This is a genomic window from Pseudoalteromonas sp. 2CM39R (genome assembly GCF_023161845.1).
Map to the genome: position 1 here is coordinate 230,687 of NZ_JALNTM010000001.1, position 57,671 is coordinate 288,357.

General features: G+C 39.3%; 54 protein-coding genes (1 of these 54 cut by a window edge). 22 read left to right on the plus strand and 32 right to left on the minus strand.

Features of this window, described 5'->3' with window-relative positions; translation table 11 throughout:
• The first annotated feature begins 69 nt into the window (after positions 1-69).
• The 4 genes from MTF66_RS01075 to MTF66_RS01090 are packed head-to-tail and all read left to right on the plus strand — an operon-like array spanning position 70 to position 4,444.
• Positions 70-882 (plus strand): hypothetical protein, encoded by an 813-nt coding sequence (locus MTF66_RS01075; protein WP_248526035.1) that lies wholly within the window; start codon positions 70-72, stop codon positions 880-882.
• Positions 882-1,922, plus strand: coding sequence for an extracellular solute-binding protein (locus tag MTF66_RS01080; RefSeq protein WP_248526036.1), 1,041 nt, complete (start codon positions 882-884; stop codon positions 1,920-1,922). Before MTF66_RS01075 ends, MTF66_RS01080 begins: the two co-directional genes overlap by 1 nt.
• Positions 1,922-3,421 carry an iron ABC transporter permease gene (locus tag MTF66_RS01085; RefSeq protein ID WP_248526037.1) on the plus strand — a complete coding sequence of 500 codons (1,500 nt, stop codon included), beginning with the start codon at positions 1,922-1,924 and terminating at the stop codon, positions 3,419-3,421. Before MTF66_RS01080 ends, MTF66_RS01085 begins: the two co-directional genes overlap by 1 nt.
• A 12-nt stretch (positions 3,422-3,433) precedes the next feature.
• Positions 3,434-4,444 carry an ABC transporter ATP-binding protein gene (locus tag MTF66_RS01090; RefSeq protein WP_054563066.1) on the plus strand — a complete coding sequence of 337 codons (1,011 nt, stop codon included), beginning with the start codon at positions 3,434-3,436 and terminating at the stop codon, positions 4,442-4,444.
• A gap of 458 nt (positions 4,445-4,902) precedes the next feature.
• Here the strand turns inward: MTF66_RS01090 and MTF66_RS01095 are convergent, their stop codons facing one another.
• A complete protein-coding gene (locus MTF66_RS01095; RefSeq protein WP_248526038.1) occupies positions 4,903-8,022 on the minus strand; it encodes a TonB-dependent receptor in 3,120 nt (1,039 codons plus the stop codon).
• A 34-nt stretch (positions 8,023-8,056) separates the two neighbouring features.
• Positions 8,057-8,920 (minus strand): S1/P1 nuclease, encoded by an 864-nt coding sequence (locus MTF66_RS01100; protein ID WP_248526039.1) that lies wholly within the window; start codon positions 8,918-8,920, stop codon positions 8,057-8,059.
• Positions 8,921-9,139: 219 nt separating this feature from the next.
• Between MTF66_RS01100 and MTF66_RS01105 the strand changes: the two genes are divergently transcribed.
• Positions 9,140-10,042, plus strand: a complete 903-nt coding sequence (locus tag MTF66_RS01105; RefSeq protein ID WP_130167513.1) for a hypothetical protein — start codon at positions 9,140-9,142, stop codon at positions 10,040-10,042.
• A complete protein-coding gene (locus MTF66_RS01110) occupies positions 10,029-10,976 on the plus strand; it encodes a hypothetical protein (protein WP_248526040.1) in 948 nt (315 codons plus the stop codon). Before MTF66_RS01105 ends, MTF66_RS01110 begins: the two co-directional genes overlap by 14 nt.
• 58 nt (positions 10,977-11,034) lie before the next feature.
• Here the strand turns inward: MTF66_RS01110 and ushA are convergent, their stop codons facing one another.
• The 3 genes from ushA to MTF66_RS38640 form a co-directional block, all read right to left on the minus strand.
• A complete protein-coding gene (ushA, locus tag MTF66_RS01115) occupies positions 11,035-12,642 on the minus strand; it encodes a bifunctional UDP-sugar hydrolase/5'-nucleotidase UshA (RefSeq protein ID WP_248526041.1) in 1,608 nt (535 codons plus the stop codon).
• Positions 12,643-12,717: 75 nt separating this feature from the next.
• Positions 12,718-12,915: a hypothetical protein gene (locus MTF66_RS01120; RefSeq protein WP_054563072.1), complete on the minus strand. Its 198-nt coding sequence runs from the start codon at positions 12,913-12,915 to the stop codon at positions 12,718-12,720.
• Positions 12,916-13,146: 231 nt separating this feature from the next.
• The gene (locus MTF66_RS38640; RefSeq protein ID WP_350338400.1) at positions 13,147-13,215 is read right to left on the minus strand and encodes a hypothetical protein; all 69 of its coding nucleotides are present in this window, start codon (positions 13,213-13,215) and stop codon (positions 13,147-13,149) included.
• Here MTF66_RS38640 and MTF66_RS01125 point away from each other — a divergent pair.
• Complete coding sequence (locus MTF66_RS01125) at positions 13,193-13,900, plus strand: peptidylprolyl isomerase (protein ID WP_374236548.1); 708 nt, start codon at positions 13,193-13,195, stop codon at positions 13,898-13,900. The genes MTF66_RS38640 and MTF66_RS01125 overlap by 23 nt on opposite strands.
• 310 nt (positions 13,901-14,210) lie before the next feature.
• Here the strand turns inward: MTF66_RS01125 and MTF66_RS01130 are convergent, their stop codons facing one another.
• The gene (locus MTF66_RS01130; RefSeq protein WP_248526042.1) at positions 14,211-14,624 is read right to left on the minus strand and encodes an MAPEG family protein; all 414 of its coding nucleotides are present in this window, start codon (positions 14,622-14,624) and stop codon (positions 14,211-14,213) included.
• A 166-nt stretch (positions 14,625-14,790) separates the two neighbouring features.
• Here MTF66_RS01130 and MTF66_RS01135 point away from each other — a divergent pair, with 166 nt between their 5' ends.
• From MTF66_RS01135 to MTF66_RS01145, 3 genes are all read left to right on the plus strand, one after another.
• Positions 14,791-17,676 carry an insulinase family protein gene (locus MTF66_RS01135; protein WP_248526043.1) on the plus strand — a complete coding sequence of 962 codons (2,886 nt, stop codon included), beginning with the start codon at positions 14,791-14,793 and terminating at the stop codon, positions 17,674-17,676.
• Positions 17,677-17,851: 175 nt separating this feature from the next.
• Positions 17,852-18,256, plus strand: coding sequence for an NUDIX hydrolase (locus MTF66_RS01140; protein ID WP_248526044.1), 405 nt, complete (start codon positions 17,852-17,854; stop codon positions 18,254-18,256).
• A gap of 3 nt (positions 18,257-18,259) precedes the next feature.
• A complete protein-coding gene (locus MTF66_RS01145) occupies positions 18,260-18,745 on the plus strand; it encodes a GNAT family N-acetyltransferase (RefSeq protein ID WP_248526045.1) in 486 nt (161 codons plus the stop codon).
• Here the strand turns inward: MTF66_RS01145 and MTF66_RS01150 are convergent.
• Genes MTF66_RS01150 through MTF66_RS01160 form a run of 3 tightly spaced genes read right to left on the minus strand, consistent with a single transcriptional unit; the run spans position 18,734 to position 22,235 of the window.
• Complete coding sequence (locus MTF66_RS01150) at positions 18,734-19,345, minus strand: membrane integrity-associated transporter subunit PqiC (RefSeq protein WP_248526046.1); 612 nt, start codon at positions 19,343-19,345, stop codon at positions 18,734-18,736. The two genes, MTF66_RS01145 and MTF66_RS01150, sit on opposite strands and share 12 nt — an antisense overlap.
• Complete coding sequence (gene pqiB / locus MTF66_RS01155) at positions 19,345-21,000, minus strand: intermembrane transport protein PqiB (protein WP_248526047.1); 1,656 nt, start codon at positions 20,998-21,000, stop codon at positions 19,345-19,347. The genes MTF66_RS01150 and pqiB overlap by 1 nt, the downstream gene beginning before the upstream one ends.
• Positions 20,997-22,235: a PqiA/YebS family transporter subunit gene (locus tag MTF66_RS01160; protein ID WP_248526048.1), complete on the minus strand. Its 1,239-nt coding sequence runs from the start codon at positions 22,233-22,235 to the stop codon at positions 20,997-20,999. Before MTF66_RS01160 ends, pqiB begins: the two co-directional genes overlap by 4 nt.
• A 140-nt stretch (positions 22,236-22,375) precedes the next feature.
• Between MTF66_RS01160 and MTF66_RS01165 the strand changes: the two genes are divergently transcribed.
• Positions 22,376-23,152 carry an ABC transporter substrate-binding protein gene (locus tag MTF66_RS01165; protein WP_248526049.1) on the plus strand — a complete coding sequence of 259 codons (777 nt, stop codon included), beginning with the start codon at positions 22,376-22,378 and terminating at the stop codon, positions 23,150-23,152.
• Here the strand turns inward: MTF66_RS01165 and MTF66_RS01170 are convergent.
• Entirely contained in the window at positions 23,141-23,941 is an 801-nt protein-coding gene (locus tag MTF66_RS01170) for a thioesterase family protein (RefSeq protein WP_248526050.1), read from the minus strand. The genes MTF66_RS01165 and MTF66_RS01170 overlap by 12 nt on opposite strands.
• A gap of 239 nt (positions 23,942-24,180) precedes the next feature.
• Between MTF66_RS01170 and dnaK the strand changes: the two genes are divergently transcribed.
• Together dnaK and dnaJ are read left to right on the plus strand one after the other, a co-directional pair.
• Positions 24,181-26,103 carry a molecular chaperone DnaK gene (gene dnaK, locus MTF66_RS01175; RefSeq protein WP_058584325.1) on the plus strand — a complete coding sequence of 641 codons (1,923 nt, stop codon included), beginning with the start codon at positions 24,181-24,183 and terminating at the stop codon, positions 26,101-26,103.
• A gap of 233 nt (positions 26,104-26,336) precedes the next feature.
• Complete coding sequence (gene dnaJ / locus MTF66_RS01180; protein ID WP_248526051.1) at positions 26,337-27,476, plus strand: molecular chaperone DnaJ; 1,140 nt, start codon at positions 26,337-26,339, stop codon at positions 27,474-27,476.
• Positions 27,477-27,551: 75 nt separating this feature from the next.
• Here the strand turns inward: dnaJ and MTF66_RS01185 are convergent, their stop codons facing one another.
• The 3 genes from MTF66_RS01185 to MTF66_RS01195 form a co-directional block, all read right to left on the minus strand.
• A complete protein-coding gene (locus MTF66_RS01185) occupies positions 27,552-28,682 on the minus strand; it encodes an HlyD family secretion protein (RefSeq protein WP_248526052.1) in 1,131 nt (376 codons plus the stop codon).
• A gap of 3 nt (positions 28,683-28,685) precedes the next feature.
• Positions 28,686-29,030, minus strand: a complete 345-nt coding sequence (locus MTF66_RS01190; protein WP_054552213.1) for a DUF3302 domain-containing protein — start codon at positions 29,028-29,030, stop codon at positions 28,686-28,688.
• A 77-nt stretch (positions 29,031-29,107) separates the two neighbouring features.
• On the minus strand, positions 29,108-29,344 hold the full coding sequence (locus tag MTF66_RS01195; protein ID WP_130167504.1) for a hypothetical protein: 237 nt from the start codon (positions 29,342-29,344) through the stop codon (positions 29,108-29,110).
• A gap of 150 nt (positions 29,345-29,494) precedes the next feature.
• Here MTF66_RS01195 and ybaK point away from each other — a divergent pair, with 150 nt between their 5' ends.
• Positions 29,495-29,956 (plus strand): Cys-tRNA(Pro) deacylase, encoded by a 462-nt coding sequence (ybaK, locus tag MTF66_RS01200; RefSeq protein WP_248526053.1) that lies wholly within the window; start codon positions 29,495-29,497, stop codon positions 29,954-29,956.
• Here ybaK and MTF66_RS01205 read toward each other — a convergent pair.
• The 3 genes from MTF66_RS01205 to MTF66_RS01215 form a co-directional block, all read right to left on the minus strand.
• A complete protein-coding gene (locus tag MTF66_RS01205; protein ID WP_248526054.1) occupies positions 29,953-31,209 on the minus strand; it encodes a Y-family DNA polymerase in 1,257 nt (418 codons plus the stop codon). The genes ybaK and MTF66_RS01205 overlap by 4 nt on opposite strands.
• Positions 31,197-31,610, minus strand: a complete 414-nt coding sequence (locus MTF66_RS01210) for a LexA family transcriptional regulator (RefSeq protein WP_054552219.1) — start codon at positions 31,608-31,610, stop codon at positions 31,197-31,199. The genes MTF66_RS01205 and MTF66_RS01210 overlap by 13 nt, the downstream gene beginning before the upstream one ends.
• 63 nt (positions 31,611-31,673) lie before the next feature.
• The gene (locus tag MTF66_RS01215; RefSeq protein WP_175079961.1) at positions 31,674-32,108 is read right to left on the minus strand and encodes a MarR family winged helix-turn-helix transcriptional regulator; all 435 of its coding nucleotides are present in this window, start codon (positions 32,106-32,108) and stop codon (positions 31,674-31,676) included.
• A gap of 112 nt (positions 32,109-32,220) precedes the next feature.
• Here MTF66_RS01215 and MTF66_RS01220 point away from each other — a divergent pair, with 112 nt between their 5' ends.
• The 5 genes from MTF66_RS01220 to MTF66_RS01240 all read left to right on the plus strand — a co-directional run bounded on the left by MTF66_RS01220 (position 32,221) and on the right by MTF66_RS01240 (position 37,796).
• The gene (locus MTF66_RS01220; RefSeq protein WP_248526055.1) at positions 32,221-32,994 is read left to right on the plus strand and encodes a siderophore-interacting protein; all 774 of its coding nucleotides are present in this window, start codon (positions 32,221-32,223) and stop codon (positions 32,992-32,994) included.
• A gap of 67 nt (positions 32,995-33,061) precedes the next feature.
• On the plus strand, positions 33,062-34,057 hold the full coding sequence (locus MTF66_RS01225) for an LLM class flavin-dependent oxidoreductase (protein ID WP_248526056.1): 996 nt from the start codon (positions 33,062-33,064) through the stop codon (positions 34,055-34,057).
• 175 nt (positions 34,058-34,232) lie between these two features.
• On the plus strand, positions 34,233-35,189 hold the full coding sequence (locus MTF66_RS01230; protein WP_248526057.1) for a patatin family protein: 957 nt from the start codon (positions 34,233-34,235) through the stop codon (positions 35,187-35,189).
• Between the two features lie 120 nt (positions 35,190-35,309).
• The gene (locus tag MTF66_RS01235; RefSeq protein ID WP_248526058.1) at positions 35,310-36,719 is read left to right on the plus strand and encodes a sodium:alanine symporter family protein; all 1,410 of its coding nucleotides are present in this window, start codon (positions 35,310-35,312) and stop codon (positions 36,717-36,719) included.
• Positions 36,720-36,746: 27 nt separating this feature from the next.
• Positions 36,747-37,796 (plus strand): patatin-like phospholipase family protein, encoded by a 1,050-nt coding sequence (locus tag MTF66_RS01240; RefSeq protein WP_248526059.1) that lies wholly within the window; start codon positions 36,747-36,749, stop codon positions 37,794-37,796.
• Positions 37,797-37,807: 11 nt separating this feature from the next.
• On the opposite strand, the gene MTF66_RS01245 is transcribed toward MTF66_RS01240, so the two are convergent.
• From MTF66_RS01245 to MTF66_RS01310, 14 genes are all read right to left on the minus strand, one after another.
• Complete coding sequence (locus MTF66_RS01245; protein WP_248526060.1) at positions 37,808-39,367, minus strand: methyl-accepting chemotaxis protein; 1,560 nt, start codon at positions 39,365-39,367, stop codon at positions 37,808-37,810.
• Positions 39,368-39,571: 204 nt separating this feature from the next.
• Entirely contained in the window at positions 39,572-44,812 is a 5,241-nt protein-coding gene (locus MTF66_RS01250; RefSeq protein WP_248526061.1) for an AAA family ATPase, read from the minus strand.
• Between the two features lie 163 nt (positions 44,813-44,975).
• Entirely contained in the window at positions 44,976-45,293 is a 318-nt protein-coding gene (locus tag MTF66_RS38560) for a hypothetical protein (RefSeq protein ID WP_308199867.1), read from the minus strand.
• Positions 45,294-45,650: 357 nt separating this feature from the next.
• A complete protein-coding gene (locus tag MTF66_RS01260; protein ID WP_248526062.1) occupies positions 45,651-45,974 on the minus strand; it encodes a hypothetical protein in 324 nt (107 codons plus the stop codon).
• 844 nt (positions 45,975-46,818) lie between these two features.
• Positions 46,819-47,229 carry a hypothetical protein gene (locus MTF66_RS01265; RefSeq protein WP_248526063.1) on the minus strand — a complete coding sequence of 137 codons (411 nt, stop codon included), beginning with the start codon at positions 47,227-47,229 and terminating at the stop codon, positions 46,819-46,821.
• 389 nt (positions 47,230-47,618) lie between these two features.
• Positions 47,619-47,804 carry a hypothetical protein gene (locus tag MTF66_RS01270; RefSeq protein WP_105180822.1) on the minus strand — a complete coding sequence of 62 codons (186 nt, stop codon included), beginning with the start codon at positions 47,802-47,804 and terminating at the stop codon, positions 47,619-47,621.
• A gap of 87 nt (positions 47,805-47,891) precedes the next feature.
• Positions 47,892-49,202: a zonular occludens toxin domain-containing protein gene (locus tag MTF66_RS01275; RefSeq protein WP_248526065.1), complete on the minus strand. Its 1,311-nt coding sequence runs from the start codon at positions 49,200-49,202 to the stop codon at positions 47,892-47,894.
• 1 nt (position 49,203) lies between these two features.
• On the minus strand, positions 49,204-49,641 hold the full coding sequence (locus MTF66_RS01280; RefSeq protein ID WP_248526066.1) for a DUF2523 family protein: 438 nt from the start codon (positions 49,639-49,641) through the stop codon (positions 49,204-49,206).
• A 1-nt stretch (position 49,642) separates the two neighbouring features.
• Entirely contained in the window at positions 49,643-50,947 is a 1,305-nt protein-coding gene (locus tag MTF66_RS01285) for a hypothetical protein (RefSeq protein ID WP_248526067.1), read from the minus strand.
• 124 nt (positions 50,948-51,071) lie between these two features.
• Complete coding sequence (locus MTF66_RS01290) at positions 51,072-51,296, minus strand: hypothetical protein (protein ID WP_248526068.1); 225 nt, start codon at positions 51,294-51,296, stop codon at positions 51,072-51,074.
• A gap of 17 nt (positions 51,297-51,313) precedes the next feature.
• Positions 51,314-51,556, minus strand: coding sequence for a hypothetical protein (locus MTF66_RS01295; RefSeq protein WP_248526069.1), 243 nt, complete (start codon positions 51,554-51,556; stop codon positions 51,314-51,316).
• Between the two features lie 2 nt (positions 51,557-51,558).
• Complete coding sequence (locus MTF66_RS01300; protein ID WP_188728604.1) at positions 51,559-51,867, minus strand: hypothetical protein; 309 nt, start codon at positions 51,865-51,867, stop codon at positions 51,559-51,561.
• Positions 51,864-53,192, minus strand: a complete 1,329-nt coding sequence (locus MTF66_RS01305; RefSeq protein ID WP_248526070.1) for a replication initiation factor domain-containing protein — start codon at positions 53,190-53,192, stop codon at positions 51,864-51,866. The genes MTF66_RS01300 and MTF66_RS01305 overlap by 4 nt, the downstream gene beginning before the upstream one ends.
• On the minus strand, positions 53,176-53,391 hold the full coding sequence (locus tag MTF66_RS01310) for a hypothetical protein (protein ID WP_138624732.1): 216 nt from the start codon (positions 53,389-53,391) through the stop codon (positions 53,176-53,178). Before MTF66_RS01310 ends, MTF66_RS01305 begins: the two co-directional genes overlap by 17 nt.
• Positions 53,392-53,518: 127 nt before the next feature.
• Between MTF66_RS01310 and MTF66_RS01315 the strand changes: the two genes are divergently transcribed.
• Complete coding sequence (locus MTF66_RS01315) at positions 53,519-53,869, plus strand: DUF3693 domain-containing protein (RefSeq protein ID WP_248526071.1); 351 nt, start codon at positions 53,519-53,521, stop codon at positions 53,867-53,869.
• A 92-nt stretch (positions 53,870-53,961) separates the two neighbouring features.
• On the opposite strand, the gene MTF66_RS01320 is transcribed toward MTF66_RS01315, so the two are convergent.
• A complete protein-coding gene (locus MTF66_RS01320; protein ID WP_058584335.1) occupies positions 53,962-54,525 on the minus strand; it encodes a YSC84-related protein in 564 nt (187 codons plus the stop codon).
• Between the two features lie 134 nt (positions 54,526-54,659).
• On the opposite strand from MTF66_RS01320, the gene MTF66_RS01325 reads away from it, so the two are divergent.
• Positions 54,660-55,871, plus strand: a complete 1,212-nt coding sequence (locus MTF66_RS01325; protein ID WP_248526072.1) for a tyrosine-type recombinase/integrase — start codon at positions 54,660-54,662, stop codon at positions 55,869-55,871.
• Positions 55,871-57,061 (plus strand): sodium:proton antiporter, encoded by a 1,191-nt coding sequence (locus tag MTF66_RS01330; RefSeq protein ID WP_248526073.1) that lies wholly within the window; start codon positions 55,871-55,873, stop codon positions 57,059-57,061. Before MTF66_RS01325 ends, MTF66_RS01330 begins: the two co-directional genes overlap by 1 nt.
• Before the next feature lie 35 nt (positions 57,062-57,096).
• Here the strand turns inward: MTF66_RS01330 and MTF66_RS01335 are convergent, their stop codons facing one another.
• Positions 57,097-57,671 carry the 3' portion of an FAD-binding and (Fe-S)-binding domain-containing protein gene (locus MTF66_RS01335; protein ID WP_248526074.1) on the minus strand. The gene runs 2,470 nt beyond the window's last position, so only the last 575 of its 3,045 coding nucleotides appear in the window; its start codon lies beyond the right edge, outside the window; its stop codon occupies positions 57,097-57,099.

Consider the following 57,671-nt stretch of genomic DNA (forward strand, 5'->3'; position numbering starts at 1 on the left):
TGATTTAGACAATCGATACGTATATGATAATGGCTATCATTTACAATTAGAAACTTGGATGTCCCCCCTATGAAATTAGCGTTAAACACCGTTAAAACACTAGGTCTTAGCCTAGTATTAGCATCTACTTTTATTGCCCAACCTGTATTGGCAAATGGCCCAATTGGTGAGCACGTTAATCATCTAAAAGAAAATTTAAAAGATTACTCAGAAGACGTTGAGTGGATGATCGGTAAAGTTGACACCATGGTTACCGATTATGAAACAAAAGGCGCAAAAGCAGTTAAAAGCGATGATTTAATTGAATACTGGGAATCAGTAAAGTTTCACAGTGCGATTGAAACGAATTATGTGCCGGTATATGCATCAATCTGGCAAGGCATTTATGGTATCAAAATGGCCATTGATGACAAAAAACCAGCAACCGAAGTACGTAAGCACCAAAAGGCCTTAAATGCTGCCTTGTGGCAGGGTCTTGGAGCTGTTAAACTTGCTGCTGACTTCCAGCAAAAAGGCTTATTAAAAGCTGTAAAAGCAACTGCTTCTGAAACAATGACGCAAAGCGCTACTATCGATGAGATCAAACATAAATTAGACCGTGTTGTTGCAAAATACGCAGAACGTTTAAGCGATGAAGCAACCCAAATTGTACACGATACTTACCTTCACTTATTCGAAGGTGTTGAAGGTACACTTATCGAAAAAGATGCGAAGTTAGTAGAAGTTCTCGAAAAAGATTTTAACGTAACCCTGCCTAAAGCTATTTCTGACAAAGGGTCTGTTGACCAAGTACGTGCAGTGGTTGTTGATATGCAAGAAAAACTAGATCGCGCTAAGGTGTTACTAGAAGAAGCCGAAAAAGCACGTAAGGATGTATTTTAGTGAAGCGTAGGACCTTTATTCAAGGCCTGGCTGCGTTTGGGGTGGTGGGCGCAATGCCGCTACCTCTTTCTCGTGCCTTTGCAGCCTCTGCTGCAAGCCCAATTTCAGTGAAAGACTTACCCGCCCTAGAGGGTGACTTAACCTTATATTTAGGCCGTGGTGAAGGTGGTTTGTACGAAAACGTACTGCAATCAATCCAAAAGAAAAACCCAAAACTTAATTTATCAATTCGCCGTGGCCCAACTGCTGCACTTGCCAACATGATTGTGGCTGAAGCGAAAGCGGGTGTTAAACGTGCTGATTTATTTTGGGCCGTTGACTCAGGTGCGATTGGCTTAGTAACAGACGCAGGGTTAGCTAAACCACTACCAAGTGACTTAGAAGCGCAATTACAACCTCAGTTCCGTTATCCAGGCTGGGCACCAGTGACAGGTCGTATTCGTACATTACCTTACAACACTAAGCGTTTATCAAAAGATCAGATCCCAGATAGCATAATGGCTATTGCCGATAGCGATTTATCAATTGGTTGGGCACCTGCTTATGCTTCTTTCCAATCATTTGTCACGGCAATGCGTATTCTTGAAGGTGAAGATAAAACGTCTAAATGGCTTAAGAAAGTTCAAAAACGTTCGAAAACCTATGCCGGCGAGCTTGGCGTAGTGATGGCCGTTGAACGTGGTGAAGTGGATATTGGTTTTGCAAATCATTATTACACGTTACGTCTTAAATCAGGTAAACCAGATGCAAACCTTGATCTTGCTTTTACCAATCAAGATGCCGGTTGTTTAGTTAATGCATCAGGTGTGTTATCGCTGACAGACAACCCGAACGCAATGAACTTTATGCGCTACTTACTAAGTTCAGAAGTACAAAGCTACTTAGCACGTGAAGCCTACGAAATTCCATTGATCCAAGGTATTGACCAGCCAGCTGGATTACCAGCCTTAACGGATGTGTCACCGCCGAAAATCGATTTAACTCAATTGGCAGATTTAAGGCCAACACTCGACCTTATGCGCAGTAGCGGTGTTTTATAATGCGCATACCTGCTTCTTATCCCATGGCGCTGCTTGCAGCGCTTTTGGCGTTAGTGCCAGTTTATATTCTGATCACTTTAGTCAGTGATGCGACGGCTGTTTTTGATAGTCACAATTTAAAAATTTTAGGTAACACTTTATCACTTATGGTGTTAACTGTTTTAGGCTCTATTTTAATTGGCGTGCCTCTGGCGTTTATTAGTGCCTATGTTCAACTTCCTTTTAAAAAGCTTTGGCTTGTTTTGTTTGCAGCTCCACTTGCTATTCCAAGTTATATTGGCGCGTTTACTTTATATGCAGCTTTTGGCCCCGGTGGTGAGATAAATCAGCTGTTAGGCTTTGAAACCCCGCCTATGTATGGCTTAACGGGTGCTGCTATTGTTATGACGCTATACACGTTTCCATTTGTAATGCTTACAACGCGTTCGTCTTTACTTAGTCTAGATGCCAGCATGGTAAACGCGGCTCGCACTTTAGGTATGTCGATGCCAATGAGTGTGTTTAAAGTCATATTACCGCGTGTAATAAACGGTATAGCAGCGGGCTCATTACTGGTTGCACTTTATACTCTATCAGATTTTGGTACACCGGCGATGATGCGCTTAGATACCTTTACTCGAGTAATCTATGTTGAATATAACGCCTTTGGCTTAAGTCGTGCAGCGATGTTATCCCTACAATTAATGGTGATAGTAGGCTTTTTACTGTTCATCGAATCACAAATTAAAACTGCTTCTGAGCGCCACGGTAGACCGCTGATGTTATTCCCATCTAACGGGCAAAAGTTAGCAATGTTAGTGACTTTTCTACCTGTTTTATTATTGGCTATTTGTTTACCGTTAGCCATTTTTACCCTTTGGCTTGCCCGTGATGGGGTTGCTGATTTTGATTTCAGCATTGCGTGGAACTCAGCTTATGCATCTGGTATTGCGGCTATTGTTGCTGTTGTGGTTGCTGTGCCTGTAGCTCATGCTGCCTTAAGTGGTAAAGTAGGGCGCATTATGGAACGGGTTACTTATTTCGGATTTGGTATCCCGGGTATCGTGATGGGTACTGCACTTGTTTATGGTGGCCTGCAATTACCGCTTTTATACCAAACTCTGGCATTATTAGTGATTGCCTATGTGCTGCGCTTTTTACCGCTGGCAGTTGGCTCTGTGCGTACCAGTACTGAACACTTAGACTCGAGTTTAATCAAATCTGCACGTGTATTAGGTGCCAGCCCTCGTGAAGCATTTATGCGTATTACCTTGCCTTTAACACTACGCGGTATCATTGCTGGTGCAGCCTTGGTATTTTTAGAATCAATGCGAGAGCTTGAAGCGACCTTGTTACTTGGCCCAACAGGCTTTGAAACACTATCAACTTATTTATGGCGTGTTTATGAAGCCGGTTACTTCGGTCGTGCTGCCATTCCTGGGCTCTTGTTAGTAGTGATATCAGCATGTGGCTTAGCTATAATGCTCTCAGGCGAAAAGCGCAGTCAATTAGAACATTAAGGATCAGGTTTAATGCTATCAGTTAGTAAGCTGTCTATCGATTATGGTAGCAATCGTGTGGTAAGTGAACTTAACTTATCACTTGGGGAAAGTGAGATCCTCATGCTAGTTGGTCCAACTGGCTGTGGTAAAAGTACAATTTTACAAGCGTTAGCTGGGCTTATTCCTATCAGCGAAGGCGAAATTAATTTAGGCTCATGGCGTGCAACACCCAAATTAAAAGTACCACCAGAAAAACGTAAAGTGGGTATGGTCTTTCAAGACTTTGCGTTATTTCCGCATTTAACAGTGCAGCAAAATATTTGCTTTAGATTAACCGATACCTCAAAAGCTGATCATTGGATTAAGTTACTGGGTCTTGAAGCATTTCGTGATAAAAAGCCTGCTACTTTATCGGGTGGTCAAAAGCAGCGTGTAGCACTTGCGCGTACACTAGCTCACGAACCTGACTTCGTATTACTTGATGAGCCGTTATCAAACCTTGATGCAGCTTTAAAAGACACCCTTCGTTGGGATATTCGTAATGCATTAAAAGATGCGGGTGTACCTGCTATTTGGGTAACCCATGACCAAGAAGAAGCGTTATCTGTTGGTGATCGTGTTGGTGTACTGAAAGAAGGTATTATTCAGCAAATCGATACCCCTGAACGCTGTTTTAGCTTACCAAGCAATCGCTTTGTGGCACGCTTTTTAGGTGAAGCAAGTTTTATTGCCGGTAATTGTGAAGGTGATATTGCCACCACTGATTTAGGTAATGCACCAGCGATTAGGGTTGATCATGATACTGCAAAAGTTGATGTATTACTTCGCCCTGATGATATTCACCTTATTCAAAATGCAGCTACTAGCAATGGAAAAGTGACTTGGGTTCGTTACGAAGGTGGTAGCCGTTTATGCGCGGTTAAATTAGCGTGTGATACTGTAGTGACAAGCCGAGTAAGCCATGAAGTGATGGTACGCCCAGGTGATGCAGTACATGTTTCTATTAACACAACACATCCACTTGCGGTTTACGCAGCTTAAATAAAAATATCTGTGCAGGTCTAAATGGCCTGCATTTACATATCAGTGTAGGTCGGGCTTTAGCCCGTCAACATTCAGTGTTTAAACATTTGTCGCCATAAATGACGACCTACATAACCATCTTAGATCGAGTAAATATCAGCCATCAGACCCGAGTAAAATCGGCTACCTAGCAACTTGCTAACTTTCCTCTTGAAGCTCGTAACTACTATTATTCCCGGCTAAAGCCAGTCCTTCGAAAAGATTTATCAGGTCCTAGGCTCTAGGTTTTAGGCACTAGAACGCGATGTAAAATCGCTGCTACTAGTAACTTTCTAACTTTACTCTTGAAGCTTTACTCTTTCTAACTTTCCCCTAGTAACTTTACTCTCGCAACTAGCAACTCGTTAACTTCTCTAAAACGTAAAAAGCCCGCCAGTAGGGGCGGGCTTTTGTTTTATAACAAGGTTAACTTGTTATTAGAATGTGTAACGTACACCTACACGCATTTCCCAAACTGATGCGTTGCTTTGTGTAGCAGTTTTACCATTGTTAGGGCTGAAATCAGAGTATACGTAACGACCTTGGTCATCAATTGATGTTTTGATCATACGGTGACCAACAAAGCTACCTTTCTTAAGTACGCCCCAGTCGTCGTTTAACATGTTTGTTAAGTTATCGATAACGAAGAATACTTCACCTTTGTGACCAGGCATGAAACCAGGTAACTCCTGAGTCATCTTGAAGTTAACTTTAGTGAACCAATCTGCATTTTGACGGTTACGCGCTGAAATAGTACCACGCTCAAGGCCTTGAGCAGAGATCCATTCGTTAAACTCATTAACCTCATCTGCAGTCATGTCATAAACAACGTTAGGGTCATCAACCTCAGGAATATACATTAACTGGCGGCTACGGTTAGAGTTGTAGTCACCAAATTCGCCGTCGCTGCTATTGAATGTATAGCTATACGGTAAACCTTTGTATGTTTCGCTGAATAGGTTGAAACGTGTGTTGTATCCATCGAACAACTCTGTTGTGTAACCTAATGTCATAGTAAAGCGATGTGGGATCTCGTAATCAGATGTGTGCACACCTGGATTAGTCGGATCGTATGTCGCCATGTTACCGTAGTTCGAGCTTGCTACTGAGCTTGTCATAGGGTTAACGTCAGTTGAGTCGGTGTAAGCGTATGCTAATTGTAAGCTAATACCGTTATCAAAACGTTTGCTCATCGCAGCAGAGATAACATGAGACTCACCATTGCTCCCATCAACATTGGTAAGAAGTAAATCACCATTTCGACCTTCGATACGCTCAAGAATTGGACGGCCATCAAATGTAGTATTACCAGAATCGCGAAGTGCGATATCTTGAATAATAGCTGCGTCTTTACGCTTGCTTAGTAAGTAATCTAAAGAGAATACATACTCATTTTCAGTTGTGTATGTCGCACCAATTGAGTATTTCCACTCAGACGGCATGTCGAAGTTTGGATCAACAGCGTTTACCGATGAATCACCTGCACCAATAGTGGTATTTGCAACTTCATCGTACAAGCTTTGAGGTACTTCATAACCTGGTTTGCCACCATTTACATTTGGTGTAGCGAATAGGTCTACACCATCTCTGATTGATGTACTAATGTTAGTGATACCATCATTCGAGTATGAGTTAGATAACCAAACGTTCGGGTTACCACCAGAGAATAGGCCAACACCTGCACGTACTTCTAATGCATCAGTTGCGTACCACTCAAAACCAACACGTGGTTGTAGTAGGTCAATGCCATCAAATGTTGATTGGTTGCTGAAACCATAACGGTTTGTAAAGTTTTCATTGTAATTTGGTTTGTCGTCACTTGTGTATTTGTCGTAACGTAGACCAAACGTTAATGTTGCATCTAAATCGGTGAAGCTGTATTCATCTTGCACATAGAAAGTATGCTGAGCATAAGCAAAGCTTGCAGCTGCATCAGTAGGATCATTTGTGCCAGCGGCGTTGTTATAATAAACACGGTCAGCAAAACCTGCTTCAAAATCATCTATTGAATTAAAGCGCCACTCACCTTGAGTGTGCTGGACAAATTGGTTGAATACTTCGATTTCTTCGTACTCGTAACCACCGGTGATCGTGTGCTGATCAAGGTAGTATGTTGCAGCAAATTTAGCTGTAGTTGTTTCGTAGTCTAGGTCGTTTGATTGACGAGAGTCATCTGGACCAATGTAAACGGTACCATTATCACTTGTATCAATTTGCATCTCACCGAAGCTGCTTGCTGCATCTAGTGATTGTACAGTTTTATCAACTTCTGATTTACCTAAACGAATTTCTGTTGATAAGTTATCAGACCAATCTGAGTAAAGTGAACCGATGATTGATGTGTACTCAGCGCTTTCTTCGAAGAAGTGGCTATCTAATGATAAACGTGAGTTACCAGTATCTGATTGAGAGAAAGTATTACCATCGTTATAGTTATAGATTAGGTTAGCACGGTGGTCATCGTTAATGTTCCAGTCTAACTTAACTAAGATTTTTTCATCTTCAACTGGTTGGCTTGATGGTGTGGTACCAGCGTTATAACCGTATACGTCTTGAGAAATTTGTTGAATACGAGCTAAATCTGCTGCAGAAACACTACCAGTATCAAGTGCACCGTAGTTATATTGTTTTACACCTTCAAGTTTTTCATATGAGGTAAATAAGAAAAGGTTATCTTTGATTAGTGGTAAGCCAACATTGAAGCCATAACGTTTTTCGGTGTAATCACCGTTGTCGTAGTCTTCACCTTCGATTTTGTCGCCTTTCATTGAATCATTTGTGTAATCGAAGAAAACACCACCGTGTACTTCGTTACCACCAGATTTAGAAACAGCGTTGATGTTACACGATGTGAAACCACCGTATTGAACATCAAAAGGTGCTAGCTCAACTGCCACCTGCTCGATTGAATCGAAAGAGAAAGGTGCACGGATTGTCGGATAACCGTTTGAGCTTAAACCGAAGTTATCGTTCATACGAACGCCGTCAAGCGTTAAGCTGTTAAAGCGTGGGTTACCACCACCACAGTTGATTGAACCACGGCTATCGTCAATTGTTACACGTGGGTCGATACGAACAATATCTTTTAAGTCACGGTTGATAGCTGGTTGGTTTTCTAAATCTTCAAGTGTGAACGTTGCAGCAGGGCCTGTTCCACCAGACATACGGCTGATAGGTCGACCAGTAACTACGATTTGTTCTACATCAGATTGTCTCTCTAACGTAACATTAACTGGGTAGTCAGCACCAACTTGTAGGTTGATGTTGTTGAATGTTTGATCTGCGAATACGTCAGAATCTACAACAACGCGGTAAGGACCACCTACACGTAGGCCTTTTGCTGTGAAGTAACCCGCATCGTTCGTTTCAGTTTCTTTAGTTGAACCTGAAGGTAAGTGAACGATAGTAATCTTAGTGCCTGCAGCAGGGTTGCCGCTAGGACCTTTGATTTGACCCTTGATAGCAGATGTTGTTTCATTTGCTAACGCTGCACCACTCACACCAACACATGCTGCAATAGCAAGTGATAGAGCTGTTTTGCGGAGTTGGATTTTCATTATGTTATTTCCCGTGTTAGAGGTTATGTTTCATTTATAGTTTGCTGTCAGTTGGCATCTTAAGTGCCTTTACTAACGGTTTTGCTGATTTATCAAATAGATTATTTAATAAACCTGCCAATCTTATCCCGCCTTGTTGTAGGCGAGTTTTAACAATCGGTAAGTTTTTATAGATATAACTATAACTTACGTTTGTTTCATTTTCTTTATACAGAGAGTTTGCAATATTATTTGATTCGATTAACCAATCGCTAGGAGAACTGGCAAGATAGTCCGTTATTAACGCTTGATTTGTTGTATTTATAAATTGCGCAAACTCAGTATAGGACAAATTTTCATTTTCAATGAGTTTCGTGTCCCACAAGCTATGTAAGTTGGTATCTTGACCGAAGAATGTGACAGAAATATTGTTGCCGCCACGATCTTCACCGCGACCGGCATGAAAAGGTTGATGGCTATCGCCAACAAGATGAACTAAAAAACGCAGTGCGAACTGTTTTTCACCTAGAGAAGCTTTTTGGTTTTGTAATACTGAGATTGAAAATTCCATGCCTTCGAGGATATCTGACACGGTTTCTTTGTTATGGTGGGCATGTGAGTCGTAATGAGGTTTAGCTTCACCTTCTTTAAAGTTAATATAGTGCCAACGCGAAGATTTCTTTTGCCAGAATTTTTCTGGAGCAGAACGCATTTCATCAGCCCACGTTGCTACCTGTGGTAAAGAATCACCATCAAGTAAAGGAACTAATGCTTGCTTGGTGGTGTCTGTAATGTGCTTAGATGCAATTTCACCAATAATACGGTGACCATTCTGACCCCATGCATTAGCCGGGTTACTTAACACCGCAGAAATAACTGGTGTCGATAACAGCAACATTTTTATTGTTTTTTGTAACATTGACTCAGTGTCCAAAAATGAATGTGCCCTGAAGCACGATTTCTTGATGCATATTTTCCTGAATTTAAAAGCAAATAGAAAGGACTCAATAAGATTCATAATTTCTTGTTCATATATTTTATTTATCAATAACTTAAAACATTTGGGTAAAATTACTTGTTGTAATAAGTAAGAATAATTGTTCAAATAGAGACAACGGAGCGTTGTTGGCTATTAAAATTGAATTTAAGAACAATACTAATAAAAAAATCGTCGATTGTTACATTTTTGTTTCTAGCAGTTATTTTGTTTTTTTATATCGGAATTTTGCAGGGTAAACCGGCTGTTTCTGATATCGATGCATTTATTGAAACGTCTTTCCAATGTGACACTAAATCAGAGGTTAACCTTAACGAGCTGGTGGTGTATTCATCAGGCAAAGTATTGGCTGAGGATGTCGCTAAAACTTTGTGCGCTGATGACATCATTAGTAAACAATACGGCAAGGTCACCTCTTATTGGGGTTATAAAACATCTGACACAATTGAGTTTTTAGGTAAAGGGATTGCAGATTTGATCCTGGCTAAAGAAAACTTGATTAATGCCTTTATGGCCGAGTCAACCTATAACTACCAAGCAGTTGTTGGCTTTCCTGACTACACTGCTTATTTAATTTCTAGTAAAGAAAAGCCTCGCATTGAAAAAAGCTACTTTTTAGATAAACGTATTGGTTTGCTTGATTACCCAACGAGCCGCTCTGGACACATTCTCCCTAAACAATTATTTAAAAAATTAGATATCAACCTAGAAAACCTTAATATCACTTACGCAAGTTCGCATACAGAATTAAGAGAGCTGCTTGCAAGTGGTAAGGTCGATTTAATTTCTTCTTATTGGCAAGACAGCGACCAGCAACGTTTTTCTAAAAACTACATTAAGCCTATACGCGACAATATAAGTGGTAGTCGTTGGTATTTAAAAATGCAGGATGAAAACACCGACCTTTTATGTGCAGTTCAAGCGCAGTTAACCCAATTGGCACACAATCAAAATTCTCATTACTTTAATCATGTTGAGTCTTTTTGGGAATGTGAGTCGACTCAGCAAACAATGAAAGTAGGGGATAGCAATGCTGCCAATTAGAGTAAAACTTGCTTATGGCGGAGTATTTATAAGCTGTTGCCTGGTTTTATTTGCCAGCTTTATTACAGCAAAAGCTTATAAGACAACAACTAATGATGCCCTGACTCTAGCAAAAGTTGAAAACCGCATTGCCCTAGATTTAAACCATTTAAATTTACCTGATGATTTTTTAAAGCATTCAGGTAGTAAAGATATGGTACTCAATTATATCGCGCGTCTTAATGCACAATTAGCTGACTCAGGCGTGATGGTTTACTCCATTGAGGGGATCTCTGATTATCCTGCTCGTGCAGATTTAATCACTAAGCAATTGCATGCACCACAAAAATCATTAACGGTTAGCTTTGTTGTGGCATCGTCTTTATTTGCTAAAGATGATATCGCAGTGTTTATTTTGGTGTGTTTATTTGCAGCTGCATTTACTTACTTATTATTTATAAGTGAACGCACTAAAATCCAAATTGCTAAACACGAACCAGAAGTTGCTGTTCAGGCAGAAGAAAAGCCTAAATTGATAGTCGATCTTCAAAATAAAACCTTGGCTGCTAGCTGCGCTGTTGATAAAACAGTGGCGCTTGCTAATAAGCCGCTGTGCTTTTACCTTGCATTGGTTGAGTTTTGTATTGAACATCCGGATGTAGTGCTTAATCAAAATAAAGATGTACCAGAAGAATTACTGACTTTAGCAAACAAGTATTTTTACCGGTTAGTAGAGCTTGGTCACACAATACGTAAGCGCCCAAACTTTACCAATAGTTTAGAAAAAACATTAAGTGAAATTCGGGCAGCACTTGATGAAGTTTGGCAAGAACAGTTAGAGATAAAAGAAACCTATTATCCACCTAAGGCCCATGGTGAAGGCTCCCGCTCTCGATTACATCATTACGGATTGAAAGCGATTGAGATTGCCGATATTGAAGTCATTGGGAAGTAATCTAGTTTAAAAGTAAAAAGGGAAGTCACTGACTTCCCTTTTTCTATTTAAGTAGTCTTTATTTAGGGGCGTAATCAGCCGCTTTAACAGGACTATTTTGCTCAAAGAAACGTTTTAATGCTTGTGCATCTGTATCATCTGTACTTACAAATCCTTTTTTATTGGTAAGAGTAGGGTAACCATCACCACCAGAGGCATTATAGCTGTTAATGCTCATACGATAAGTTTTAGCCATATCAAGTGGTTTACCGGCAATTTTAACATCAGATAAAGTGTCGTTATCGCGTTTAAAGCTTAACTTATAATATTGTAAGTAGGCACCTGAATCAGGTGGAAAAGAAGTAACAACCTGCAAGTAGTCATATAGCTCTTGGCCTTTAATATCAATATAGGTGATACGGTTTTTAAAAGGATGAACCTTTAAAATATCTTTATAACTTACATCGCCTGCTTGAATGCTATCGCGAATACCGCCACCGCTGATCAAACCAAAATCTGCGCCCACAGATTGCATTTGAGCAGCAATAATAACGCGTGCTAAGTTTACTTGCTCATAGCGTACTTTATTGCGGTCACCTTCAAGTTTTGCATCCACGTTACCTATTTTACCAGCAATTTGTGCTGCGCCTTTTTGCTGATAAACTGCAAGGATGTCTTGTAAGTTTTTGTTTGGTTCAATGTACTTAGCCGCTAGCTTTTTATTACCGTTTTCATCATCGATATAAATATTTACAGGAATAAGTGAGTAATTGAGCAAAGTTAATTCATCGTTTTCAAATTTGAATTCAGCTTTACCCACATATTTACCCCACTCATGGGCTTGCATGATCCAAGTACCATTTTGTTGGTCAGGCTTACACTCTTTACCTGGCATAAAGCTTTTGTCAGCAACATTGGCTTCTTTCATACACACAGGCTCTTGTGAATGACCGCCAACAATAATATCTAGCATCCCTTTTGGTAAGTTGCGCGCCATAGTCACATCACCGGGTGCATTAATACCAAAGTTAGCATCAACATAGTGACCCATATGAGTAACAGCGATGGTAATATCTGGGTTGTACTGTGCTTTGATTTTTGGTACTAAATTAGCTGTTACCGTAACAGGCCCTTTAAAGTCAAGACCACCAATATACTGTGGGTTACCTATTTTAGCGGTATCTGTTGTCGTTAAGCCAATGACAGCAATTTTAAGCCCATTCTTTTCAAAGATTTTATAGCCTTGGTAACGAGTTTCACCAGTTGTTTTATCGATGATATTGGCTGATAAAAAAGGGAAGTTTGACCATTTTTGTTGTTGATCAAGTACTGAAAGAGGATTATCAAACTCATGGTTACCAATTGCCATAGCATCATAACCAATTAACGACATACCTTTAAAATCGGGCTCCGCGTGTTGTAAGTCAGACTCTGGAATACCCGTATTGATATCGCCACCAGAAAGCAGTAAAACAGCATGACCTTGTGCTTTGGCTTCGGCTTTTAGTTGATCAATTAAAGTTTTACGAGCAGCCATGCCATATTCACCTTGTTCGTTATGCCAAAAACGACCATGGTTATCATTAGTATGAAGCAGAGTTAAATATTGGGCTGAATCAGTATTATTAGAAGAGGAGCTACATGCGGTTAGGGTAACCAGTAGCGATGTTAGTAAAAAAAAGCGCATAATTGTTTGCCTGAATAGAGCAGTAGGTTAATTATGCGCTTAGTTTAAACGACTTAAGTTTAAATTAAATGTCTTTTATAAACTTTTGTCGCTATTTTCTGTATTTAGTTGTCCTGTTGCGGCAAGTTGTCTGCGTTGTAGTTCTTGTTCTGCGTAATGAGACTTTTGATGATTATTGCCGACCATCCAATTTAAAAAACTAGCGGGTAACTTACTATAAGGCTCACCTTGGTGTAGGCCAAAATCGCATATTGCGTTCTCTTCATTCGCCATGGTTCATTCCTGTGTGTTCATTGTTGTCGTGCAGATACTAACAAACTGAGCCTATTTGATAAGACGATTTTGATTTATTCTTTAAATTTTTTATAACCATAATGAATACATGGTGTAAATTAATGTAACTAAGTTGTAATTGATTTGGCGCGTTTTGTGTAACTATTTTGTTTGCTATTTAAGCGCCTGTCTATTTTGTTTAAGCTTCTTGCAGTTTTATAATAAAAATTATCAGGAAAGATAAACAATGAAAAAACATCTACTTGCTACTGCTTTATTGGCTAGCTGTTTTACAGCCAATGCTACTATTGTTGAAATGCAGACAGATCTGGGCAGTATTACTGTTCATCTTTATGATCAACATACACCTGTTACCGTTGAAAACTTTTTAAACTATGTTGCAGATGGCAGCTACGACGGTACGGTTATCCATCGCTCAGTTGATAACTTTGTATTGCAAGGTGGTGGTTTTAAGTTTGATACTGATTTTGAGGCGATAGAAACTGCTGACGCTATTACCAATGAGCCAGAGCTGTCGAATGTTAAAGGTACCATTGCAATGGCCAAGCTTGGTGGTAATGCTAATAGTGCGACAAGTCAGTGGTTTTTCAATTTAAAAGATAACAGCGCTAACCTCGACTTACAAAATGGTGGCTTTACTGTTTTTGGTGAAGTAACTGTACAGAGTATGGATGTTTTAGAACAAATCACCTCTTTAGTTCACTGTGGAGAAATCCCAGTAGTAAATCTTAATGAAGAGCAGTGCCCAGATACAACATCTGGTTTTAGTGGTGAAAACTTATTTTACATTAACAGTGTGACTGTGATTGATGATGATCCGAATTCGTCTGCTTCTTTATCACCAAAAGAAAACACGCTAATTGATGAAGATAACTCTTCAGACAATGATGGTAGTAGCTCAGGCGGGAGTCTTGCGTGGATGCTATCTTTATTAGCTCTTGCAGGCTTTAGTCGTCGTAAATAATGTATACCCAAACTACCTCAAGATGCGAGTTTCAGTTGGAATTAAAAGCGATTTAGGCAAGGCATTGATTGCAAGTAATAGTGGTTCTATTGTTAAAATCAATAACGCAGTATAAATCGCTTTTAAACCAACCCTTTGGGCGCTTCACAGGCACTTACTCTCATCGTTGTTACTTCTTAAAAGGGGATGCCATTCTTGCAAAGTAACGCCTTGATATTAAGCTCCTGTGAAACGCTGAATTCTGCATCTTGAGGTGGCTTGGGTATATATAAGGCGCTAAAAGCGCCTTATTTCTTTGTATTGATGATTATTAGAAAATTCTCACTAAAATCAGCACCCACATTATTAGCATTATAAAGCTACTGATAACGAAACTATAATAGCGCGCCTTCAAGGTGTTTGAAGTTAAGTGTATTACGCTATGAATGATTCTTAATGCAACATAAACCCAAGCAAGGGCAACAAATACAGTACCTACAGCATTGACTTGCAGGGCTGTTAAACACGCAATAAAAAACAGCACAGGCATTTCGAATTGATTGATAAAGTTACGATCTGCTACGCGAACATTACCCCCAGCCTTTTCAAGCTCCATTGTTAAGAAATCTTTCATCTCAATGGTTTTTTGCTTTGCCGCACGAAAACGACGCTTACCCATAATGTACATGACAGTAAAAGTAAGAAAGACTTGAGTAAACATTGCTACAATTAGCCACTTTTCCATAATTCATCCTTTGTTCTTGTTATCATAATTTACATACACCGTAAGTGCTGCATTTTCACAATGTGTTACAAAGTTTTATTGTAACTAAGCTCAAAAGCATTGAATTGCGGCGCTTGAAAACACATGATAATTAAAAATTTATTCAATTTCTAATGGATACTAAATAATGAAAAAAATAATGGGACTTAGTGCAATCGCTTTTGCAGTGTTAGCTGGTTGTTCTTCTACTTCTACTACAACGCCTCCTGCTGCTAATACTAACCTTATTCCTGATTCGTTAGTTATCAGCCCAAACGACACCCGTGAGTACAAAACATTAAAACTCGATAACGAAATTGATGTAATTTTAATTTCAGACCCAAGTGCAGAAAAATCTGCAGCTGCATTGAGTGTTGGTGTAGGTTTATTGCACGACCCTATGTCGCAACAAGGCATGGCGCACTACCTAGAGCATATGCTGTTCCTTGGTACCGATCGTTACCCAGACACTAAAGGTTACAGTGATTTTATGACCAAAAATGGTGGTGCACATAATGCCTACACCTGGTTAGATATCACAAACTACATGTTTAAAGTGAACAATGATGCCTACGACGAAGCACTTGACCGCTTTGCCGATTTCTTTAAATCACCAAAGCTTTACCCTGAATACACAGACAAAGAAAAAAATGCGGTAAACGCAGAGTGGTCAATGCGCCGTGAAATGGACTTTTTTGGCCAATTTAAACTTGCCCGCAAGATGATGGGCTCACACCCTGCAAACCGCTTCTTAATTGGTAACCTTGAAACATTAGGGGATAAAGAAGGCAGCAATCTGCATAAAGAAACTGTCGCTTTTTATAACAAGTACTATTCATCGAACATTATGAAAGTGGCGATGATCTCAAATCGTCCACTGGCTGAAATGGAAGCAAAAGCTAAACAGTATTTTGCTGATATTGAAAATAAAAAAATCGAAAAACCAACGGTGACTGATCAGTTAGACTTTTCTGTTGCTGGCGGAAAGCGTGTTTACTACTCACCGAATGAAGATGTAAAGCAGCTGCAGTTAGAGTTCACAATTGCTGATAACAGTTCACAGTTTGCGGTTAAACCAAATCGTTTTGTTTCATACCTTTTAAGTAACGAAATGCAAGGCAGTCCTGCGCAAATCTTACGCGATAAAGGCTGGGTGTCACGTTTATCTGCTTCTGATGCACCAACACAATATGGTAACTACGGCAGCTTAACGGTTAATATTGAATTGACGGATGCTGGCATGCAAAACCGCGAAGAAATTGTCGCTATGGTTATGCAGTACATTGCGCTTATTAAAGAGCAGGGTGTTGATAGCAAATACTTTAATGAAATTCGTACATCGCTGACCAATGAATTTCAATTCCTCGAAAAAGGTGATGAGTTTGGTTATGTAAGTAACTTAACTGATAGCATGCAAAAGTTCCCGGTGAACAACGCAATTAATGCACCTTATTATTATGCCAAGTTTGATGCAGATGCAGTGCAAAATGTACTTTCGCAACTTAACGAAGATACGCTGCGTATTTGGTATATTTCAAAACAAGAAGAAACAGATTCACAGTTACACTTTTACGATGGTAAATACCGTATAGAAGACATCAGCGAAGCAGAAGTTGCAAGTTGGAGTAAACCGAGCGAATACGCTTTAGCATTGCCAACAGTTAACCGCTTATTACCTGAAAGCTTTGCAATTAAAACGGCTGAGTTTAAACAACAAGCACACCCTGAACTAGTATTTGATAAGCAGGGTGTTAAAGTTTGGCGCCAAGCAAGTCAGCAGTTTACTGAGCAACCTAAAGGTCTTGTTGAAGTATATATTAATACACCGGATGCCCTTGTGAATGTAAAATCACAAGTTCTTTACTCAATTTGGGCTGATCTTTATAACCTACAACAAAGTAAATTAAGCACAGAAGCCGCTGTTGCAGGTATGAGTTTAGGGCTTCAGCCAAGTAACGGCCTTGTGTTATCTCTAAGTGGTTTTACTGATAAACAAGATGTACTTTTAGCTCAGGCGCTTGAAAATCTAACGTTAGATGTGTCTGAAGAAGGTTTTGCCCAAGCTATCGATCGTTTTAAGCGTGATTTATTAAATCAGCAAAAGCAGTTCCCGTTCTATCAAGCATTCGGTGAGTACTCAAAGCTTACTCGTAGTGGTAAATTTGATACCGAAACTTTGATTGCTGCGGCAGATGCACTAACCCTTGCAGATTTCGCGGCTATTAAGCAATCAACTCTTGCTGCAAATGATTTACGCGTGTTTACGTTTGGTAATTATAACCAAAACGATGTTGAGTCTATTGCGAGTAAGTTAACCGCTATTTTACCTAAAGGTCATAAAGCGACGGACTTTGCCAGAAGCAAAGCTTGGCTACCTCAGCCTGGTGAGCGCATTGTACTGCAAAAAGATATTGATGTAGCTGATGTTGCAATCATTGATATGGTTGTACACCCAACCCCAGGTTATAAGCAAAAAGCACAGGCACAAATTTTACAAAGCCACTTTAGAACCGTAGCCTTTGATAAATTACGTACAGAAGAGCAGTTAGCTTATGCGGTTGGTGCGCTAGCGCGTCCTATCGAAGACTACTCTGCATTAGGTCTTTATATTCAAACACCGGTTAAAGGCCCTAAAGAAATGCAAGCGCGTTTTGATGAGTTCAAAAAGCAATACGCTGTTGAGCTTGATAACATGACAGAAGAAACATTTGCACAACTTAAAAATGCAACGCTTGTGTCTTTAAAAGAGCAACCTAAGAATTTAAGTGACGAAATGTCGCCTCTTATTTCTGATTGGTACCGTGAAAACTTCAACTTCGACTCTAAAGAAAAGCTTATCGCTGAAGTTGAAAAAGTAACATTGGCTGATCTGAAAGATTACTACAAGAAAACTATGCTCAATAGTGAAGCTGCGCGTTTAAATATTCAAATGCGTGGTAGTAAGTTTGCAGATAAACCATTTGCTGATCTGAAAAACCAAACAAAAGTTGAAAACTTAGAGACTTATTACAAAGGCATTAAATTCCAAAAGTAAGTTAATAGTTGATAAACAAAAGCCCAAGCAATTGTTTGGGCTTTTCTTTTTTCGAAAAGCAAACTTAGAAAAAATAACCCTGAGTATTAATTTAGCCAATAACAATTTTTATTGGGGTGATAATTACTTTACACTCATCAATAACGTCACTTTTTATTAATTAAGTAAAGGGATTATGGCATTTTCAGATACTTATAGACTCAGTAGCCATGCGGTTATCACCAATAACCAAGGTCAGGTGTTATTACTAAAAGCTGATTACGGTCAAAAAAGTTGGGGGCTACCTGGCGGATCTTTAGATAAAGGTGAAACAATTCACCAAGCGTTGCTTCGTGAATGCCAAGAAGAGCTTAACTGTGATGTAGATATCGCTTATTTAAGTGGCGTTTATTATCACACAGCATTTAACTCTCATGCGTTTATTTTTCGTGCTTATATAGCTGAGGACGCTGAGATAATGTTGAGTAATGAGCACACTGAGTATAGCTATTTCGATATTGACGAGTTATCTAAAGTACAAAAAGAGCGTGTTCTTGATTGCCTTAATTTTACCAATGATGTCGTTAGTAAGGTGTTTTAATAAATGTTAGATATATACTTACGTGCCGGGCAGCCTGATGATGCGACTTTTATCGTTGAGCTTTTAAACCAAGCAACATTTTTAGAGCACATAGGTAATAAAAATATTAATACGCCAGTACAAGCAGAGCATTATATTCAACAAACATTTATAAAAAGCCACCAGCAATTTGGCTTTGGCAGTTATATTGTTTGTTTAGCTGATGATACACCCGTTGGGATGGTGGGGCTCTTTCAGCGCGATGCGCTAGCTATCCCTGATTTAGGATTTGCCTTGTTAGCTAAGTATGAAGGTAAGGGGATCATTACATCTGCTGCTCGGTTATTGATGGCTAAAAAGTACGTATTAGAACTCGGTGTACTTGCTGCAATAACCTCGCAAACAAATATTGGTTCGCAAAAGGTGTTACAGAAACTTGGCTTTGAGTTTATAGGTGATGTCATCATTAATGATGACAATCACCCTCTAAAACTCTTATTAAAGAGCTAGCTTTGATACTTCGTTTGCAACCTGTTTGTTGACCTTCAACCATGTTGACTCAAGTGTTGCAACAAGCCCTTCGTAATCACTGTCTTGTAATGGTGTAAGTTCATTAAAGTAATTGACCGCCTTTAACTTTCGGCCAGATTCAGGGTTTGTAAAGTACAAGCGCCAAAGCCCTGCAATGTTGGCATTGCCTTTCTCATCGCCGTTAAAGTGGTGTAGCTCATACTCTAATTCATAAAAGCTTTGCTGATCTAAATCGGTTATCACCGGTAAGCCCTTTATTACCATCCAATTATCAAGCTCAGTGTAAAGCTGTTGATGTGCACTGGCGGTTAACATTAAATCGGGTGATTCGCTCCATAAATGGTAGTTAGCGGCATTGACTCGGTTGTTGTCGAGTACCATAGCAATACCGCGATTATTAAGCGCACCACGTAACTGTACGGTGTTAATTCTGAGCTGAGCTTGCGTATTATCAGCTAAGCGCTGCATTGCAAGAATTGGCTGCGAAAATTGATAATACTCAATGGTCGAGAACGAAGTTTGACTGCAGGCCGCAAGTAACAGCACTGATGCAACTGAAGCACAGAGTTTATAGTTCATTATTGTTTCCTAGGCGTTGGGTCTGCTGGTAGCTCTTTATCAAAGATCAACATATTAGGTTGCTGGTTTAAACCTCGCGTGAGTGGCTGTAGCTCTTCACTTAAACGTTTAAATTCAGATAAAGTCGTTTGTAACTGCTGGTGGAATGTTGAACCTTGCTCGTAACTTGCCATGGTTTTTTCAAATTGTTTCATGGTTTTATCGAACTGTTGCATGCTCTTAGTCATTTCTGCAAAGTTGCGATTAATATCACCCGGTAAGTCTTGCGTATCTTGCTTATTTAGTAGCTCTCTCATGTCATGAGCAAGTGCTTGGTACTCGGCAAAGGTGGTCTGCATTTGTGCCAAGCTATCTTCAATTTTAAGGTTATTTACTTTATTTAGCACATCAGAGACTTGGTCGGCTATGACTGTAATACCGCTTGATACACTCGGGAATACAGTGTACTCGGCTATTGTCTTTAATTCGGCAGGCTCTGCATTATCGTAAATATCTAAGTCAACATACACCGCACCAGTGAGTAAGTTACCTGGTTTTAAAGAGGCTCGAAGACCATTTTTGATCCAGCCATCTAAACTCGAATGCCAAAACTCTCGTGCTGCTGTACTGTCGTGATACAGGCGCCCATACTCAATTTTTATCAGGGCAGGTACTGCGGTGTTATCGGTTCTAAAGTGTGCAGGCTTACCATCTATAATAACACTTGCAGGTGCTTCAACTACACTACCGATACGCATACCTCGGTATTCGACAGGAGCGCCAGCGCGTAAGCCGCGAATTGATTGTTCAAAGTCAATTAAGTAATAGTCAAAATCATAAAAGCGTTCTTCAAGTGCGGCTTTGTAACTATTACTTAATGAAAAGCTATGGCCGTTACTGGCAACTTCACCGGGCGCTTGTTGCTCAGGAATGCCAACAGAAATACCGCCTTTGAGCAATTTACTTAATGACCCTGTATTAACATTAATACCATCTGCAGAAAGATCTATTTCGATGCCTGAGTTTACCCAAAATATAGAATTTAAAGTGATTAAGTTTTGATAAGGTTCATTGATAAAAATGCCATATTTCATCGCTTGATTCTTCCAATCAAAGGTGGCGGTTTCTATCTGGCCAATTTTGTAATCTTTAAAGTAAATACCGGTGCTCACATCAAGCACTTCTGCGTTATAACTTAACAGCGTAAAACGCCCACCTTTTACATCCTTACCAATTAAAGCTGGTTCATCTTGTAGCTCAAATCTCTCGGCCAGCTTTTTACTTTCACCCGGTGCAAATTCTAAATACACACCTGAGAGTAGGGTACTCATGCCGCTTATGCCAGTATCGTCAATTCGTGGTTTAACAACCCAAATTTTCGAATCATCTGTCAGTAAATCATCATAATGTTTATCGATTTGCGCACGCGCAATGACGCTATTTTGTTTATCTGATAAACGAACATGGTCGATTTGGCCAATCTTCACGCTACGTACTTTTATTTCTGTTTTACCAGCTACAATGCCTTCTGCATGAGGCATTTTGATGAAGATGGTAGTGCCTTTATTTGCTTGATACTGGTACAACATCCATGCGCCAATTAATAAAGCAATAACTGGAATGATCCAGATTGCAGATATATTTGGCGCTGTTTTTATTTTAGCGGTTTCGCTCATGCCAAGGTCTCTTGTTTCGCAGTACTTAAGTTATCTGGGTTGTCCCACAATAAACGTGGGTCAAACGCATGGGCTGCCAACATTTGGCAAATAACCATGGTCGTGAAAAATATTGTGCCGATGCCAGGTGTAACAGACATTAGGTTTCCTAGTTGTACTAAGGCTACTAGAATCGCTACTACAAATACATCTATCATTGACCATTTGCCAATAAATTCAGTTAATTGGTAGATACGTGTGTAGCTTTTAGTTTGCTTGTTTGCTGGCCTCATTACCATAAAGCATAAAAAACTTAATATTAGCGCTTTGGCAAGAGGCACAACCACACTGGCTAAAAAAATGATCATTGCGATTGGGTATGAACCACTATTCCATAAAATCATTACGCCACCAATAATAGTTGATGGAGTTTCATCGCCAAGGCTTGTGGTGTACATAATAGGATAGACATTGGCTGGAATATAACAGGCCACTGAGGTTAATAACCACGCTGCGGCTTTTTGCACACTAAAAGGATTACGACTGTAAGTTTTAGAGTCGCAGCGTGAACAGATTTCGGTCGCACACAATTGTCCACAAACATGGCACGCTCTTAACCCTTGATCAATAGCACGTGTGTTAGGCTGTGTTTGCTCTATGTATTCAGGTTCTTTTAATTGTTGCCATAAGGTGTGCTTATTTAATTTTGCTGTGGCTGCCACATAACAAATAACAAATGCGCTATAAGCCCAAAAGCTTACACCAAATTCAATGTCGGCCATTGACATGATTTTAACCATACTGACCATTACGCCAATTAAAAAAATCTCAGACATGATCCAAGGTTCTAACGCAAAGGTGGTTTTTAGCAGTCTTTTTCCCCATTGATACGGTAACGCTTTTAATAAGCCTAAATGCAAAGGGATTATGAGTACTAATAAAAGTAGGGGCAGACCAATAATACTGGTGTCGATGAACAAACCTAAAAAGTCGTTGTCGTAATTAAATAGAATACGAGCGGCATCGGGTAAGGTGATTGTTTGAGTAATACCACTACTGGTAAAAGACAGAAATGGGTAAAACATACTACTCAGTAGCATAACAATAGCACTTAAGCTTAGTGCGACCACCATACTATCTTGGTTAGCTTGCGATGCCGAAAGCTTTGTATTGCAATGAGGGCATATTGCCACTTGTTTTGCACTTAAGTGTGGGATCTCAATGACAAGATCGCAGCTAGGACAGGCTGTTTGCAAACTTAGGGTCTCTTAAACAAGAACTTAGTTAAGTTTGTATCAAATAGTGTATAAATTCAAATGCGCCTTTGTTTAATATAAGCTAATATTTGTACAAAGCGATTACGCTTTTTAATACATTTAATTCTTTAAGGTGAGCAGTGAAGCAATTATTTATCCTTTTAATGTTGTTTGTTAGTGTTAAAGGTGAGTGTTTATCTGAGCCAAATACGCAAAAACCCATTATTGTTGCTGCGAGCGCCTCCTTACCTCCTTATGTTTTTCAAGACACTAACAGCGGCATTCAACTTGAAATATTGAAAGCTGCTTTTAAGTCGCAAGGCATTTCTAATATCAGTATTCATTACATGTCAAATAAGCGTGCTGAGCAGCAACTTATGCAGGGCAAGGTTGATATTGCGCTGAACTTTCCACCTGTACTTACTTCACATGTATATAAGAGCGATGAACTTCTTCGCTATCAAAATGTGGCGGTTAGCCTTGCTGATAAAGATCTTAAGATTAATAGTATCTACGATTTAGCAGGTAAAAGCGTGCTTGCCTTTCAAAATGCGACTAATTTCATTGAAGCACCTTTTAAATCGGTTACTAACATTTTGCGTTCTTACGAAGAAGTGGTTAACCAAGAAGCGCAAGTTGATCACCTTATGAAAGGCTGGGTCGATGTAATTATCCTAGAGCGCCGAGTGTTTTTATATTATCTAGAAAAATACAAACAAAGCGCTGAGGTTAAACCTTTTATTGTGCATGCAATTTTTAAAGAAGCACCAAGACCTGCGTTTTTTTACAGTAAAACCTTAAAAAACACCTTTAATTTGGGTCTTGGTGAGATCATTGAGTCAGGCCAGTACCAAGCAATTATTCGCCTTGATGGTACTGAGTACGCGCAACTTTCAGAGCCTGAGTTACGCGAATAACGCGACGGTTTGGCGGCTCAGTGCAATTAGTTTTCCGCTTTCACTCCAAATACAACCATCTTCTAGTCCATAGCCATCCTTACTATGGTGTGTAACCGCTTCGTAGCCAATCCAAGCATCATGTGCAATTTTAGGCTCTTCAACAAATTCTATGTACCACGACATGCTACTTGCTGGTGCAGGTTGCTTATACATTTGTAATAAGGTTGGTGGCCATGCATCTGTTAGGGCGATGATATGGGCTTCAGTCATTTGCTCTGGCACATGTTTGAATTTCATCCAGCCACCTAAATGTGAGGTATCTGCTCCAGAGAAAGGCATATTGCCGTCTTGTAAACACAATGCCACATGCTGGAAAAATGCCGGCATGACGCCTTCCTTGTAAGGTAGAGTGAAACGCTCATCAACCGGTTTTAGCTGCATGGTCTTAGTGACATCTACACGAACATTGGACTGACGTTCAGCCCCAAAACAGGCTTGTGTAATAACACAAACATCGCCATTTTGAATCACTTTTGCTAGTACCTGCGCACTGTTTTTGCCTTCACGTAAGACTTCAACGTCGATTGAAAAGTCGCAATCAGCGATTAACGGACCAACAAAGTTAGTGCTTAAAGATAATAAGCGGCGAGAACTATCGATATGCTGACGTATAGCTTGATATAATAAAGCTGCAGATAATCCACCAAACGCTGTGCGACCTTGGCACCAGTTTTCTGGAAACTGCATTACTTTTGTTTTGTCTTTGCCTAGTTCAGCTGCCATGGCGAGTAATTGTTCAAAATGCATAATTTTCCTTAACATTTATTGTTATGGTGTTTGTTATAGCATAGCTAAAGTCATCAGACCAGTTTGTTTATCCTGCAAGTAGGCTGAGAAAACAGCGCTTTTTGTGGAAAAAACGCCCATTTCGAAAATATTTCAAAAAAAAGTAAATTTTTTTCATTTTTACAGTTGAATTCAGTTTCCTGCACCCCTATCTACTAGTCATCGAACGTTTTAACGAATTTTGAAGTTGGAGAAGATTCATGGGTAGAATTATTGGAATCGATTTAGGTACTACTAACTCTTGTGTAGCAGTACTAGACGGTGATAAAGCACGCGTTATCGAAAACGCGGAAGGCGATCGCACAACACCATCGATCATTGCATATACGCAAGACGGTGAAACACTAGTTGGTCAACCTGCAAAACGCCAAGCAGTAACTAACCCAACTAACACATTATTTGCAATCAAGCGTCTAATTGGTCGTCGTTTTGAAGACGAAGAAGTACAACGCGATATCGGTATTATGCCTTTTAGCATTGTAAAAGCTGATAACGGTGACGCATGGGTTGAAGCACGTGGTGAAAAACGCGCTGCTCCTCAAATTTCAGCAGAAGTGCTGAAAAAAATGAAGAAAACAGCAGAAGACTTCCTAGGTGAAGCGGTTACTGAAGCAGTAATCACAGTACCTGCATACTTCAATGATTCACAACGTCAAGCAACTAAAGATGCTGGTCGTATTGCTGGTCTTGAAGTTAAACGTATCATCAATGAGCCAACTGCCGCTGCACTTGCATACGGCATGGACAAAAATAAAGGTGAAAACGTTGTTGCAGTATATGACTTAGGTGGTGGTACTTTCGATATCTCTATCATCGAGATTGATGAAGTTGAAGGCGAGCACACGTTTGAAGTTCTAGCAACTAACGGTGACACTCACTTAGGTGGTGAAGACTTCGATAACCGCGTTATCAATTACTTAGTTGAAGAGTTTAAGAAAGATCAAGGTATCGACCTTAAAACTGATCCACTTGCAATGCAACGTGTTAAAGAAGCTGCTGAAAAAGCGAAGATTGAACTTTCTTCTGCACAACAAACAGAAGTTAACTTACCGTACGTGACTGCTGACGCAACTGGTCCTAAGCACATGAACGTTAAAGTTACTCGTGCAAAACTTGAGTCACTTGTTGAAGACTTAGTAACTAAGTCAATCGAGCCACTTAAGCGCGCACTAGCTGATGCTGACTTATCAGTAAGCGACGTAAATGACATCATCCTTGTTGGTGGTCAAACACGTATGCCTCTAGTACAAAAAACAGTTGCTGAGTTCTTTGGTAAAGAGCCTCGTAAAGATGTTAACCCAGATGAAGCAGTTGCAGTAGGTGCAGCGATTCAAGGTGGTGTACTAGCTGGTGACGTTAAAGACGTACTATTACTTGACGTATCTCCGTTATCACTAGGTATCGAGACTATGGGTCAAGTAATGACAGCACTAATCGAGAAAAACACGACGATTCCTACTAAGAAATCACAAGTTTTCTCAACAGCTGAAGATAACCAATCAGCGGTAACGATTCACGTACTACAAGGTGAGCGTAAGCGTGCAAGCGATAACAAATCACTAGGTCAATTTAACCTAGAAGGTATTCGCCCAGCACAACGCGGTACTCCACAAATCGAAGTAACATTCGACGTAGATGCGGACGGTATCTTACATGTATCTGCTAAAGATAAAGATACAGGTAAAGAGCAGAAGATCACAATCCAAGCTTCTTCAGGACTAAGCGATGATGAAGTAGAAAAAATGGTTCGTGATGCTGAAGCACACGCTGAAGAAGATAAGAAATTCGAAGAGCTAGTAGCGACTCGTAACCAAGCTGATGCAATGGTTCACGGTACACGTAAGCAAATCGAAGAAGCGGGTGATGCACTACCTGCAGAAGATAAAGAAGCAATCGAAGCTGCGCTTACAGAGCTAGAAGCGGCGATTAAAGGTGACAACAAAGAAGAGATTGAAGCGAAAACTCAAGCTCTTGCAGAAAAATCACAAAAGCTAATGGAAATTGCACAAGCTAAAGCACAGCAGCAACAAGGCGGTGCGGATGCAGGTGCTGAGCAATCTTCTGCAAAACAAGACGACGATGTTGTTGATGCAGAGTTCGAAGAAGTGAAAGACGACAAGTAATTGCTTGTTTCGCTTCTGCCTAACACATTAATGGCTGCTTTGTTTAGTCAATTAAGTTAGGATGAAATGATTGAGGCGCGCCAGCGATTTCGCTTGACGCGCCTTTTGCATGTATATAAACGGTAAATTGATAGGTTGCCAATCTTCTTAAATGGTTAAGACCATAATACGATTTGTATCAGCCGATTTACCTTATGCAGTGTAGCTGCAGTAAAAAGAGTAGTGTGATAGATATGTCAAAAAGCGATTATTATGAAGTTCTCGGCGTGAGCAAAGATGCTAGCGAACGAGACATAAAAAAAGCGTATAAGCGCTTAGCGATGAAATATCATCCAGACCGTACCGCAGGCGATAAAGACCTTGAGTCTAAATTCAAGGAAGTAAAAGATGCTTACGAAGTACTAACTGATCCACAAAAACGTCAAATGTATGATCAGTACGGTCACGCGGCCTTTGAACAAGGCGGTGGTGGTCATGGCGGTGGCTTCGGCGGCGGTCATGGTGATTTTGGTGATATTTTCGGTGATGTGTTTGGAGATATCTTTGGTGGTGGCGGTGGTCGTCGTCAATCACGTCAACAACGTGGTTCTGACTTACGTTACAACATGGACTTAAGCCTTGAAGAGGCTGTTCGTGGTAAAGATGTTGAAATTCAAGTTCCAACGTGGGTTAGCTGTAAGCCATGTGATGGTAGTGGTGCCAAAGCTGGTTCTAAACCAAAAACATGTACTACCTGTCATGGTGCAGGCCAAGTACAAATGCGCCAAGGTTTCTTCGCGGTTCAGCAAACGTGTCCTACGTGTCAGGGCACAGGTCAAATTATTTCAGATCCATGTGACAGCTGTCATGGTCAAGGTCGCGTAGAAAAAACTAAGACCTTATCTGTTAAGATCCCAGCGGGTGTTGATACAGGTGATCGTATTCGCTTATCAGGTGAAGGTGAAGCGGGCATGCATGGTGCGCCAGCTGGTGATTTATACGTTCAAGTGTCTGTACGTGAACACCCGATTTTCCAACGTGATGGTAATAACCTGTATTGTGAAGTGCCTATTGGCTTTACAACAGCAGCACTGGGCGGTGAAATTGAAGTTCCGACACTGGATGGCCGTGCAAAACTGAAGATCCCATCAGAAAGCCAAACGGGCAAGATGTTCCGTATGCGTGGTAAAGGCGTTAAGTCTGTACGTAGTGGCGCTCAAGGTGACTTGATCTGTAAAGTGGTTATAGAAACGCCGGTTAATCTTAATGATCGTCAACGTGAATTGCTTGAAGAACTTGAGCAAAGCATGGGTAAAGATGGCTCTAAAAACCGTCCAAAAGAAAAAGGTTTCTTTGACGGTGTGAAGAAGTTTTTCGATGACCTAACTAAGTAACTCTAGTTAAGTAACTTTAGTTAGAGAGTAAAAAAGGCGCTGATAAGCGCCTTTTTTTATACTTAAACTTTGAGTTTAATGATCTAGGAATAGGTAGTTTTGCCAACTTTTCATTCTGATCAATACTTTACGCATCACTGATACGTGCTCGAAGTGTTCTGAATAAACAGCGACTTCTGTGCTTGTTCCCTGTGGTAGGTGATATTCACTCATGTCGTCTGTGATTTTTAAAGTAACAATAGCGCGGCCTTGGCGAGCAAAAAACTCAGTGCCCATCAGTGTGCCTTGTGCTTGTACTTGTCCTTCACCAATAGCAGGTAATACATCGATTACTTCACCCGCAAAGGTTTTTCCAGGAATAGCTTTAAAGATAAAGTCTGCTTTGTAGCCTGGTTCGAGTCTTAATAGTGAATTTTGTCTAAATGCAGCGACGTAAACGGTATCTTCTTTGTGCACAAAGGTCATTACTGGGCGTAGTGGCATTGGTACTGCAATCATCCCAGGGCGCAATGTTAGTTGTGTAACATAGCCATCGGTAGGTGCATAAACGCTTGTGCTGTCTAAGTTAAATTGAGCTTGCTCTAAATTAGCGCGAGCTGCGGCAATTTTAGTTTGCTCACCGTTTATTTCTGACTCAAATGCAAGTTCTTGACGTAATTCTTCGGCCTGTGCGGCTTCGTAACTTGCCTTTGCTGCTAAGTAGACCCCTAATTTATTATCAACTTGGCCTTTTGAGTAAGCACCGCTTTTTGCGCCTTTTTCATAACGTTCGTATTCTTTCTTACTACGATCATATTCAGCTTTAGCCATTAGGGCACTGGCTTGTGCTGATTTATAGGCCGCTTCTAAACCGAGGACTGACTGTTTTGCATCTTGCAAAGCTGCAATAGCTTGATTTAGTTTGGCTCGGTATAAGGTATCGTCTAGGCGAAACAGTAAGTCTCCTTTTTTAACAGGCTGATTTGGCTTAACAGCAACTTCTTCAACGGTACCACGGACATTTGGCACAATAGGTGTTGTGACATAGGCACTGCTGGCCATATTTGAATGTGGGTGGTTATAGTTCATTAACAGGATCAAAGCGCCTATCAGTACCACACCACCAAGTACGGCGGTGGGTACTGTCCATTTATTAAGTGGGATTTTAAAAACTTTAAAGATACCAATGCACAATGCGGTATAAGTGAGTATTAATAACAAATCCATATTTTATTTCTCTTTATTATTCGATTGAGCATTTATTTGTGCTTGTAGTGCTGCCACTGTGGCTGTCAAGCTAGCTACTTTCTCTGCTAAGTCTTCCTGTTCCTTTTGGATCTGGTTAAAACCCCAACCGCGGTCATCACGCCATAATGTCGCCCAAACCCATAAAAATGGCCACAGCACGTGTAGGGTAAATAGGCTAACCCAGCCTGCATAATGGATGGCATCTTGATGAGGGTGATTACGTTTTTTGGCAATTTCGTAGGGAATATCGTGTATGGCAATAACACCATAAAATATTACTACTGTTACAAACACTAGCATGACCAGCGCAAAGTAGTCTAAAAACATGTACTTTCCTTTGTTTAACTTATAATCAATTTAATAATACGTGAAATTTCCCTAATTCCTAGTCGGTATTTTCAGATTTAGTTCAGCACAACGTAGTAGTCGGTATCAGCAAGACAACGGCATAAAGTCACATCCTCTGAAAATGTGGTGTTTTGTATTCGGCCTTTTTCTAAGCCAAGCGTATGGCATTTGCTTTGACAATCCATGTAGGCATTCCACGCGAGGTATTCGTTGCACACAAAATTCACTGCATACAATAGGGTGAGTATGATAAATAACTGTTTGGCTAGATAGAGCCCTGTGTGTCTAGACATGCTTGTTACCCTGCCCAGGATTCATTACTTTAGTGTAGTCGAATTAGGCCTATTTAGTGCGTTTTGTAGCGGTTTTTCTATTGCCTTATATTCCATGTTCACGGTATGTTTCATAAAGTGACTGCTAATTAATTAGTTATAGGAAAATCAATGACGCCGGCTATAAACTTACTGAAGAAGAAAGGTATTAGCTTTGATGTGCTCAGCTATCAGCATGAGCCTTCGCAACAACAGTTTGGCCTTGAAGCGGTTGAAAAGCTTAAGCTGCCCGCTGAACAAGTATTTAAAACCTTAGTACTTGAAGATGCTGACCAGCAGCTTTTGGTTGCTATTGTGCCAGTTAGCCAACAAGTTAACCTGAAAATGCTGGCAAAGGCGGCAAAGGTTAAAAAAGTACAGATGGCTCCACAACAAAAAGTCGAAAATACTACAGGTTATATTTTAGGTGGAGTAAGTCCGCTAGGTCAGAAAAAGCGCCTTAATACCTATGTGCATCAATCTGCAGATAGCTTTGACGTGATGTATGTTTCAGCTGGTAAGCGAGGCCTTGAGATTGCATTGGCCCCTAAGGATTTATGTAGTTTATTAAATGCTAAGCAGGCAGACTTTTAACAATGTATTTTTGGTAGGTTATGCCAGCGGGTTGTGTAATGAGGCGATAAGTACGCGCGTTTCATATGCCAACGGGTCGTTGGAGTTTCGCTGGCTATGGCAAGGGTACCCACGCCATAACGGGTGTTAATGTTGTCAAGACACTTCATCAGTTTAGGGTTATCGATAGGCGCTTGAAACAAATCAGGCTGCTGAAACATGTGGCTTGATAACTCAAGGGCACCTACACCACATTTATAAAATCGCACCCCAGGTTTATAGAGGTGCTCAAATACTTCGCTAATAGCATTGGCGAACACACAACTATCGGCGGTGGCGACACTAAACTCATAAATATAGGACTTTTTATAATAGCCATCTTGGTGAGGAGAGCTGGCCACAAACATTAATAAGCGTTGAGTGTGTGAGCCTTGCGCACGTAGTTTTCTTGCCACAATCACACAATGATTGATCAGTGCTGTTTTCAGCGCTGTGGCGTCAGTGATACGCTCCCCAAAGCTACGAGTCGAAAAAATCTCTTTTTTGTCTTGGCGTACTTCATCCCAGTCTAAACAGCTTTTACCACGTAACTCGTTCACTGTACGCTCTAAAACAATACTAAACAGGCGCTTTATTTTTCGTGGTTCTTGTTCGGCTAAATCAAAGGCCGTATTGATATTCATTGCTTTGAGTTTTTTAGCTAAGCGTCGACCAACGCCCCAAACATCTTGTACGTCCATGGCTTTTAAAATGGCTACCCGTGAAGTTTCTGAGTCAATCACTGCAACGCCATCAAAGCCGGGGAGTTTTTTCGCTGCATGATTGGCGGCTTTGGCTAGGGTTGCTGTTGGGCCAAATCCAACCCCAACAGGTAGCTTTGTTTCGCGCCATACGGTACGGCGAATATCATGGCCATAACGATGCCAATCGTGAATAAGTTTTTTGAAACCAGTAAAGTTTAAAAATGATTCATCAATAGAGTATATGTGCTGATTATCGCAAAAGCGGCCAATCACGTTCATCATCCGCTCGCTTAAATCCGCATACAGCTCATAGTTAGATGAGCGGATCACCACTTGGTTATCTTCGAGTATTTTCTTTACTTGAAAATAGGGCTGAAATTTTGGAATAGCCAGTTTTCGTGCAATAGGGCACACGGCACAAATACAGCCATCGTTGTTAGTGAGAACCACAACCGGTTTACTACGAATAGCCGGATCAAATACTTTTTCGGCGCTGGCATAAAAGGCCACCGCATCGACTAAGGCGTACATGCTAATAGCTCTTTACTACTGCGATGTAAGCGAATTGAGCGAGTGACCACGCCTTCTAATTGAAATTCATCAGATTGGCGTAGTTGCACTGCAGGGTATTTAGGTGAGGCTGATAATAACTGTGCATTGTGTTTATCTAATAGTTTACAAACAAATAAACCATTTAGATTCGCGACAATGACATCGCCATTTTTCACATCTTCGGCGCGATCAACCAGTAATAAGTCACCATCAAAAATCCCCACACCTTGCATTGATTCGCCAGAGGCAATACCAATAAATGTTGCATCAGGGTGTTTAATCAATAGCTGATCTAATGATAAGCCTAGCTCTTTGTATTGTGCTGCCGGTGATTCAAAACCACATACGCCAGCTTCGATATAAATAGGAATAACACGCATAACAAAACCACTATACTGTACGTTTGTACAGTATAGTGGTTTGTGGTTATCTTGCCAATAAGATCACGGGGTGTTGTGATTGATATTTTCGATCATGGTTGTGGCAATAGCGATAAAATCACGTACTTGCTGATCAGTTAAACCGTGGCAAAGTTTGGCATCAACCTCTTGCTCTGCAACTTCTAAACGCGAGAACAGGGCGTTACCTTGCTCAGTAAACGACAAAATTAAACAGCGTTTGTCATTTTCGTCTGCACATTTAGAGACTAGTTCAAGCTTTATAAGCTCTTTTACTAAGCGTGCTATTTGTGCTTTATCACGACCGGTTTTGGCAACAATATCATTGGCGGTACAGTGCTGTGTTTCGGCAATAATATGTAAACAGCGTACATGCAGTGCGTTAAGACCAAGCTCGTTGGCGTTAATGGCTTCTCGTACAGTGACACGGTAACTTTGTGCCAGTGTAAATAAAGCAGAAGAAAGAGAGGTTTGTGGCATGGTTCACCTAAGTTAAGCAAGTTTGCATTAGTTGACAAAGTCAATTAAAAGCGTATAGTTGACTATATCAACTATTGGGGCGTTGTGCAATTTAACCAGCTAGGAGACCAAGATGGCTAGAAAAGTTCGTCGTGCAAACGTTTTAAGTACTACACGTATTTCCCCGCATCTACAAAGAATTGTCGTTGGCTCAGACGAGTTTGCTGACTTCCCGCAAGATGCAAAAGGTGCGTACGTAAAGGTACTACTCCCGCATGCCGGTGAATCTAAGGTTGAACTTGATTTACACGCTGAGCATCCTGCATTAATGCGCTCTTACACTATTCGTGGTATTAACCCTGTTAACGGTGCAATTACCCTCGATTTTGTGGTTAACCAACATCAAGGCGTGGCAACCAACTGGGCACAAAATGCGTGTGTAGGCGACGAGGTAGGTATAGCAGGCCCAGGCCCTAAAAAACTCACTGATTTTACGCAAACACATTATTTAATGCTGGCAGATTTAACCTCTGTAAATGCAATCAATGGCTACTTACAAGCCCTGCCACAAGATGCCACTGTCGATGTCATTATTCATGTTGCTGATAAAGCCGACATCATTGAGCTTGAGCAAATTAAGGCACACAGCCAACATAGTGTTGAATGGTTAGTTACAGATGAGCCAGAAACAGATCTACTCGACCAAGTAACACGCTTATGCGCAGGTTATAACACGCAACCTATGGTGTTTATGGCATTAGAAGCAAACTTGGTGAAGGCAATTCGCCGTTTAATTACAAGCAGTTTTGAAATTGACCGTGAACACATTGTTGCATCGGCCTATTGGAAGCGTGGTATTGATGCCGATGGCCTAAAGGTGGAAAAACAGCAACAAAGCCGTGCCTAATTAGCATTTGAAAAATAGCCATTCGCTCTCATTAACTAATTATAAAGAGTTAAATTTTGGAGAGCGAATGTCAGACCTTAGCAACACACCTTTTTCATTGCTTGAATTGAGCCCAATGAAAGAGCACGAAACCGTTTCGCAAACACTAGCTAACAGTGTTACCTATGCACAAACAGCCGACAAACTGGGTTTTAATCGGTTTTGGATGGCAGAGCATCATAATATGCGCGGTATCGTGTGTGCCGCAACTTCAGTATTGATAGGTCACATCGCAGGTAAAACTCAGAATATCCGCGTAGGTGCAGGTGGGGTGATGTTACCTAACCATCCACCGCTGGTGGTTGCTGAGCAATTTGGCACCCTAGAGAGTTTATACCCCGGTCGCATTGATTTAGGTTTAGGCCGAGCACCAGGTAGTGACCCAATTACCAGCCGTGCTTTGCGCCGTGACGAACAACGCGCTGAGCATTTCAATGATGAAGTAACGGAGCTGCAAGCTTTACTTGGCCCATATAAAGGTGACTCTCCAGTACGCGCAATCCCAGGTGAAGACACTAATGTGCCAATCTGGTTACTGGGCTCAAGCCTTTATAGTGCTGGACTTGCGGCAAAAAAAGGCCTGCCATATGCATTTGCGGGTCATTTTGCGCCGCGCTTTGTTGAAGATGCCATTGCATTGTATCGCAGAGAGTTTCAACCATCAGAGGTATTAGATAAGCCATATGTCATGCTTGGCTTACCAGTTGTTGCAGCTGACACCGATGAGCAAGCACAGTTTTTAGCAACAACCGCAAAACAACGTATTTTAGCACTTATGCGCGGCAAGCCACTTTGGCTTAAAGAGCCTGTTGCAACAATGGAAGGCTTGTGGACAGCACAAGAAAAAATGCAAGTAGAAAACTTTTTAGGGCTTTCTGTTGTTGGCGGTCAAGCGAGCGTTAAGCATAAGCTGAGTATGATTAAACAAACGCTACAGGTTGATGAGTTTATTTTTACAAATGACCTGTATGAATTGAGTGACAGACAACATGCGCTGGAAATATTAGCAAGCATCATGGACTAATACGATATGGCAAATAGTGAATGCGTGTAATGAGTTTTTTATGCGCATTGCTTAAGCCCTGACACTCATTTATTAAACGGTTTTATAGATTAAATCAATTTATATAATCCGTTTTAAGGATTGAAATTAACTTTATACAATACATTTATTAACCATAACCCTAGGAAGGTGCACCGTGAAATCTCAAACAATTGCCGCAGTCGAACCACAAACAAAAACAGCATTAATCGCTGAGGGTGGTGGGCAACGAGGGATTTTTACCGCAGGTGTGCTCGATGCATGGTTAGAAAATAATTACGATCCATTCGATTTATTCATTGGCACATCGGCAGGCTCACAAAACTTAACAAGTTATTTAGCGCGTCAAAAGGGCTATGCAAAACGGTTGATCAGAGGTCTTTCTCGTCATAAACGTTTTTTCCAACTTGGCCGTGGGCTGTTTGGTAAAAGCATTGTCGACCTTGATTGGTATTTTGATAAAACCAAAGAAGTAAACCGTGCACTTGATTTTAAAACTGCAACACAAAGCTTAGGTAAACGCGAACTGTTGATCACAACCACTAACGCGGCTGACCGTAAACCGTATTATTTGAGCCCAAATGGTGAAGATACGCAGTGGTTGGCATTGTTAAAAGCATCAAGCGCATTACCCTTTTTATATAAAGACGGCGTTAATTTGACTCCTTGGTTAACAACCAAGGCAGCAAACGATGCCATTATTCAAAGCTCTAATACTGATTTAGTGCATGATATGTATTTAGATGGTGGCTTAGCTGCACCTTTACCTGTGAAAGAAGCTTATAACCGTGGTGCTCGTGATATTGTGGTTATTAGAACTGTTGATGAAAACTTTCAAGTACAATCTGAATGGGTAAATAAGTTAAAGTCACTAGTTTGCGTATCAGGTTATTGCCCTAAAACCATTGATTACTTGGTTCAACACGAACAAGCTTATCAAGAAGAACTCGATTTCATTGCCAACCCACCAAGTGATGCCCGTATCACACAAATTTTTGCAGGCAGTAAATTACGCAGTAAGCTACTGGGTAGCACAGATTCAGATCTGCGCTATGATCACAAATTAGGCTTAGCAGCAGGTCGTGCTTTTTTACAGCAGCAACTGCTAAATTAGTTGGGAGCAGGCTAAGTTAATTAATCCCATTGCCTACTTGAGATATTTGTAAATAGAGTTAAAGTGGTTAGCTATTCACTTTTTGTGATTTTTTATCTATAAGAATAATAAAGGCTTGCCATGTTTAACAGTGCTGTATCGACAATCAATGGTCTTCTTTGGGGAGAAGGCCAAATTCTTATCTATATTCTTCTGTTTGCTGGTATCTGGTTTTCGGTAAGGCTAAAAGCGATTCAATTGGTTAAGTTTCGCCATATGTTTAGCCTATTAAAGTCGAGTAGCAGCACCGATAAAAACTCAATCAGTTCGTTTCAAGCTTTATGTACAGGTCTTTCAGCACGTGTAGGTACTGGTAACCTTGCAGGGGTTGCCGTTGCAATTTCGTTAGGGGGCAGCGGGGCCATATTTTGGATGTGGGTGATTGCCATTTTGGGCATGGCCACTGGTTTTGCCGAAAGCGTACTTGGGCAAGTCTATAAAGTTAGGGATGCCAATGGCGAGTTTAGAGGCGGGCCTGCTTATTATATTCAGCAAGGCTTAGGCAGCAGAGCGCTTGCAGTGTGTTTTGCCTTTTGCTTGTTTCTTGGTTATGGCTTTACGTTTAGTGCCATGCAAACGAATACCATTACCGACGCCCTCAATTACGCATTTGAAATTCCAACTTTGTATTCAGGTATTGTGATCACTATACTGGCAGGCTCTATTATTTTAGGTGGCTTTAAAGCTATCGCTCGCTTTGCTGAACGCATTGTGCCAGTTATGGGCATTTTATTTGTACTCGCCGCCATCATTATTACTTTATTAAATATCGGTAAAGTGCCTGCGATGATTGAAGATATTTTACTTTCAGCCTTTGGCTTACAAGAGGCAGGCGCAGGGGCAATGGGCGCCGCAATTAAAAATGGTATTCAACGAGGGCTTTATTCGAATGAAGCCGGAGCGGGGAGTGTACCACATGCATCTGGCTGTGCATCACCAGTACCAAATCACCCAGTCACTCAAGGCTATATTCAAATGCTAGGGGTGTTTTTCGATACCATTGTACTGTGTAGTTGTACGGCAGTGATTATTTTATTGGCTGATATTGATATTAGCGGCGAAATGGAAGGGATCCGCTTAACTCAATCTGCGATGACAGCGCATATGGCTGCTGGTGGCATTTACTTTGTAGCAGCTGCAATTTGTTTATTCGCGTTTACTTCTGTGGTTGCAAACTATGCCTACGCAGAAAGTAACCTACATTTATTTAAACTAGATAATAAACTCGGCCGTGGAATTTACACCTGTCTATATTTATCAATGATGATTTGGGGTGCATCGGCCACCATTAAACAAGTGTGGGATCTTGCAGACATTGCTTTAGGTTTAATGACAGTGGTGAACGTTATCGCTATCATACGCTTAACGCCAACCATCTTATCTGTGACAAAAGACTACCATAGTCAACGTGAAGCAGGCCAAGAACCAAATTTTGATTCTGAAAAAGTGCAGGTTCAAGGTCAAACAGAGCAAGGGATTTGGCGCAAATAATCTAAAACAATAACGAGAAAAGTAACCATGATAGATATTTACGCAGGGCCAAGTGCTGCAAAAGTAATTCAAGAGCAAGGCCTATCTGCCGATTTGTTTAATACCTTTTTAGGTGCAAGCGGCGGGCCCAAGTGGTTTACATTATTTGGTTTGGATAAATATCTATTTGGTGAATTTTTTAAAGACCGTACCACACCTTTAAACTTATTAGGGTCAAGTGCTGGGGCATTTAGATCTGCCTGTTTTGCACAAAATGACCCTGTTGCTGCAATATCTCGATTAGCAAAGTCTTACTCTGAAACACGCTATTCATCGAATAAAGCAAAACCAGAAGAAATAACAACAAAAGCGCGAGAGTTATTAAGCACAGTTTTTGCTGAAAATGGTATTCAAGAAATCATTAACAACCCTATTTTTAAAGCCCACTTTATAGTTGCAAAATCGAATGGCTTTACAGCATCAGAAAACAAAGTGATGCAGTTAATGGGGTTATCTAAAAGCTACTTAGTCAATCGAATGAATAGACGCTTGTTAAGTAAGCAATATGAACGTTATGTATTTCAGCCTGCGGATAGTCAGTTATCTTTTTCCGATAATAATACTTTCAATACCCATACTATTGAGCTAAGCGAAGATAATTTAGCGGATGCATTACTTGCTTCAGGCTCTATTCCATTAGTCATGCAGGGCATTAAAAATATCAAAGGAACACCACCAGGTATGTATCGCGATGGCGGTATTATCGATTATCACTTTGACTTAAGTATTCATAATGACGGGCTTATTTTATATCCGCATTTTAATAACAGCCCTAAAGCAGGTTGGTTTGATAAGAGCCTAAAGCGCGGTGTTACCCCGAGTAACTATGAAAACGTAGTGATGATCACTCCATCAGCTGACTTTGTTGCTTCGTTACCTTATGGCAAAATCCCTGATCGTAAAGACTTTACAGAACTTGATGCTGATACACGAATTAAGTATTGGCAGCAGGTATTCAAAGAAACAGAACGGTTAGCAGAAGCATTCGATGCGGTGTGTACTAATAAGCACACACCGAAAATAAACCTAATCAAATAGTATTGTTTTCGCTACTTAAACTGATTAATCAAGGAAGTTTGCTCTGTCACTTTACTGAGGAGCGCTTCGCAAAGTTGCTGCGAAGTATGGCCAAGCTCTGTACACTCATGAGCAAAGTCTTGTGCCGAGGTTAAGTTGGTAGCAATAACTTGGCTTGCTGTAAGTTGCTCATTCATTGCATGCGCTATGATGCTATTGAGTTCACTTAGTTTGATAGACTGAGCTTTAATATGGTCTAAACTATCGCCACTTTGATTTGCAAGCTCAACACTTTTAGCCGATAAATTAAGTCCGTCTTTCATGGCAAGTTGTGCTTGTTTTGAGGCGTGTGTGAGCTGATTTAATACATTGTTTATTTCTTCTGTGGATTGCTGAGTTCGTGAGGCCAATGCACGTACTTCACCAGCAACAACGGCAAAGCCTCGGCCATGATCACCAGCACGGGCAGCTTCAATGGCCGCATTTAAAGCAAGTAAATTAGTTTGATCAGCAATGGCGTTTATCTCAGACAAAATTGCCACAATGTGTTGATTACCTTCAATTAGATTTTCTACTTGGCTACTTGCTGCTTTGAGTTTTTCATCAAGTTCACTGATTGAAGTTATCGTTTGCTTGACCGCAAGTGAGCCTTCTTCGGTTGCTTGGTTTGACTCTTCGGCTGCTTGATTAGATTGCATTGTGCTCGATGAAAGCTCATTGATTGAGGCCGTCATTTGCTCTGTGGCAACAACAATTTGCGAGACTTCATCTGTTTGTTTATTTAAAAGTTCAGTCACGTTATAACCAGACTCTGCACATTGTTGCGCGTTGTGATTAACGCCCATGGTCACATCATTAACACGGCCAACAACAGCTTTTAATTTAGCTTGTTGCATCTCAAGGGCAAGATGTAAAAAGCCAGATTGATCATTAGTCCCAGAGTAGAGGTAGGCCATTAAAGGGTTATCAAACACTTGTTTTGCTTTACTTATAAGCGCTAAATATTTTTGACGCCAAAAATACATAAGCCCATTAGCTGATGCTAAAAATAGAACTAGTAGACAATTAAAAATATCGAATCCAGAGCTAAAAACGGCAGCCAGCGAACCTAAAAAACTAATGAATAATAGGGCACTGATGTAAAGAGTGGCATCAAACTTTGCTGCAGTTGCATGAGATTTTTGATTATTGTTTATTTTAGCGTATTCAGCGGTTGCTCTTTGTACGACCTCATCACTTTGTTTTGTTCTGACTGATTGAAACTCAACGGTACGACCACTTTTATCTTTAATCGGTGTTACAAAGGCATTAACCCAATAATAATCACCATTTTTACAGCGATTTTTAACAGGCCCCATCCAAGATTGACCATTTTCTAGATGTTGCCACAAATCAGCGAAAGCCAGTTTTGGCATATCAGAGTGACGAACAAGGTTATGGGGCTTACCTACCATTTCGTCTAGTGTGAAACCAGCTATTTTGCAAAATTCATCATTGGCATAGGTAATATGACTTTGTAAATCAGTAGTTGATAGGAGGATGTCAGATTCAGAAAATTTAACTTCGGTATCGGTATTAATTCTATTTTTCACGTTAAAATCACCCAAGTACAGCTTTAAATTCAGAGAGTAAATTAGCGGAGTAAAAACAGTCTGAACCAGAAAGAGGTAGTGTTAATTTGATCACTAATGTTTATAAACAATTTAGCGGTAAATTCGTGAAAAAGAACTAGGAAAATTCAGGTTTTATGTTAAAAAAGTTAATACCTTTTAACTGATATAAGCTAGGTGGCTGGGTTAAAGGTTAGATAAAATTGTAAATTTAGTGCCATTCCCAACCTCAGAGTGACAACTGATTGTACCTTTTAGCTTCTGAACGATAAGGTTATAAACAATATTCATTCCAAGACCACTACCGCCAGCCCCACGTTTAGTCGTGTAGAAGGGTTCAAATATCTTACTCTGTACTTCATTAGTCATGCCTTTACCATTATCTTTAAAATCAACTCTAAGTTTTGAGCCTTCAAGATTTGCAGTAATCGTTATCTGACCTTCTTGAGTATCTTCAAAGCCATGTATTAAAGAGTTTAAAATAAGATTGGTGAATATATGTGCGATAACACCAGGGTCAACCTTAATCACTAAGTCATCACTACAATCAACCTGAATAGAATGATGACCCTTTTTAAGAGCAGGAGATAAACTGCTCACTAAATCAGTTAAATATTCTTTTAGATTGATTTCACGCTCTTCATCGTTACTGGAATCAACAGCGACTAGTTTAAAGTTGGCAACAAGTTCGGCAGCTCTATTTAAATTACGGTAAACAATAGAACCTGCTTGGTTAATATTCGCAATACTAGAGACAAATTCTTTACGCGTTAGAGTTTGTGCTTCAAATGCAACGCGTAGCTGCTCTATTAATTCAAGCAGATTTGAAGAGGCTGTGACACTCACACCTAAAGGAGTATTAAGTTCATGGGCAACACCTGCAACTAAGCGACCTAGTGAAGCCATTTTTTCTGATTCGACTAAATGGTTTTGCGTTTGTTTTAATTGCTTTAGTGATTTTTCTAAATCATTAGTTCGGGCAACAACCTTTTCTTCCATTTGGCTATAAAGCACTGAATTCTCGATTGATATTGCCATTTGACCAATCAATAAATTAAGCATATCAAGATGGTTTTGGCCAAAGGCATCAGTAGTGAGCTCATTCTCTAAATAGACAATGCTGTTGATTCGATTCTTGTAGATAAGTGGTAAGCATAAAATAGATTTTGGTTGATGCTTCTCAATGTAAGGGTCGTTGGTGAAAACCGAATCGACAGACACATTACCAATTAAAGCCATACTTTGTGTTCGAATCACATACCGGATAACACTGGCAGGTATATCAGTAGATTTAGAATAAGGTAAAGGTTCAAACTGGAAATTTGGCTCATTCAAAATACCAATATTTTCTACCCACCATTGTGAATTTTTCTTAAGTAACAAAGCAACTTTTGAGGCACCAGAAAACTCCATAACAATGGCAATTAATTTATTCATTAATTTATCTATAACCATTTCTTCTGAAAGTACATTAGCTGCCTGCATCATGGAATTAAGCGCAATTGAACTAGTCGACACTTCTATCGATGAATTACTGGTTAAAACAGGTATCTCATCGTTTGGTAATGATGAATTTGCCGCCTTAACATTGACTGATAAATGATTATAAATAGTCTGAGAAATTTGCTGGTGGTGTATGACATATTCAAGCTTACTTTGCTTCACTAGGTAATTTGCGAGTAACTCATTTGCTAATGCCTCAATCAGTTTGTAATCGGTTGCTTTAGCAAGCTCGATTGCTTGATGGTAAAGATCAAATACTTCATAGAAAGGTTGGTTATTCAAGCTTGCTAATTCAGCCTCTATCAATTTTAACTTATGAAGGAAATTATCTTCACAAGAGTCACTCCACGTTTTTAAGCGTTCAAACATGTGCTGAAACATGTCCTGATATTTACCAGAATCTAAATAAGTTTCTGGTTTAGCGAGCAAAACTAAACATGAATAAAAATACGCTTCAGGTGTTTTTATTTGTCCTGGCACACCCATTGGGATGATATGAATATGCTCAATAATTGCTAGAGCTTCGTCATATAGGCCAATTAAATAGAGCGCTCTGATTTTTGCATAGTAATACCAAGCTTGAATAATCGGTGAGTCTTTGGCATAAATTTGGTGTTCCTGTTCATTAAAAACATCACAGTCAAAGCTATTATGGTTATCACATTTATCCATTAAGTGCAGTAATGGTACATATGCACCTGGTATAAAAAAGCTTTTAGTTGATTCTTCATTTTTTTCTTTTAAAAAACTTAGGTACTTATTGGCTTCAGTTAAAACGTCAGTGCAGGGCAAGCCTTCTATTATTAAGTTTGAAATAATATTAACTGCTGCGTAGCTTGCGTATGTCCAATCACCAGCCTGACAACTGAATTGATAGCTTTGCCGAAAACTTTTGGTAGAAAAGGAAAGGTGATTACTCCAATGACAAATCGTTAAGCCGTACATAAAGTACACTTTGCCGCGTAACGCTAGGTTTGGGTAGTTATCAGCGATTTTTAGTGCAACTTTGCCAAATTCATCCGCTTTTTTGAATTCATTTAGCCTATTAACACAAACAAAACCATAAAGAATATAAGCAAAGGCAGATTGTTCACACCTACCATGCTCAAGACAAAGGCTACACATTTTTACTGATGCCCATTGCACAATATCCTCATCAGATAATAAATATGCGGTGATCCAAAGGCTGGTCAGAATATCGAGTAATAATAAAATTTGTTCATCTTCTAAGTCATTAGAATCATAGAGACTATCAATAGTGTACTGTGCAAGGTATGTATCTATGAGCGTAATCTCGTTAACGATTTGAGCATCTAAATTTTCTAACTCAGAAGGCGGCGTTAGATTTAATACTTTTAACGCTAGATATTGTGTATCTAGTGCTTCTTGATAGAGTCCTTGTTGGTGGAAATCATCCATTTTCACCAGCAGTACACGCGCATGATCTAAAGCTGTATGTTTGTATTTTAGTAATAGATTATAAAATTCATCGGATTCATTATATTTATTTAAAATACAATTAACTTTACATAACAACAGTAAGGTCTCAAACGTTACACTATAGTTAACTTTAAAATGTTCTACCTTTAATAATCTCTTGGCAAAGCTAAGATAATTATAAGAGGAACTATAAGCCGCTGAGTCAAACGCTTTTTTTGCGGCTAAATAATTGATTTCAATAACTTGCTTAATTTCAAGAGGGTTACATATAAGCTCTATTGCTTTATTAAATTGATTTGCTAGATCAAATAAGCTTTTATCTAGAATGTTATTGTTAAGTGCGTACTGATAAAGCAGTCTGGCAATATTAATATGAACTTGCTGACGCTCATTTTCAGGGATGAGTGAGTAGGCGGCTTGCTGCACACGGTCATGTAAAAATTTTAATTGCACATTTTCATTAACGGCTGCTTTTGAAGGAATGACATGTGAAATAGATTGCGGAGTTAATATAAGTTCTCTATCAATAGCTGGGATCAAGTTATTAATTATCTGCTGGGCTGTGTATTGGTTATCAGAAAGCGCTACCAACATATTAGTGTCGAATGTATTACTAACACTTGCAGCATACTTAAGTAAATTACAGGCTTGATTCGGTAGCTCATTAATTTTACCTGCCATAAAATCAACAACATTATCGGTGATGTTTTCTGACAAAATAGTTTCTTTATCCCAGCACCAACAATCTTTTTCTAAGTTGTGATATAAAAGACCTTTTTCATACAACTCTGTTGTAAATTGTAAAACAAAAAAGGGGTTTCCTAATGTCTTCTTCAATATGAGTTCACTTAAAGGAAGACATTCTATTTCAGGTGTATTTATTGTGTCACTGATTAGCGTATTTATTACATCTTTTGGTAGGTTATTCAAAAAAGCATGGTTTACAGGTACGTTTTTATCATTAATTTCGGTGATAAATTTAGTGAATGGGTGTTGGGAATCAACCTCATTATCTCGAAATGCTTGTATTATTAATAAATGATGTAATTGTAAATTATCAAATAAAGATGCTAATAACTCTAAAGATGCTAAGTCAGCCCATTGCATATCATCCAAAAATAAAATGAAAGGGCGGTTTCTAGTGCAAATTGCAGTCATAAGGCTTAGAAATAAACTGTGTAATAGACTTTTATCTATATTTTTTTTTGGTATATCTATATCTTTAATTTTAAGAATTAGGTTTAAGTCAGAGATTATGTTACACAAATATACTGCTTTATCGGTGAGGTGGTTGTTAAAAATATCGCGCCAAAGAATTAATTCATCATTAGGTTCTGTTAAAATGTAACGACAAAATTTATTTAAGGCATTAGTGATGGCAGAATAAGGGATATTTCTCTGATACTGATCGTACTTACCAGAACTAAAATATCCACATTCTCCAGTCATTGGTTTATAGACTTCTTTCACTAAAGCTGACTTTCCGACACCAGAATAACCTGATACTAAAAAGATTTCACAACTACCTTGGGCGACACGCTCGAAAGACTGCAATAAATCACCTATTTCTTTTTCACGACCATATAGCTTCTGCGGAATATTAAATTGCTCTGATGCTGAGAAGTTTACATTTGGTAATTCAAAATTAGTGAGTGATGGATCATTCTCAAACCGAACTGAAATTAGTTGCAAATCTTTAGCTAACCCCCAAGCTGATTGATAACGATCTTCTGCATTTTTTTGCAGTAGCTTACTAATAACATCAGCAATAACTTCGGGAATGTTTGTATTAATTTTATTAACTGGCACAACTTTTTTAGCAATATGACAGTGCACAAGTGCTAGTTGATCCTGTTCACTAAAAGGAGGTTTACTAGTTAGCATTTCATAAAAACTGGCGCCTAAAGAATAAAGATCACTGCGGCAATCTATTTTTCGATTAATACGCCCGGTTTGTTCTGGTGATAAATAAGCGAGGGTACCCTCTAAAACTCCTGGGCTAGTTAAGTTTTGTGAAGACTTCGAAAGTGAGGTCGCAATATGTAAACCAAATAACTTAAAGCTAGATAAATCATCACTAATCAAAATGTGATGGGGGTTAATATCTTTATGAATTAATTTTTTAGAGTGCAAATAATTAACCGTTTCTGCCAGATTAACAGCTAATGGCAGAAACTCATTTACTGAAATAGGGCCTTTTTGTAAAAGTTTAGAAAGAAGCTTGGCAGGAAAATATTCATAAATGATGGCTGTACAGTCATCTTCGTTAATGAAATTAATAGGTTTTAAAATATTAGGATGGTCTAATTTATCTGAAAATGCATGCTCAAGTAAAAGCTTGTTTATTGTATCTTTGTCTCTACTTACTTCTTTTAGTGATTTTATAAGAACTAAGTCACCGTTATTTAGTGACTTAGCGCTATGAAGTAAGAAGTAACCACTATTGTCGATACAATCAACTAAGCTATATCCTGGAACCGGCAAGAGAACTCCTTACTAAAAAAGAAATAAGCTACATATAGCTACTACTAATTTAGTATAGTCAAAACTTACCTATCTTCCATCTTATTTATTAAGCTGATTCATGTGTTAAATCAACAAATTACTTTATATAAAAACAACTATTTCACATAAAGGTTTATACAATCTAATCACGTAATATGAAATCACTCTGGCAGGGGGCTTCACCGGGACTTTGATCTAACTTTGTGTTAGGGCAATTCTTAGTAAAAAATAACGCTTCTTCTAGAGAGTTCATTTGGCTGCAATATTGACGGCCATCACATTCATACTCTGGCTTTTCATAATCAGATATTGTGATATCTCGATTATGGCTGTAATTTGATTTTACGGGATCAATAATTTTTGTTTGAAGCGCTTGTGTTGGTGAGATACCACCATAATTAACTGCATAATAATCCCATGCGAAATAGCCGACTATGATGATTAGAAAAAACTTCCTCATGATGAATCCTTGTTATTATTGTTTAGACTAATGTGATTCGTGAGAGGGATTGAAGCCTAAGCCTAATGGCCCAACCCGAAAGTCTTACTATAATAAGTCGAAGAAATAATATTAAGTAAAATTAGTGGCTTATGAATTAAATACGAAATTTCTGATAGCGAAGATAAATCAAAAGTTCGAAATGAATAGCACTTTTAAGTATTAAATTATTAGAAATGTGGGTTTAGAAAACTAGGTGATTACCTAAAGATAAATATAATAACTACCCATAAATTACGGTACGTAAAAATTAAGAAAAGGGCGAAAAGCCCTTTTTATTAATAAGTTAATCGCCCTGTCAAGATTGACAGTTTGACTTTATCTGAAATATAAATTTGCTGCATACTTACCATCAACATAAATATCACATTCTTTTTTTGAGCCAAACATTTGAGGTTCGAACCTACATCTAGCTCTAACTTTTGAGGTGTTATATAGACCAAGCATTTCGTCAGAAGAAATAGGAATAGAATCAATAACAGTTTCCCCATTTATGTAAACAGTAATTAATAGGCTTGGGGAAGCAGTTCCAGTAATTGTTAAGTCTTCACCAGAATCAGTTTTAAAAACTTGACGAGATGAATGATAAGCGCACGCAGTAGTAGCGATAGCTAAAATTGTTATTAATAAAAATTTATACATATCAATCCTTTGTAAATGTTAGAAAGGTAATTCTATGATATCTCGAAGGAAAAGTCACATTAGAAAGCAACCTATAAGTTATGGTACGTGAAAATTAAGAAAAGGGCGAAAAGCCCTTTTTTATTATGGAGTTAACGCCACTGTCAGTTTTGACAGTTTGGCACGGTAATAGGTAGCCATAATCACTTCTAATATCTACTTTTGCGATAAAGATCACAAATTCTGGCATTCACGATAGTCATTTTAGTAAAAATGATAAATAATTCTCTTGTAGTTCAAATGTTACATTCTAGTGAGAAAGAGGAATTGACCTATGAAATTGAGAAAAAATAGTATTCACATTAGGGTCAAAAAACCAAAATCGCTAAGTATCAAATACTTAAATAGGGTGGGTAAACCCTTATAACAAAATTGCGGTTACATAGAACAAAATGTTATTTGTAATTTGCTATAAAACCTGCATCAGGTTATAATTTTTAATATTAAAAGTTGAAAGGGGTAATCTATAGGCAAAAAAAAACGAGCTAAAAGCTCGCAATTTTAAAACAAATACATGATTCGTTTATTAAGATTTTATGTTGAAATAAAAATCTCGTCTAGACAACTGGATTTTATGATTTCTACACTTAATTGTCAAATAAATGAATTGAAATTTATTAATTAAGAGTAGAGTAGATTTATGATCGATTCTGAGATTATGAATGCTTTCTTTCTTTTAATTTCTTTCATACTGAATTCTGCCTTTTTATGCGTTGGGATTTGGCTTAAATGGCTGAAATGTAAAGAATTAAAAGCTAAAGATAAGAGTTAATTTATATGAAAGAGCCTCTTAAGGCTCTTTTTTTCAACTCCCGGTTTTTCTAGCTAATTCACCGACTATATTTAACAATTTATCTTGCAGTTCAAATAAGTACTTATCTTGTACTTTTGTTTCTGACTTTAACTTTTTATACATGGTTTCATGCTCTTTAGCTGACCATTTATAGCGATGTACAAACTGTACGTCTGATGGTTTTACTTTCCCCCAAGGCGTAGTCATTACATTGTTATGGTATGAAATACTGCATTCTGCCCACGGGCCAGTATCTGGCAAGTAACCGCGATACATTATCCAAAGTAACTTTTCAACAGGTTTACTCGCTTTGTTCGCTTTTACATATCTCCTTACTTGTCGTTCACTTACTCCGAGTTCTTTAGCTCCTTTAGCATAGTCATATCCGAATAGCGTAACGAACTGCAATTTAAAGTTGCCCATTGTGATTTACTCCTTTATTAAAAATCACAATGCACACTCGGTATCGGTGTAAGTGGTTTCGCTCCCCCCCTATTAGTATATGGGGGGAGGGGGTTTCCCTCGGCTGCTGTGCCGTCCTTAACTCAGCAAGGTTTATCAGAAGGCAATCAACTTTTTTCAAAGACAGACTAGGGAAGTGAGTGCGATTGGCTATTTCACTGAATTGATTTTCGACCATAATAAACCGTACATAAAATGGAAACGGTTTCGCGATGAAATGTGAATTTTCTGGAATGTATGACATGGCTGCGCCATCCTCCAAGAACTGGAGATACAAAGGTGAGTGGTACGTAATAATTTTGTTCATTATTACGTACCGATAGAAATATTACGTAAAAAATTACGTACCACTAAATGGCCTTTTTCATACGGCCTGTTCTAACATTTCTTGCCATAAAAGGTATATGGTCTGGGTTATCAATCAGAAACTCTATCATCTGTTTAATTTCAACTTCTGATTCGTCAGGTATCCAAAGGGTTACTTTCTTTAATCCTTTAGCTTTTTGTTTCTGCTCGTATTTTTGGTTTCTAGTCATAGTGTCACCAGTGACATACTGTGTGGTTGATTATTTTCTATCCCAAGCCGCTACGCTCAGGCTTCGCTTGGCGGCTTGGTCTATCAATTAAAATAGGGTATTTAGATCTATTGAATCATCATTAGATCCTTTTTGGCTTTCTACTTGGGAATAAGGGTTAGGCGAACAAAAAGCGCGATAAACAAAGTTAGTTTTTGATTGCCTGATAATGACATTGCAAGGGCTGAAATATTGGATACTGAAACCCATGCTCGCCAGTTCGTAAGAGTTGATACTAAACGTGCCGTATCTTTCTGTTATGAATTCGAAGATATATTCTCGATGTGTTCTTTCTGGCCGTTTCACTTCTTGAATACCTGTAACGAATATATCGGTAGCACCATAGGGCAAACCTACAGAAACAGGTTCACCATCAAGAACCTGAACAGCAGCATTACTAGTATTAGAACTAGTATCTTTTTCAGTACTGACCATACCCACTTGAGTGGTTTTTTCGATATTTTCCACAGCGCTTTCATTACTGGTGAAATACCATAACCAATACAATATACAAAGAAAGACAGCAGTAACTGGAAAGGCAAAAGCAGGACTGTATAAGAAATTCTTACCCTGTCCTTTTGTAATACCTCCGGTAGCTGTCGACTTGTAGCATTTGTGGACTTCAATCGGGATTTTTTTCCATGTAATGGTGCTGGATTTGTTTGGCGTTTTGCCGTCGAGTTTTGGGTTATGCTCGAAGATACGTGGTCGACGATTGTAATAGGGGATTGCTGAGAGTCCATCGAAATACTTATGGGCGTAGGCGTATTGGCTGACGTTTCTAATGTATTTGTGGACGCTGGTGATATCGGGCGTACAACAGATAATATCCCAGTTGTATTTTCTGTGTCGCATGTAACACTCTTTAAGTGTTTTGGGGTAAATAATGTGGCCATGTTCGTTAAATAACTCCCTGCCTAAGTCATCAACATCACCGCTTGTTAAATCATCAGGTTTGAACTTTTCTAGTTGGGTATAGTGGTATGTATACCAATGCTCGGGTATGAATTCTTTGTAATTATCAACGTGTTTGTAATTACAGGTTTCAGGTTTAAAAGTGGCTTCTGTAGGATAGACATCTTGAACTTCATCAATCAGAACTAATGCACCCGTTGGCATCCAGTGATACCAATTTCGCCATAAATTAAGACCTTCTTCATTTTGAGAAGAAAGTCTCCAAAGCTGAGCTGAGTCGGGGAAAGTTTCTTGAAGTTCAGTTTCTATTTCTTCAAGCGGCAGTATTCCTTCGATATTGGTAACAACTAAACGACCTTTTCTAAGGGCGGGTAAGACTTCAAACCATACAGCGCTGGCCGATTTGAAAGAACCTGGCGCACCGTGAAAAATTGATGCAGCCATATTACATGAACCTCATAACATAACGAGCAACTAAAGCTTGGATGACAATATTCAAACCATCAAAAAAGCGCATATCAACAAGCGCTGCTTTTACGTCTTGTGGTAATGCATTAGCTGCATTTGCTATTTTCGATGCAACTTGAAAATTTTCCAAAATAGCTTTCGATACAGACCAAGCAAGTTTCATTGCTTCTAGCTCTGCTGCAATCCTCATCAGCGTTATTTTTTCGATGATAAAAGCTAAAGCTCTTTCAAAGAAGTTTGGAACGTCATCATCAAGGAAAGTCCAAATATCAGTAAAGAAATGCCCCATCGCTTGGGCTGCACCTTCAAAGCCTTCATAGTTACCTTGCGCTGTGCCAGTATCAGTACCCGATGTTTCAGCGATAGCAAGTAACGGTAGAAATAGAACGATTAAAATAAAAGTTTTCGTTTTCATGTTAAGGCCCCAATAAAATATACAGTGCAGTTAAAGTAGATATAAGAAGAACGGCAGCAGCAATCAGTTGAAAGAAGCTGGCTAACCGTCCTAGCCCCATATCAACATCAGCCCCTTTGATGTTTACTATTCGTTCCTCATAACCACCACCAAAAGACGGAGTAACTTCAAAAAGCGACCCTGATTCAGATTTTATTTGTTGAACGTAGTCTTTTAGTTCTTGTCTTTTCTGTGTGATTTCTTCGGTTACGGTTTGTAGGTCTTGTTCGGTAAATAGTTTATTAAGACCTTTATTATTGTTTTTGCGTTTGGCCTGTATGGTAAATGGCTGTTCTTCTTCGCCATCACCGTCACCAGAACCAGAGCCGCCACCGCCGCCACCAACTGGTTTATCTAAAATTCCTTGTAAAAGTGAATTAGCTAAATCAGTGTTCAAATCTGTCATGGCTGTGTTGTAACGAATTTCACCAAGTAGCTCGTTAGATATTTGTATTTCTTCAGCTACACGGTCTAGACGATCATCATTAGAATCACTGGCAGCAATTTGATTCTTATTCATTGCGTCAAGGTTTTCATTAATCTTGTTTATGGCTGTCAGTTCATCGGGTTCGGGTTGAGGGTCTGTTTCTTCAGGCGCTGGCTTTTCTTCAGGTGGTGACGTTTTATCAACTTCTTTATCAGGTACGTTTTTACACATAACTGGTTCAGCAGAGCCATAAGATACTGGAATGTAATAACCGCCATTTTCATCCGTCTGTATTTTGCATTGAGTACCATCATCATTATTGAAACATTTTTCTGTTTGTTCACCAGTACCAAATACAAACGGGTCGTTATCTGTCGGTTTTGGGCAGTTATTAAAAGGGTCAAAAGGTTTGGCGCACATGAGTTCACCATTATCTAAATTGACAGGAATATCATAAAGGGGAAAACCTTCAGGTGGACAAGTTGGTGCTGTCTCTTTAGAACCAAAATAACCATATACACCTCTTGAGGTGGCGGTATCTGAATAATGATTTTTAAAAGCAACAACAATTCTGTAAAAAGGGCCAGTGTCAGTTTGCATGTGAACTTCAACAGTAGAACCGAAAACAAGGCCGGGTCTTGATTGTTCAACAATCGCTTCTATTAGTTCTTGGCACATACCTACATTACCCCCTGAACTAATTTCTTTTGATAAATCCATACATGAACCAATGTATTCATAACTTGGATTCATAAGGTCATTCATATCAGGTTCGTCAGCATGAGAGACAGATACAAAAAAAGCGCTAGTAAGCGCTAATAGAAATATTAGAATTCGCATCGTTGCGCCTTAATTGAAAAGGGCGGTTTTACCCGCCATTGTTAACTGGTTCTTACACCACTGGAGAAGCCTTCGACAAAGCACCACACCAGAAATGACGCAAGGCCAATTGAAGTAACCACAATTAGTTACGTAGTTTTGAAACAATCATACCGATAGCAAAACCGATAGCAGCAACAGTAATTACACCCGTTACGATAGCGGTGTAGTTAGTAGTGCCATCTGCAACAGCAGCATCAATTGCAGCGGTATGGTCAGCAGCAAATGCAGAAGCTGAGCCAAGTGCAGACGTTACTAAAAGACCTGCTTTAGCGCGTTTTGTAGCTAAAATGTTCATTACGTTTTTCATGTTGATATCCTTAATATTTAAAGTTTTCCCATTGTTCGGACAACACGGCCTATGCAATGGGCAGTTATAAAGGCGACTAGTGCCGCCGAGTTAATAAGGCCAAAAGTAGCCAAGTCAAAAGCAAACAATTCATTAAGAACGTTTACTAAATTTTGTTGTTGGAGTTGTTCAAACTCCGCTTGTGTAACCATCACAAAATCACAAACACCCGTTACGGCTTTTAGTGTTTGGTCTGGTTGGATAGCGACACATTGAGCCATGATTAGCTAACCAGTTTTACATCTGAAACGATGTTACGAGACATGTTTTCAGGGTCAGGCTCTAGGGTTAAATCCACCTCGCAAATACCTTGCTCTTCGGTGATTTTCTTAAACTTGTTATAAAGCGTTTGGTCTTCACGCATGCTTAATGACTTAGGCTCAAAGCCACATTTTTGAATATTGTGGTCACCTTGAATAAAGTCTTTTTCAGGTACTAAGTAACTGATAGATGAAAACGAATAGGGCTTAGCAGCACCTGATTTGCTTGATACACCGCGACCCATCGCGGCAGATAATAAGATTACTTTCATGGGGCTAACTCCATTTGATTGGGTGGTGATATACAGGCCTGATTAATAGAGTCGGGGATATCCCACGGATTAAGGCCTTTGGTTAATTGATTAATGATTTCGCTGTCCGGTAGTTCTTTAACGTGACGTAAGAAATTGAGGTACTTGCCGTAAGACTGTGCGCAGTAGCGTTCTAGCCTTTCAGCAACAAAAATTCCACTTACTTTTGGTTTACGTGTAGTGGTTTTAATCTCAAGACGTTTAGCGCTAACAAACTCAAAAGCAGGGTATGCAGCAGCAAACACGGCATCGGTATTGAGAAGTGCATCCAAGGAGATAACACGGTCAATAGACCTAAGCTCAAGCTCAGCACGCACCCAATTAGGTTGAGATTCACTTTGCATTTGCTTGCCTTTTTCATAGATACGCGCCATTTTTCCATTTTTGCGACTTCCTACGTAAAGGGTGTTTCCGCCATTGGCTACGCAGTCATAACGCTTTTGCCAGCCGTGTTTTTTCTTCCATAAAGCTTGTTGCTCATTAGATAATTTTTGCAGTTCGCCAGTCTGAATCCATGAGAAAGAGGGCGCTTGGTTCGTTTTACAAAAGCCGCCTTCTTCTAGATTTTGGAAGTAATTTAGAACGGATTTTTCGCCGTCATAGTCATCGTAAGCAATATCCAAACGGGTGATTTTTACGTTCGGCATTTTCTTAAGCATGGCGTGAAGTTTTGGAATATCGAGGCCCGCACAACCTGCGCCAGAGAATGAAATCATCACGCCACCATTGTTAGCACCCCAAGCAACTACGCCTGAATTTACATCATGACGGTAAAGGGTTGCTGACTTTTCATAGGTGAACATGCCGCCTGAGTTATGACGATAAGACCAGCTTAAATCATCCGATGTTAAGCGGTCGGCAGCCGTAGCAACCTCAGTATTTAGAAGGTGCATAAACTTAGTAATATCACCTTCAATCAATGAGTTAAGTGTTTTGTAACGTTTGGTTTTGCGTACAACGTTTTTGAAAAAGTGCGCCCGTTCTTCACTTGGGATAGCATCAACAGAGCCGTAATTACGGTAACGAGGATTGTTTTCGAACAGCTGGTCATAGTAATAATCAGAGTCATAAACAACCGATTCGTTAACTTCAACGTCTAAATCATCAGTGGCTTGTTGGTCGAATAATTCAGCACAAAGCATTGCGTTATAGGCTTCTTTGTAGGAGGCAAAGTCACCTTTACCAAACGCAATTTTGGCATCAAAGCGAAGACGGGCAATTTCGTCAGGGCAAAAAACAACGGTTAAATAGTCGATTTTGGTTAACTGTTTAGAAGTCTGGGTCATAGTCAAATGCTCCAGAGTCGAACAGTTCTTGCCAGTTTGAATCATCAACATCGATGATTTCGAAAGGTTCTCCGCTTGCATAGTCTATGCAAAAAGCCATAGCTTCAGCGCGTGAGGAATACATAAGCGGGTGTTCAATTTTATTGAAACCTAACGCGTATTCCTCAATGCCAGCTATGTATTGGAGATAGAATTTCAAACCGGATTCCTTGTTATAATAAATCTTTCATTATTGAACGCTGTGAGTCTAGCTTTCAGTTGTGAAAGATGTCAACTTTTTATTTTTCAAAAATGAAAGTTATAATTAAGAAAGTGAGGAGAACGCTATGAATTTTAGTTACGAACTAATTGAAAAGTATAAACTTTCCAAAGGCTATACTCAGGATAAACAAGTTATTGCGGATTTTTCAGAATTTACATCTGGGAATATGTCACAAATCAAGAAAGGCAACCGTCATTTAACTGCGAACCAGTGCATTGCTATGGCTAATGCAATTGGAATGGATCAGAAAGAAGCATTACTAAAACTTGCTATCGAAAAATCAAAATCGAAGGAAGAAGGTAAGATTTGGTCTGATATTGTAAAAAAGATTAGCGCTGCGTGTATTGCGGGAATCCTTGCAGCTGCGAGTCTAACTGGTCAAGTAGCGACCCCGCCTTTGCGGTATCGTAGATAGCCCATAAATTACGTTATGTTAAATCGGGTAAAATAATTAAAAGTGGGAGTTAGGTTGCTAACTAGCCCACTTTTAGAAGGGTTTTAAATAGCTTAATTTAGCTCAGAATCTACCCAAAACTTAGTGCCTTTAAGTACCGCTTGTAACGCAAGGCCATTTTCGGTTAAAGAATAAACGGTTACTTGGTCTGCAATTGCTTCGGCAACTAAAGCGCCACCTTTATCTTCATATTTAGCTGCTGCATCTGCATTACCTCCGAATGCCCAACCATGTTCAATAAAGCGATTTACCGCTGCTTGGTTATGAAAAACCATCACAACATTAAAGTCTTTAACACCTAAACCTAAGCCTAAACCTGCTTCACCCATATTCATGTAAGTTGATTTACCGGTTAGATTATTTTTAACAACACCATAACCACCGCCAAAACTGGCTAAAACAACATTTACATTGGCATTATCAAAAACCGCATAACCAGCAGAGTTAGCAATTTGTTGTTTAACATCAGGTTTTTGCGAGTAAAGCTCACTTAATGTATTGTTTTTCATGCTTTGTACTAAAGCACGTTTTTCATCGGGAGATGCACTTCCTGTTGTAGCACAACCGGTTAAAATTGTAGTTATTAAAACTAAACTAATAGCGATAAACTTTTTCATACATATTCCTTGAATATTAGTATGGCAATCTAATTAATGTTGCAAATACTAAAGATATATTAAGTCCAATACTAGACAGTATCGGACTTTATGGTAATCTTATAACTAGTTATTTTACAAGATATTACATCATTATGCTCGTTGCTCTCGTTGATACACTTAAACAACTGCGTTACCAAATTGCCCATCTTGAAGATGATACTCTTGCAACAGAATATCCAGAACTTGATAACTTTATACATTATGTTGGATTGACTGTTGCTGAATCAAAAAATGACTTAGCTTTTCTTTATCAATTTTTATATGTGTATGGCCGAAAATCTGAAGCTACCTTTAATCGATTTCGAAATGAGCTTGAGCGGTTCTGTTTATGGTCATGGTTAGTTGCTGAGAAATCAGTTTTTGATCTAAAACGTGAAGATATTGAAGCCTATGTTGATTTTATGGTTGAACCTGATTCGGCCTGGTTATCAAACTCAGTGCAATGGCGTTATAAAGATGAACAAGGCATAAGACGACTCAATACAAATTGGCGCCCTTTCATAAAAAAAGAAAATATAGCTAGCCAACAAACACTCGCCGCTATGTTTACAGCACTCAATGTTTTTTATAAGTTTGGAATTTTAGAAGAAAAAACCTTTGCTAACTTTGTACCGGTTGTTAAAAAGAATAGCCCTTACTTAGTTGTGCAATCGCAAATTAAAATCCCCGATACACTTAGTGATATTCAATGGGAGTATGTATTTGGCGTTACTCGAGATTTATGTGAGCAACAACCTGATTTAGAAAGAAATTTGTTTACTCTCGCTTGCTTAAAAGGATTGTATCTACGAATTTCTGAGTTATCCGAGCGCCCTCAGTGGTCGCCGGTTATGTCACATTTTTGGCAAGATAATGATGGTTTTTGGTTTTTAAGAATTATGGGTAAAGGTAACAAATTACGTGATGTTACCTTAAGTGAAGATTTTATATCATATCTAAAACGTTATAGGCTTTACCGTGGTTTACCTGCCCTGCCCCGCGTTGATGAAGCTGAGCCATTAGTCCATAAAATTCGTGGCAAAGGTGGAATGACTGTTCGTCAAATTCGTCGTTTGGTACAACAAAGTTTTGACTTAGCAAAACAGTCTCTTTTACAAGACGGCTTTAAAGATGATGCTGAACAACTCGAAGCGGCGACTGCTCACTGGTTAAGACATACCGGTGCAACACACGATGCTCAAACAAGACCGCTAAAACATTTATCTGAAGATTTAGGTCATGCAAAAATCGCTACGACAGATCAAATTTATATTCAAACAAATATAAAAGAACGCGCAAAGTCTGGAATAAAAAGGAAAGTTTAATGGAATATACAATACTGGCATTAGTTGGCTTAGCTCTTTTATTTTACTCGCTGACAATTCGTCAGCTAGAACGAACAGAAATTACTGGGCCGATGTTTTTTGTGTTGGTCGGAATTGCAATGTCTTACTTTTTGCCGAGTGAGTTTAAGTTAGGCGAAGCCGGTCTCAGCGACATTTTACCTTTGGTAGAATTAACCTTGAGTATTTTTTTATTTACCGATGCAGCCAAATCAAAACTCCCCGTATTAAAACATAGTTATCAGTACCCTAGCCTGCTACTTTTTGTGGCTTTGCCGATGACACTAATGTTAGGTGTTGCCGGTGGGTTGTTTTTCTTTTCGGAGTTATCACTATTTCAATCTGCCTTGATCGCGATTATTTTAACACCAACGGATGCTGCGCTTAGCAAAGGAATTTTAGAATGTACATCGGTACCAGAAAAAGTTCGGGAAGGGATAAATACTGAAAGTGGTTTAAACGATGGCCTTTGTGTTCCCATTTTTTTAGTTTTACTTTTATTAGTTCAAAACCCAGAAAGTGCTGTAACGACAATTGATACTTTACTTGTTTTCGCAAGAGAGTTAGGTGTTGCACTGGTTATTGCAGGCGTGTCGATGGCAGTATTTATTCCACTTTTAAAAATAGCATTAGCACGTCATTATTTTGCAAATAATAGCAGCCCATTTTTATTGATTGGTTTAGTCATGGCCATTTTCTCTTTAACACAAAACTTTCATGGCAGTGGTTTTATAGCTGTTTTTGTCGCGGGACTTTTATTTGATTACTTAGCACCTAAGAAAATACGTTCAACATTAGTTAAAGACTCGGAGCATATCGCCGAATTTGTTGCGCTACTAATTTGGTGTTTATTCGGTTTTGTATGTGGTCACTTAATTGTGAATGATATTACCTGGCCAATTGTTTTTTATGCGTTATTAAGTGTGACGATTTTTAGAATTGTGCCGGTACTACTTTCACTTATGTATACTAATCTAAATTTCAAAGACAAGTTTACTTTTGCCTGGTTTGGTCCAAGAGGTTTGGCGTCAATCGTTTTCACTTTAATGGTGATGGATACAGCAATTGCAAACAAAGAACAAATTGCCACAGTAACTTTAACAACCATTTTATTTAGTGTTTTCATTCATGGCATGAGTACTAAGCCAATCGCAAAAAGTTACCAAAAATAAAGGCGCGTTAAGCGCCTTTATTATGTTCAAAAAAATTAAAGTAACTCTGCAATTAATTGCAGTGGGTGCTTTGGTTTAAATTTTTCATAGCGTTTCACTTGGCTACGACAAGAAAACCCAGTTGCTAAAACAGTTTCAGGCTCATTATCAGAAATAATTGGTTGCCAACTCATTTCATAAAGAGCCCGTGAATTTTCTTGGTTTTGCTTTTCGTGGCCGTACGTACCTGCCATACCACAACAACCCGTACTGGTAGTTTCAAGCTGTAAATTTAGATCTGCAAAAATGGTTTGCCAAACTTTAGAAGCATTCGGCATTGCTGTTGTTTCAGTACAATGACTTAACAATTTAAATTGCGAATTCGTTGTAGTGGTAAGAGTCACTTGTTTAAAGTTTTGCGTTTGAAGCCATTCATGAGCTAATTCAACTTTAAAGTCACCACGCTCATCTTTTAATATTGAGACATACTCATCTCTGTAACACATAACTAAAGATGCATCGAGCCCAACTAAAGGAGCGTTGATTTCACTCAGTGAATTTAAAAACTCAGCTGCATTTTTTGCTGTTGTTTTAAATTCATTTAAAAAACCTTTTACATGCTGAGCTTTAC

Coding starts and splice junctions, on each gene's coding strand:
- MTF66_RS01075 (WP_248526035.1), top strand. CDS start 70: ATGAAATTAGCGTTAAACACCGTTAAAACACTAGGTCTTAGCCTAGTA.
- MTF66_RS01085 (WP_248526037.1), top strand. CDS start 1,922: ATGCGCATACCTGCTTCTTATCCCATGGCGCTGCTTGCAGCGCTTTTG.
- MTF66_RS01090 (WP_054563066.1), top strand. CDS start 3,434: ATGCTATCAGTTAGTAAGCTGTCTATCGATTATGGTAGCAATCGTGTG.
- MTF66_RS01095 (WP_248526038.1), bottom strand. CDS start 8,022: ATGAAAATCCAACTCCGCAAAACAGCTCTATCACTTGCTATTGCAGCA.
- MTF66_RS01100 (WP_248526039.1), bottom strand. CDS start 8,920: ATGTTACAAAAAACAATAAAAATGTTGCTGTTATCGACACCAGTTATT.
- MTF66_RS01110 (WP_248526040.1), top strand. CDS start 10,029: ATGCTGCCAATTAGAGTAAAACTTGCTTATGGCGGAGTATTTATAAGC.
- ushA (WP_248526041.1), bottom strand. CDS start 12,642: ATGCGCTTTTTTTTACTAACATCGCTACTGGTTACCCTAACCGCATGT.
- MTF66_RS01120 (WP_054563072.1), bottom strand. CDS start 12,915: ATGGCGAATGAAGAGAACGCAATATGCGATTTTGGCCTACACCAAGGT.
- MTF66_RS01130 (WP_248526042.1), bottom strand. CDS start 14,624: ATGGAAAAGTGGCTAATTGTAGCAATGTTTACTCAAGTCTTTCTTACT.
- MTF66_RS01135 (WP_248526043.1), top strand. CDS start 14,791: ATGAAAAAAATAATGGGACTTAGTGCAATCGCTTTTGCAGTGTTAGCT.
- MTF66_RS01140 (WP_248526044.1), top strand. CDS start 17,852: ATGGCATTTTCAGATACTTATAGACTCAGTAGCCATGCGGTTATCACC.
- MTF66_RS01145 (WP_248526045.1), top strand. CDS start 18,260: ATGTTAGATATATACTTACGTGCCGGGCAGCCTGATGATGCGACTTTT.
- MTF66_RS01150 (WP_248526046.1), bottom strand. CDS start 19,345: ATGAACTATAAACTCTGTGCTTCAGTTGCATCAGTGCTGTTACTTGCG.
- pqiB (WP_248526047.1), bottom strand. CDS start 21,000: ATGAGCGAAACCGCTAAAATAAAAACAGCGCCAAATATATCTGCAATC.
- MTF66_RS01170 (WP_248526050.1), bottom strand. CDS start 23,941: ATGCATTTTGAACAATTACTCGCCATGGCAGCTGAACTAGGCAAAGAC.
- dnaK (WP_058584325.1), top strand. CDS start 24,181: ATGGGTAGAATTATTGGAATCGATTTAGGTACTACTAACTCTTGTGTA.
- dnaJ (WP_248526051.1), top strand. CDS start 26,337: ATGTCAAAAAGCGATTATTATGAAGTTCTCGGCGTGAGCAAAGATGCT.
- MTF66_RS01185 (WP_248526052.1), bottom strand. CDS start 28,682: ATGGATTTGTTATTAATACTCACTTATACCGCATTGTGCATTGGTATC.
- MTF66_RS01190 (WP_054552213.1), bottom strand. CDS start 29,030: ATGTTTTTAGACTACTTTGCGCTGGTCATGCTAGTGTTTGTAACAGTA.
- MTF66_RS01195 (WP_130167504.1), bottom strand. CDS start 29,344: ATGTCTAGACACACAGGGCTCTATCTAGCCAAACAGTTATTTATCATA.
- ybaK (WP_248526053.1), top strand. CDS start 29,495: ATGACGCCGGCTATAAACTTACTGAAGAAGAAAGGTATTAGCTTTGAT.
- MTF66_RS01205 (WP_248526054.1), bottom strand. CDS start 31,209: ATGTACGCCTTAGTCGATGCGGTGGCCTTTTATGCCAGCGCCGAAAAA.
- MTF66_RS01210 (WP_054552219.1), bottom strand. CDS start 31,610: ATGCGTGTTATTCCTATTTATATCGAAGCTGGCGTATGTGGTTTTGAA.
- MTF66_RS01215 (WP_175079961.1), bottom strand. CDS start 32,108: ATGCCACAAACCTCTCTTTCTTCTGCTTTATTTACACTGGCACAAAGT.
- MTF66_RS01220 (WP_248526055.1), top strand. CDS start 32,221: ATGGCTAGAAAAGTTCGTCGTGCAAACGTTTTAAGTACTACACGTATT.
- MTF66_RS01225 (WP_248526056.1), top strand. CDS start 33,062: ATGTCAGACCTTAGCAACACACCTTTTTCATTGCTTGAATTGAGCCCA.
- MTF66_RS01235 (WP_248526058.1), top strand. CDS start 35,310: ATGTTTAACAGTGCTGTATCGACAATCAATGGTCTTCTTTGGGGAGAA.
- MTF66_RS01240 (WP_248526059.1), top strand. CDS start 36,747: ATGATAGATATTTACGCAGGGCCAAGTGCTGCAAAAGTAATTCAAGAG.
- MTF66_RS38560 (WP_308199867.1), bottom strand. CDS start 45,293: ATGAGGAAGTTTTTTCTAATCATCATAGTCGGCTATTTCGCATGGGAT.
- MTF66_RS01260 (WP_248526062.1), bottom strand. CDS start 45,974: ATGTATAAATTTTTATTAATAACAATTTTAGCTATCGCTACTACTGCG.
- MTF66_RS01265 (WP_248526063.1), bottom strand. CDS start 47,229: ATGGGCAACTTTAAATTGCAGTTCGTTACGCTATTCGGATATGACTAT.
- MTF66_RS01270 (WP_105180822.1), bottom strand. CDS start 47,804: ATGACTAGAAACCAAAAATACGAGCAGAAACAAAAAGCTAAAGGATTA.
- MTF66_RS01275 (WP_248526065.1), bottom strand. CDS start 49,202: ATGGCTGCATCAATTTTTCACGGTGCGCCAGGTTCTTTCAAATCGGCC.
- MTF66_RS01280 (WP_248526066.1), bottom strand. CDS start 49,641: ATGAAAACGAAAACTTTTATTTTAATCGTTCTATTTCTACCGTTACTT.
- MTF66_RS01285 (WP_248526067.1), bottom strand. CDS start 50,947: ATGCGAATTCTAATATTTCTATTAGCGCTTACTAGCGCTTTTTTTGTA.
- MTF66_RS01290 (WP_248526068.1), bottom strand. CDS start 51,296: ATGAAAAACGTAATGAACATTTTAGCTACAAAACGCGCTAAAGCAGGT.
- MTF66_RS01295 (WP_248526069.1), bottom strand. CDS start 51,556: ATGGCTCAATGTGTCGCTATCCAACCAGACCAAACACTAAAAGCCGTA.
- MTF66_RS01300 (WP_188728604.1), bottom strand. CDS start 51,867: ATGAAAGTAATCTTATTATCTGCCGCGATGGGTCGCGGTGTATCAAGC.
- MTF66_RS01305 (WP_248526070.1), bottom strand. CDS start 53,192: ATGACCCAGACTTCTAAACAGTTAACCAAAATCGACTATTTAACCGTT.
- MTF66_RS01315 (WP_248526071.1), top strand. CDS start 53,519: ATGAATTTTAGTTACGAACTAATTGAAAAGTATAAACTTTCCAAAGGC.
- MTF66_RS01320 (WP_058584335.1), bottom strand. CDS start 54,525: ATGAAAAAGTTTATCGCTATTAGTTTAGTTTTAATAACTACAATTTTA.
- MTF66_RS01325 (WP_248526072.1), top strand. CDS start 54,660: ATGCTCGTTGCTCTCGTTGATACACTTAAACAACTGCGTTACCAAATT.
- MTF66_RS01330 (WP_248526073.1), top strand. CDS start 55,871: ATGGAATATACAATACTGGCATTAGTTGGCTTAGCTCTTTTATTTTAC.